Raw genomic sequence first — 48,660 nt, 5'->3', positions numbered from 1 at the left:
TTTTCAATTCCGCCTGCGGCGGACCTTCATTTGCTTAGGGTTGATCTGTAAGGAGCGGCCCGTAGCACACAAAATGCCACGGGCCAATATGTTTTAGTTTAGGCGTACTTCTTGATCACTTCGTCGGCGACGTGCTGCGGCACGGGCTCGTAGTGATCGTAGACCATGGTGAACTGGGCGCGGCCTTGCGACATGCCGCGCAGGGTGTTCACGTAGCCGAACATGTTGGCCAGCGGTACGAAGGCGTCAACGACGATGGCGTTACCGCGCATGTCTTGACCCTGGATCATGCCACGGCGGCCGTTAAGGTCGCCGATGACCGAACCGAGGTATTCTTCCGGCGTCACGACTTCGACCTTCATGATCGGTTCGAGCAGCTTAGGTCCGCCCTTTTCACGCAGTTCCTTGAAGGCAGCGCGCGAGGCGATTTCGAAGGCGAGGACCGAGGAGTCGACGTCGTGGAACGCGCCGTCGATCAAGGTGGCCTTGAAGTCGATCAGCGGGAAGCCGGCCAGCAGACCGTTTTCCTTGGCGGATTCGATGCCCTTGGTGACACCCGGGATGTATTCCTTCGGAACCGCACCACCGATGATGGCGGATTCGAAGACGTAACCCGTGCCGGGCTCGCCCGGTTCGAAGACCAGCTTGACGCGGGCGAACTGGCCCGTACCACCGGTCTGCTTCTTGTGGGTGTAGTCGATTTCAGCCTTGCGGGTGATCGATTCACGATAGGCAACCTGCGGCGCGCCGATATTGGCTTCGACCTTGTAGGTCCGCTTCAGGATGTCGATCTTGATGTCGAGGTGCAGTTCGCCCATGCCCTTCAGGATGGTTTGGCCCGACTCGTGGTCGGTCGAAACCGTGAAGGACGGATCTTCGGACGCCAGCTTGGCCAGGGCAACGCCCAGCTTTTCCTGGTCGGCCTTCGACTTGGGCTCGACGGCGATTTCGATAACCGGGGCCGGGAATTCCATGCGCTCCAGGATAACCGGCGACTTCAGCGGATCGCAGAGGGTATCACCCGTGCGGGTGTCCTTCAGGCCAGCCAGGGCGACGATGTCGCCAGCATAGGCTTCCTTGATGTCTTCGCGGTTGTTGGAGTGCATGAGCAACATGCGGCCAACGCGTTCCTTCTTATCACGGGTCGAGTTCAGCAGACCCATGCCGGTTTCCATCTTACCCGAATACAGGCGGCAGAAGGTCAGCGAGCCAACGAACGGATCGTCCATGATCTTGAACGCCAGAACCGACAGGGCTTCATCGTCCGAGGCTCGGCGGGTGACTTCTTCTTCGGTCTTGTAGTCGATACCCTTGGTGGCCGGGATATCGGTCGGGGCCGGGAGGTAATCGACGACGGCGTCGAGCAGGGTTTGAACGCCCTTGTTCTTGAAGGCCGAACCGCAGAGGATCGGATAGAAGGCGCCGGTGAGGACGGCCTTACGAATGCACTTCTTGATGGTCGCTTCGTCCGGCTCGTTGCCTTCCAGATAAGCTTCCATGGCTTCGTCGTCGAGTTCGACGGCGTTGTCGATCAGATATTGACGGGCTTCGTTGGCCTTTTCGACCAGATCAGCGGGGATCGGCTCGTCCTTGTAAGACGCGCCCAGGCCGTCATTGTCCCAAACCACGGCGGTCATGCGAACGATATCGACGAGGCCCTTCAGGTTCGATTCCGAACCGATCGGGAATTGGATCGGCACAGCCTTGGCGCCGAGGCGATCACGGATCGATTGGACCGACTTGTCGAAATCGGCGCCGATCTTGTCCATCTTGTTGACGAACACGATGCGCGGCACGCGGTACTTGTCGGCCTGACGCCAAACGGTTTCGGTTTGCGGCTCGACACCGGCGTTGCCGTCCAGAACGGTGACGGCGCCATCGAGGACGCGCAGGCTGCGCTCAACTTCGATGGTGAAGTCGACGTGACCTGGGGTGTCGATGATGTTCAGGCGCTTGCCTTCCCAGAAGGCGGTGGTCGCAGCGGAGGTGATCGTGATGCCACGCTCCTGCTCCTGCTCCATCCAGTCCATGGTGGCGGCGCCATCGTGCACTTCACCAATCTTGTGGCTCTTGCCCGTATAGTACAGGATGCGCTCGGTGGTCGTGGTCTTGCCGGCATCGATGTGGGCCATGATGCCGAAGTTGCGGTAGTCTTCAATCTTGTGACTGCGGGGCATTGGGAAGCCTCAAAACTTTCGGGAACAAATGTGGTTTCAGTTGCAAAGTCGCGGGCGGTTTAAACCAAACCGCCCGCGCCTCAAAGCAATATTTTTGCGACAGCGAAGCCGTCCCCTTCGCGATTACCAGCGGTAATGCGAGAAGGCGCGGTTGGCTTCGGCCATCTTGTGCGTGTCTTCACGCTTCTTGACGGCGGTGCCGCGATTGTTGGCAGCGTCGAGCAGTTCGGCGGCCAGCTTTTCAGTCATGGTGTTTTCACCACGCTTGCGGGCCGAGTTGACCAACCAGCGGATGGCCAGGGCGCGACGGCGGTCCGGACGGACTTCGACGGGGACCTGATAGGTCGCACCGCCGACGCGGCGCGAACGGACTTCGATCGACGGGGCGACGTTATCCAGGGCCGCATGGAAGGTCTCGATCGCAGTCGAGTCCTTCTTCTTGGCTTCCAGGATGTCGAAGGCGCCGTAGATGATGTTTTCAGCAACGGCCTTCTTACCTTCGTACATGACATAGTTCATGAACTTGGTGACGACCAGATCGCCGAACTTGGGATCGGGTAGAACTTCACGCTTCTCGGCGCGGTGACGACGGGACATGGATAGTTCTCCTTACTTCGGACGCTTCGCGCCGTAGTGCGAACGGCGTTGTTTACGGTTCTTGACGCCCTGGGTATCGAGGACGCCGCGCAGGATGTGGTAACGCACGCCGGGCAAATCCTTGACGCGGCCGCCGCGGATCAGAACGACGGAGTGTTCCTGCAGGTTGTGGCCTTCGCCGGGGATGTAGCAGACGGCTTCGATCTGCGAGGTCAGGCGCACCTTGGCGACCTTACGCAGAGCGGAGTTCGGCTTCTTCGGCGTCGTGGTATAGACGCGCGTGCAAACGCCGCGGCGCTGCGGGCAGCCCTTCAGGGCGGGAACCTTGTTGCGCTTCGGCTTCGGCTGGCGGGGCTTGCGGAGCAGCTGGTTGACTGTGGGCATCGGACTCGATGGCTTTCTTCTGTATGACCTGTGCCGTTTGGCCGGGCGATCATAGGTTTTAAGGAGTCTCGTGAAGAGACGGCTTCAAATTTTTGAGGCTCGATTCAAACAAACACAAAAGCCGCAACCTGCGCTATGGAGGTTACGGCGGGGACACAGCCCCTGCATATATCTGGATCGAGACGGACGTTTGACGGGCCACCTCGAAAATGGTTCGCGGGCTATAAAGGAAGCGCACAGCAAGGTCAAGGCCGTATACGGATTTTGCCGCGCCGTCTTCCGGATTACGCCATTCGCGTGAAGTCATGAAAAAATAAAGGCATGATGCGGATGTTGAGGCTGCGCCGGCGAGACTCGCATTTCCTCTTTATATTTTTTGCTGAATAAATTTATTATCGATACTAACTGTTTCCCGAGCCTAATAGCGAGCCCCACCCCGTAACGCGCATGCGACTTCTCGAAGCCCTCCGTACGCACACCCGACACCCGCATGATGCGCTACACACCCACCCACTTCTGACGGGTCTGTCACCGGACCAGACAGACGGTCGGACCATCACCCTGCGTGACTTCCAGCATATTCTTCTTGCCTTCGAGGCATACTATACGCACGCAGAAGCCGCCTGTGTCGTGCATTGGCCCGACGATGGCGGAGATCAGGCACCGAATGCCCCCGTGCTGAGTTGGTTGGCCAGCGATCTGGCGCAACATAGGCTGGATAGCTGGGCCACGCGCATCGCTTTCAAGCATCCGCCCATCGATACGCCGTCGAAACTGGTCGGTTACCTCTACACAAAACAGGGATCGACCTTGGGTGGTCACGTCATTTCAAAGCACCTGGAACGACGCCTCGCCCTTATTCCGCGTCTCGATCAGTGGTTTTTCGCGGGCTACGGCTCCCACAATGGCGCGCAATGGAAGCTGTTCCTTGATGTGCTGGATCGGCATTCCGAAACGCTGTCACACAGCGAAGTGATACTGAGCGCCCGACAAGCTTTTGAGAATATAAATTATTTTTGCGACACCGTTTACAATATGATCAAGACAGAGACCCTTTATGAAGCTTGAGCCCCGTGTAGAATTGAGCGAGACGGAGCTCGAAGAGGCTTTGAAGGAATGTGCGCGCGAGCCGATCCATATACCGGGCTCGATCCAACCCTATGGCATGCTGTTCGTTCTTGAAGGCGATGACCACCGCGTCATTCAGGTATCGAACAATGTCCAAATCTGGCTGCCGCAAACCACGGTCGACGACGTGCTGAACCAGCGCCTTGCCGATATTATCGGCCAGGAACAGGCGGAACAAATTCGCGAGGTCATCGTCGAACGCAGCCTGATGCCTATTCAATCAACCATTATCAAGATCGACGATTTATGGTTCGACGCGGTTGCGCACCGCGCCGGCGACAATATTGTGGTGGAACTGGAAATCGTCGACGACAAGAAGGCGATGGTGCGTGACTTTTTCTACGACGAACTGCGTGATTTCGCGGTCGGCCTGCGCAACGCCACTACCCTGCCTGATCTCTACGACTTCGTGACGGGCAAGATACGCGAGATTACCGGTTTCGATCGGGTCAAGCTCTACAAGTTCGACGAAAACTGGAACGGCGAGGTCGTGGGCGAGGCCAAGGCCGAATATATGCCAAGCTATCGCGGTCTGCATTTTCCGGCCACGGACATACCGGAGCAGGCGCGTAAGCTCTACATGACCAATTACATTCGCCAGATCGCGGACGTGAATTACGCGCCGGTCCCTATCATCCCTCAGGTCCATCCCGACACCGAACTACCGCTCGATATGTCGTTGAGCGTCCTGCGTTCGGTCTCCCCAATCCATGTCCAGTATCTGGCCAATATGGGCGTCTCGGCCTCGATGTCAATTTCGGTCATTCAGGACGGCAAGCTTTGGGGACTGGTCGCCTGTCACCATAATGTTGGATATCATGTGCCCTACCGTGTCCGCATGGTGTCCGAAATCATGGGCCACATCTTCTCGGCGCAACTCTCCTCCATGGAGGGCCTGCGAGACCGCCAGGAGCAGGAAAAGCGCAATCTGATTGTCGAACGCCTGACGGCCGGACTGAAAACAGACTTCAATCTGGAAGAATTGCTGAAAGGACGTCAGACCCTGGCCTTAGGCGCGCTCAACGCCTCCGGCATGGTTGTCATGACGCGAAAGCGCCTGCTCCGCTTTGGCGAAACCCCTTCAGAAGACACCATTCACCAATTGGCGGACTGGATACAAAATCAGACCAACGGCATTTATTCGACCCAGGAAGCCGACATTGTGCTGGCCGATGTGCCCGGTCTCGCACATCTGAAGGGGGGCTTTCTGGCGGCGCCGATCAGCGCCGCCAAGAAAGATTACATTATCTGGTTCCGCGGCTCCGAGCAGCAGCAGGTCAGTTGGGCCGGCACCCCGGAAAAACAGTCCGTCAAGACCAAGGCTGGTTACAGGCTGATGCCACGCTCCTCTTTCGAGCTGTGGAAGCAGACGGTGCAGCATCGCTGCCGACCATGGACACGCGAAGACGTCGAGACGGCGCAAAACATCGTCCAGGTCGTGCTGGAAGGGGAGCGCCTGTCGGCGGAGCACGCCAACGTCGCCAAGACTGAATTTTTGGCCAATATGAGCCATGAGTTGCGGACACCGATGAATGCCATCATCGGCATTGTCTCTTTGCTCGATCGCGGATCACCACTCGATGAAAAACAGAAAAAGCTGCTCAGCGTGCTGCGTCTATCGTCTGACTCGCTGCTCAACCTGATCAACGACCTGCTCGACGTCGCCAAGATAGAAAGTCATGAGCTTATGCTGGAGTCCCAGCCGGTCAACCTGGCAGATATCGTATCGGAGGTTGGCTCAATCATGAGCGTGAGGGCGGCCGAGAAGAATATCATGCTCAACATCAAGTGCGGCCCGCGCAAGGACTTCGATATCTACGGCGATCCCATGCGGTTGCAGCAGGTCGTATCCAATCTCGTTTCCAACGCCGTGAAATTCACCGACGAAGGTTTCGTCAACATCCTGGTCAAAAGCGAAGCCATGACCGATGGCGCTCGCAGACTGACCCTGGATGTCGTCGATTCCGGCATCGGCATGACGGCAAAGCAGGCCGACAAGATCTTCGAAAAATTCACCCAAGCCGACCCCAGCATTTCCCGCCGTTATGGCGGCACAGGTCTCGGCCTGGCGATTACGAAGCAACTTGTCGAATTGATGAACGGGACCATCACGGTCCAGAGCCGCGAAGGTATGGGCAGCCGTTTTTCCGTAACCTTCTTGGCCAAACCGGTGGAATCTGCCGGCCTGGAAGGTCCGTCAAACGACGTGTCACCATTACCCGTTTCCCGCCGGGACAATGCGCGCGGCCGGGTGCTATTGGCCGAGGACTATGAAGGCAATATCATCGTCGCTCACGCTATTTTGGATGATCTCGGGTTTGATGTTGCCGTCGCGCGCAACGGGCGCGAGGCTGTAGAAGCTGTAGCGGCCAATGCGTTCGATATCATTCTCATGGACGTACAGATGCCCGAAATGGACGGATATGAAGCGACGCGTCGCATTCGCGGCGCAGAAGGGGATGGTAAGGCCATCCCTATCATAGGCGTCACCGCCAACGCCCTGACTGGGGATCGTCAGAAGTGTCTCGAAGCCGGTATGGATGACTATATTTCAAAGCCATTCAGCGCGGCGCAACTCGATCATATGATTAACAAGTATCTGCCGGAGGCTGAACAGACTGCGGAATAAGATAAGGCGGCACGCCCAGCGCACCGCCTTATCTTGATTTATGGATGGTCCTGAGCTCTGGCCGCTTGACTACTCGCCCGCCATCGGTTCCGTCATCTCCTGCTTGGCCTTTACCTCCGCCTTGAGGGCGTCCATGTCCTTGGCCAATTGAACCGCCGTCGCGTGGTCAAGATATGACTTTGCCTTTTCGAACACATCACTTTCTTCTTCTTCGACGTGGTGCGTAACGGAATGCTTCAATTCGCCGAACGCCTCCATCCACAGATCATCCGTGGGCGACAGAGACGAAACACGCTCCAGATTTATACGGATTTCATCATGTTCATGATTGGCGTGTTCGAGTTTTTCCTCAACCTGCTTGCTGCGGGTGGCATGCTCGATCGCCTTGTAGAAGGTCTGCTCTTCGGTTTCAGCGTGAAGAGATAGTTCCGCGTTGATCTTTTCAAATAGCGTCTGGCGTTCAGTCGGATCTGAGCTGGCTATGACCTGCTCCATCAAATCGGCGACGAGGCGGTGGTCTTTCTTAAGATAGTTGTAGATGTCCATAATGTGCTTCCTTCTGAGAACAATGGCTGTGCCGCCGGTTCAATACTTATGAAGGCCCCGGCATAAATTAGACATGCCGCGTTCGCAGTTTCCCGTAAGACTTGGATAAACCTCTTTTAATACTGATAGTCGATCTCAATCTGGCATTAAATATTGGTCTAGTTGAGGACATAAAAAGGCCGCGACACGCTACATGCATCGCGGCTTATGTTCTGCAACTTTTGGGAAGTGTAAAGAAACTACGCCTTAGTGACTTGACGTTCAGGATTGGGGCTGAGAGCGAGGCGCCGGCTTGAGCTTGGTTAGGCGGCGTCGAAACGGCAGCGCAATGGCAGAAAGGTTTTCCACGACCGGATGATCGGCATTGGCGCGGTCCAGGCCACCGAGTACAAAATCAAACATACCAATAGGCTGAGCATTGGCGAAGTGACGACGAGACCACATAGGAAGCAACCTTTCAGGTGAACGGTCAGACGAAAGCCTGACCACATAATCCTGATCTGCGGCCTGTAAGTTTGACACAACGATTGCTGTTGCCTGCCATAAACGGCGAATAAAGAAAAACGGCGCCTCTGTTTGAGCGGCCGTTTTTTTTTCAGTGAAGCAGCAACCCCGCCCTTATCGGCACTCGCCCAACACGGAGTCGGTTAAGCCGTGGCGCGGGCGCGTGCATCGAGTTCTCGCAAGAAAGCCACGCTCTCGTTCATCTGGTCTATGCCGTGACGGTGTTCGGCCGCCATGGCGCTCAGCCCACTCAAGGAGCGCTCAATATGGCCGCTCTGGGCGAAAATATCCTCCACCCTGGCAACCGTCTCTTCATACCGCAGGCTCTCGTGCTTGAACTGGTCACGCGTGGCGTCGATAATGCCTCCCAATTGTTTGAGCGAGCCTTCGATTTCACTGATAGCCCCTTGCGTATGGGTCAATGTCGCCTTGGTATCGCTGGCCAGCTTCTTCACCTCTCCCGCGACCACACTGAACCCGCGGCCCGCCTCTCCGGCGCGCGCCGCTTCGATAGTGGCGTTCAGCGCCAGCAAATTCGTCTGTGAGGTAATGGAATCGATAACGGCCAGGACCTGGCGCAGATTGACCAGGGCGGCGTTCAGGCTGGTGAATTTTTCACTGAGTTGCTGGGTGTTGCTGTCGTCGCCGCCACTGCGACGCTGCTCCCGCTCCATGGCATGGCGGATCCCATCCATGACGCCACCAACGTCGCCCACCTCAGTCAGTATCGTCTCTATCTTGGCCGCAATTCCGAGATGTTGTGAAATACCGTCGATCACGCCGGTGCGCAGCTTGTTGAGAATTTCAGCGCGGTTGAGGTGACAACGCGCGAAGTAATTGACGAAACGGGCATAACGGATGGGGAACTGATCAATGAAATCGTCCTGGTATCCGACGCCATTGTCCGCGAAAAAGGCCACCGCGGTCAGAGTCTGATTGACATTAATACCGAAAAGCTCGCCGAAGGTGGAAAAACCCACCGCCGGCGCCGGCCAGATGCCGCCGGCATTTTTCAAGGCCGCCTCATTGGACAGACGCCGCAGGATGCAATCATTCAGTATGACACCGAGTAAAGGCGGTTTGTCCTTCAGGAAAGCATCGACATCACGCCGTGTCTGGTCGATGAAATCCGTTGCTTCCAGCAGGATCAATTCGTCGCCCGGTCCAACATCGCAATAGAAGGTGATGGTTTCAGACTCGAAGTCTATGCCGGCCACGGAGCGAACGAACAGTTCTCCGTCTATTTCAATGCCGAAAGCCCGACCTTGCAATGCCGCTTCCAGACCCGCCGGTTTGACACGCAAAGCCTCGCACAAGGCGCTCACAAAGGGCACCACCTTGTTCGCCTTCTGGTCATATGTGGCGCTGACCGTCCGCTTATTGGGGTCGGCATCGACGACGACGAAATTGGGGCCAATCTTGCGGAAGTTTTGGCTCTTCATGACCCCATACCGCTTGCCCGCCGCCATTTTCGTAAAAATAACCAGGGCCTGGTTTTCGATGACCTTGCCGCCATCGAACAGGTAGGTCCTTTTGAAGTCCAGCTTGCCGCCGGCGGAACCGCCTATGAACAGACAGGGAAAGAGGCCGGCTTTATAGACCGCCTCCATGAAATAGCTCTCCGACATCGACACCCCGTCGATGAAGGTCAGGGCAAATGTATCGCGGGCATCGATCGCCATATTGGGACGGATAGTCGTCAGGGACTGGGCAATGCGCGATACGCGGTCCTCGCGGGTGCAGGTCACATGACCAGACCGAATATCCTCACAGTGCAGCGGCACGGAAAAAACCTCCACCGCCGCCAGAAGGTCAGACGAGAATATCTGGAGGACAATATTGTCCCAATTTTCGGCGGTAGTGCAATAAAGGGTCTTCTCATCATCGCACAATTCGCCGGCCGTGGTGGTCGCCACCAGGCGCACCGATCCTGCCAAATCGCTTAGACGACGGCATGCCTGCGCAAAGTCGATGTTCGGAGAGACATAGGCCACTATCAGCGAGGCAGGCTTATCGCCAAACTGAAAGTCGGATGCCTGGACGCCGGCCAGGGTGGAATCGCTTTTTACTGTGCGTATGAGCTGTGCCGGGGGCAGCGCTTCAGGCTCAAGACGTGTCGGTACGGAGGTTGCGACGCCTGCGTGCCCCGGATGTGACTTCGGATGCTTATTGAAAAACATGTGCGTCTCTGTCCTGAATATCTGCTTTTATATGCTTCCCAGTGAGTCTTGAATAAAAACGTTAATAACCATATAAGCGATATGGCCATACAATGGCCGCGCTCCAATGTGGCCGCTTATATCGACTTAGCGCGCCATCGTGATGGTCAGGCGAGCACCTTAGTCTTCGCAACCCTATTCCGTTCGTCGGGGCGTAACGTCAGCACCGACACGCCGGACGCAGTAACCGCAACCGTGTGCTCGAACTGAGCGGACAGTGATCCGTCCCGCGTCACGACCGTCCAGCCGTCAGGCTCCGTCCTCACATGTCTTCGACCTCGGTTCAACATGGGCTCGATCGTGAAAACCATGCCTTCACGCAAGGTGAGACCGGTACCTGGCTTACCAAAATGCAAGATCTGCGGCGCCTCGTGCATTTCCCGGCCAATGCCGTGACCGCAATATTCCCGCACCACGGAATAGCCATTCCGCTTGGCATGCCGTTCGATAGCCCAGCCAATATCTCCTAGCCGCGCGCCCGGTCGGACCGCCTCAATTCCCATCCACATGGCTTCATAGGTCGTCTCAACCAGCCTTCTGGCGGCCGGATTTACCTGCCCGACGAGGTAGGTCTTACTGGAATCGGCAATATAGCCATTCTTCTCAAGCGTGATATCGAGATTAACGATATCGCCGTCCCGCAACACGGTGGTTTGTGACGGGACGCCATGGCAAACCACCTCGTTCACCGATGAATTCAGGACGAAGCCATAGTCATATTGGCCCTTGCTAGCCGGACGGGCCTGGAGGTCGTGAACGATAAATTGCTCGACCATGGCATCGATCTGCAGCGTTGACAGACCGACAAGCGAGATCTGATCTAGCATTTCGAACACGGATGCCAATAACCGGCCGGATTCGGCCAATAATGCCAGTTCTTCAGGCTGCTTGGTCATGCCGCGCTCACAGCCAAAGGCTGAGCCGATACACCCGCAGACCTTAATTCGCTCTCCATGATCTGTGCGAAACTGAGGGTCGGATTGGTTTCACACAGTATACCGACCTTGATCCAGAAGGCGGCTTGCGCGTTGATCGAGCGATAAGAGACCTTGCTCGCCCGGCGCACCTGTTCGTGCAAATCATCGTCTATGTTTACAATACCCATTGAGCCACCTCGCATAATTCATATACGAAACGTATATACATCATACACACTAATGACAAGGTGGATCTGCGTGCAAACGGTGACTGCTGAGTGCGTGTAAGGCCTTGTTCTTAATAGATGGATCACCGGGTTAGCGGCACTCAGCGGCGGAGCACAGGGACCGAGGAAATTCTGGTAGTGTATTCCGGTTGTATATTGCGCCCCCAAAAGTCTGGCCCTATGCTTCGACCACGGCATTATACGACCTGACGTCATTTCAAGCTAAGCGCCTGGGGGGAATCATGAGTTTTCTGTCAAAGCAATTCATCGATATTCTGCAATGGCCTAACCCGCCTGCTAACGTGCTTAGCGCGCGATATGAGATGGAAGGTCAGGAAATACAAACGGGCGCCAAGCTTGTGGTGCGCGAAACCCAGGCAGCCCTGTTCCTTAACGAAGGCCAGGTGGCTGATCTTTTCGGGCCCGGCACCCACACGCTGACGACGCAGACCCTGCCGTTGCTCACCTATCTGATGAACTGGGACAAGGCCTTCCAGTCGCCGTTCAAGTCCGATGTCTTTTTCTTCAATCTTCGCGAACAAGTGGATCAAAAATGGGGTACGACCCAGCCCATCACCGTGCGCGATAAGGAGTTTGGACCGCTTCGTATCCGCGCCTTCGGTAACTATGCGTTCAAAATCAGCGATCCTAGGATTTACTGGACCCGCTTCTGCGGCAGCGGCACCCTATTCCGTGTCGCCGACATAGAAGGCCAGTTGCGGGCTGCTATACTTACGGGCATCGCCAGCTGTCTCGGGTCGGCAGAGATCGCGTTTGTCGATATGGCGGCGCAACAGGTTGAATTGTCAAAAACTTTGCAAACGGCGTTAACGCCAACCTTTACCGAAATGGGTCTGGCTCTGACGGCCTTCAATGTTCAGAGCCTGTCTCTGCCTGAAGAGTTGGAGACCCATCTGGATCGCGCGGTTTCGCAGCGTATTATGGGCAATCTGAGCGACTACACCCGATTCCAGGCGGCAGAAGCCCTTGGCACTGCCTCGAGCCAGCCAGGCAACGGCCTGGCCGGTGGCGCTATGGAGCTCGGTGCCGGACTGAGCATGGGCCAGATCATGGCGGGCGCACTCAATGCGTCGCTCAATTCTCCCGCCTTCGGACACGCCTCGGCAATGGAAAGCGACCCTATGGCACTATTGGAAAAACTGGGTGAGCTGCATCAAAAGGGTATATTGACCGACGCAGAATTCGCCGCCAAGAAGGCCGAAATTTTAAGCAAAATCAAATAAATGGCTGAGTTTACCTGCCCGTCGTGCGGGGCGCCGGTCCGGTTTACGTCCAGCGTGACGGTAAGCGCCGTGTGTTCCTATTGCCAAACCCTCGTTGTTCGCAAGGATCTCGATGTCGAAGCCATTGGGAAAATGGCGACCTTACCCGAGGATATGACCCCCTTTCGTATCGGCACAGAAGCCTATGATGGCGCCGTCGCCATACGCCTGATCGGACGGGTTCGCATGGCGTGGGCGGATGGCTTCTGGAACGAGTGGTTTTTCGTCAGAGAGGACGGCGGCAAGGGGTGGCTTGCCGAGGCCCAAGGCACCTATGCCTTGTCGTATGAACCCGACGCGCCCGTGGAAGACAACATTAAACGTGCCGTTGACCGATGGGTTGCCCAGAAAGATACGATATCCACCATCGTTGGCAAGACGCTGATACTCGGTGACCAGTTATACACCGTAACTGACCGTAAGGTGGCGGACTGCGTCGCGTGCGAAGGCGAACTGCCGATTATCAGTCCGCGCGGCCGGCGGTCGGTGAGCTTTGACTTCATGGGTGAGACAGACACGTTCGCCAGCGTAGAGAGCTCCAATGATGAAGTCCGCGTTTTTGTTGGACGTTACGTCGAATGGGGCGAACTCAAAGCGTCGAAGTTGAAGCCGGTCAAGGGATGGTCATGACGGATCGGACGTTTGGACAAAGACCGGCCGTCCAATCGGTCGGCGCTTTTCAATGCCCGACTTGCGGCGGCCCTATCGCCTTGCGTGCCGTGGGCATCAGCGTGACGGCGGTGTGCCGCCAGTGCAGCACCGTCATCGATACGGCCAACCCCAATCTGCGCGTCATCCAGGCCGCAAACAAGAAGGCTTTCGACACGGATATTGCCATTGGCACGCGTGGCGAATTGTTCGGCACGATGTGGGAAGTGATTGGCTATGTGCGAAAGTGGGTTAAGGGCACGGTGTACGCCTGGGATGAGTATCTGCTGTTTAACCCCTGGGAGGGTTTCCGCTTCCTGTCCCAATCCAACGGACATTGGACGTTTTTCAAACGCCTGAACCGCGCCATCGAGGGGATCGGGCGGAACACCAAACTCACCTATGACGACCAGACCTATACCGTCTTCAACAAGGACCGTGTTTTCGTCGACGCCGTACAAGGCGAATTCTATTGGCGCGTCAAGACGGGCGATGAGAGCGACGCCACCGACTATATATGCCCGCCGTACATGCTGAGCAGTGAGTCTACCGACGACGAGATCAACATCACGCATGGCGTCTATGTCGAACCAAACCTTATCAAAAAAGCTTTCCCCTACGCGCGCCTGGTGACACCATCGGGCGTAGGCGCCTGTCAGCCATCACCCCACGGCAGTCAAGGTGACACAATCGTACGATTAGGCGCCATTGCGGCCGGGGTGGCCATCGTGCTCCACCTCGCGATCAGCGGCGGGCTGCCGAACAAATCGGTCATCGAGGTAACCGGACATCCGATCCAGGTCATGCCGCTCCCAACGTCGACGCCATCTGCCTCTACACAACCCGCCGGCGGCGCTATGTGGAGCTTGCCTGGCGAAACGCAAACCGCGCCGACCGCGCAAACCCCGCAGACCGACGGACAGCCAGTCGTCACCGAGTCCTTTACCCTGCCGCGTATGACTAATATTCGCTTAGACACAGCCACCCAAATTGATAATGGCTGGGCCGATTTTGACCTGACTCTCATCAATGAGACGACCCAGGCCACCTACCCCATGCATGAATCCGTCAGCTATTATCACGGCCTCGATGATGGTGAGAGCTGGCATGAGGGACATAATGCGGCAAGGACCTGGTTATCCTCCGTTCCCGCAGGCCGCTATCATCTCGTCATTGACGCCGAGACGGATCAGTTCAGCAAGGATGGTCAATTGCCGTTTAGCTTGACCCTCCGGCGGGGGCTGACTGAATGGTCGAATCTTTGGATCGCCCTGCTGCTGATTTTGATATATCCCGGAATTGTGCTCTTTCGCCAATGGTCGTTCGAAAGCCAACGCTGGTCAAATTCTGACTTTAAGCCCGACGGCTCAAGAGCGGCGAGCATTGATAGCTCCGAAACAGAGAGCGACGAATGAAAAACTATCCCGTAATCTTTGTCCTCTTTTGCCTGGCCACAATTGGCGCCCTGGGCGCCGCCGACATGTTCGGTTACGGCATCGCCGGATGGATGGGCAGCAATAGTGCGCGTTCGGCTTCCCGCTTCGCTTCCCATTATCACAAATAGGACACCCCTTATGCATAACCTGGTTGATCTACATTATGTTGTCGCGGCCGTCGTCTTTTCGCTGATTGGGCTGGTCGTCTTTGCCGCGGCGTTCCTGTTGCTCGAGGTTCTGACCCCCAAGGTCGCCGTTTGGAAGGAAATCGTAGAAAAGCAGAATATGGCGCTGGCTGTGTTTCTGGGCTCTTTTGCCCTCGGCATTGCCTTCATCATCGGCTCGGCCATCCACGGCTAGATAGACTTTCATAGTGCAACGCCTTTTACTCGTCTCCGTTTTTGTCATCGCGACCTGCGGCCTCATCTACGAGCTGATCGCGGGGACGCTTGCCAGCTATTTGCTCGGCGATTCCATCACCCAGTTCTCGACGATTATCGGCGCCTACCTGTTCGCCATGGGCATCGGCTCCTGGGCGTCCGCCAAGGTCGACAAAAACCTGCTCGCCTTCTTCGTGCGCATCGAAATCCTTGTCGGCCTGGTCGGCGGTTCATCCGCCGCCATACTGTTCCTTCTCTTCGATCAGGTCGCCTCGTTCCGCTTCCTGCTCTATTTTATCGTCACCGTGATCGGCATTCTTGTCGGTATCGAAATCCCCATTCTGCTGCGCATTCTGAAAGATCGCTATGAGTTCAAGGACCTGGTCTCCCGGGTCTTTACGTTCGACTATATCGGCGCGTTATTTGCCTCGATCCTGTTCCCTTTGGTTCTTGTGCCGCACCTGGGCCTGATCCGATCGAGCTTCATGTTCGGGATATTCAACGTCATGGTGGCGCTGTGGCTGCTCTATTCGATTAAGGAGCCATTGCCATGGGCCCGCCTGCATAAGATCGCCGCCGGTATCGTCATGATTATTCTTACGCTCGGCTTTGTTTCCTCAGACAGGATCACCAGCCTTGCGGAATCGAACAGCTTCGGCGGTCACGTCATCTTCTCCAAGTCGACGCCTTATCAGCGCATTGTCATCACCCGCCAACAAAGCGACATCCGTCTCTACTTAAATTCAAACCTGCAATTCTCCTCACAGGACGAATACCGTTACCACGAAGCCCTCGTGCACCCGGTCATGAGTGCATTGCAGGCCCCGCGGAATATCCTGATTATCGGCGGCGGCGATGGACTGGCGCTCCGTGAAATCCTCAAATATCCAAGCGTCGCGCACGTCACCCTGGTCGATCTCGACCCGGCCATGACAAAGCTTTTTTCTTCCAGTCCCATGCTGCGTAAGCTGAACCAGGACTCGCTCCATTCTCCGAAACTCAAGGTCATCAATGCCGATGCCTTTATGTGGCTCAAACATCTGGGCGCCAATCGACCGATCTTCGACGCCATTTTTATCGACCTGCCCGATCCTTCCAATTTTTCCATTGGCAAGCTGTACAGCACCGCATTTTACAGCCTCCTGCATACGGTGATGGGCCCCGACAGCCTGGCCGTCATTCAAAGCACCTCGCCCCTCGTGGCGAGAAAATCTTTCTGGTGCGTCAACAACACCCTGCGCGCCAGCGGTTTCCAGACATCACCCTATCATGCCCTTGTGCCGGCGTTCGGCGACTGGGGGTATGTCATCGCCTCCAACCGGCCCTACACCGTCCCGACCCGCTACCCGGCAGGCCTGAGGTTCATCGACGCGGACACAGCGCGCGACATGTTCAGCTTCCCCCCCGACATGGGCCCCATCGCCACCAAGATACAACGCCTCGATGATCAGGCCCTCATCCATTATTTCGATGAGGAATGGTCGAAGTACCTGATCTATTGATGAAACCTACGCGGCGCCAGTTGTTGTATGGATCAGGATCCGCCGCCATCGGTATGGCAGCGATCTCGCCCTTTGTCTGGGATGCCATAAAGCCCAAAAAGCCGATCCCAGGCGGGATTGTCGGCGCCAACTCGGCGCGTGGCCACCGGCTGCGTGACGGGGCATTTCCCGCCCCCGTAGACAGTGGCAAACACGACGTGATCATCGTTGGGTCGGGTATAGCCGGTCTGAGCGCGGCCTATAATCTCGATAAGACTGGGATCCGCGACATACGGGTCTTGGAGTTGGAAGACCATGCCGGAGGCAATGCCCACAGCGGCAAGAACAATGTGTCCGCCTATCCGTGGGGGGCGCACTATGTGCCGCTGCTCAGTTCCGAGTCCGGGCACATAAAAGCGCTGTTTCGCGACTTCGGCATTATTACGGGCGAAGACAATGGCCTGCCGGTCTACAACGAAGACTATATTCTCAATGATCCGGACGAACGTCTCTTCCTGGAAGGCCGCTGGCAGGAAGGCCTCTTGCCGACCATAGGCGTATCCACCGACGACCAGGCGCAATACAAACGTTTCCTGACGCATATGGACAGCTTCAAGGTGAAACGTGGCGGCGACGACCGACGATGGTTCGCCATACCGATCGATGAAAGCAGCGCGGATGCAGACGCCCGCGCGCTTGATCGCCTGACCATGAAGGATTGGATGCTCACGGCCGGCTATACGTCGGAGCCCTTGCACGGCTTCGTCAACTATGGCTGTCGCGATGATTTCGGCGTCCGCCATGATGAAATTTCCGCCTATGCCGGCATCCACTATTTTGCCGGCCGCGATGGCAAGGCCGCCAACACAAAACCGGATTCGGTTATTACCTGGCCGGAGGGCAACGGCTTTCTTGCCCACAAATTGGCCGAGCCGATGGCCGGCCGCATCCTGCCCAATGCGCTTGTGTACAATATAAATGACACGGGCGCCGGCGTGGTTGTGGACTACTGGGACGGGCAGATCAGCCGCCGGCTTACCGCCCGCGCGGTGGTCGTTGCGACGCCGCGCTTTATCGCCGGGCGTCTTGTACCGCGGCTAAGATCTGCCGACTTTACCTACGCTCCGTGGGTGGTGGCCAATCTGACGCTGAATAGACTCCCCGGAGGCGTTGGCGCCGATGTGGCGTGGGACAACGTCATCAAGGACAGCCCGGCCCTGGGCTATGTTGTCGCCACGCACCAAGTCCCGCAAATGCAGCCTTTGCGAACCGTCATCACCTATTACTGGCCCCTGACACATGTCGCTCCGGCCGAGGCGCGCAAAGAAGCGATTGCCCGGACTTATGACGACTGGCAAATCCTGTTCCTCAGCGAACTGTATCGTGTGCACCCGGAGTTGGTCGGACAGGTGGCGCATATGGATGTCTGGCTATGGGGCCACGCCATGATCCGCCCTGTGCCGGGCTTCATCTGGGGCCAAGCCCGTCGGGACGCGCTAAAGCAAGCGCCGCCCATTTTCACCGCTCATTCCGATATGAGCGGCATCTCGATCTTTGAGGAAGCCTATACCCACGGCCTGAAAGCATCCGAAGCCGTAAAGGCGTTCCTGACATGACCCAACCCTATATCGCCAATGCCAAATTCGATCTGGCCTTTATCATCGGTCCCGCGTTCGTGGTTACCCTTGTCGCCGTTTTGGCCGCGCCCTGGGCGCAAAGTCTTGCCAGCTTTCCGGTCTGGCTATGGGTGATACTGATACTCGGCGTCGATGTCAGCCATGTCTATTCGACGCTTTTCCGGACCTATTTCGACCGCGACGAACTGCGGTTAAGGCCGCGGCTATACCAGCTCACCCCATTGCTTTTATGGGTCACCGGAGCCGTGCTCTACAGCTTCGACAGCCTGGTTTTCTGGCGCGGGCTGGCCTATCTGGCCATCTTCCATTTTGTCCGCCAGCAATACGGCTTCATGCTGATCTACGGACGGATGGAGACGGGCAACAAAAGGATAGACAAGGCGGCCATCTATGGCGCGACGATCCTGCCGCTGGTCTACTGGCTAAGCCATCCCCGCAGCTTCAACTGGTTTGTCGATGGCGACGTCGTAAGCCACACAGTACCCTATGTGTTTGAAATAGCGGCACTCCTCTATGCCGTAGTGCTGGCCGCTTATCTTTGGCAGGAAGTCCGACGTTGGCGCGAGACCAAAACCATCAACCTGCCCAAGAACCTGCTGTTGCTCGGCACCGGCCTATCTTGGGGCGTAGGCATAGTGGCCTTCGACAATGACATCATTTTTACCGCCACCAATGTTCTGGCCCACGGCATTCCCTACATCGCCCTGAACTGGCTCTACGGCGAAAATCGCCAGACGGTACAACCGTATATGCCCTATATTTGGTCGAAACTGGCGTGGCTGTTCAGGCCTATGATGATCCCCATCTATCTCAGCACCCTGGTCCTTCTGGCCTTTATAGAGGAAGGCCTGTGGGATAGGCTTGTCTGGCATGACCATCAAAACCTGTTCCAGACATTCTCCATGATTCCGGCGGTAGACGATCCTGCGGTTCTGGTCTGGCTTGTGCCTTTACTCAGTCTGCCGCAATCCACTCACTATGTCCTGGACGCTTTCATCTGGAGAAAGAATGGCAATGTTCCTGACTTCAAGCCTATTCTTTTCGGACAACGGCCATGACTGATCCCACCGTCCCTATCGTCCCCCCAGGCCAGCATTTACTCATCGACTTCTGGGACGCGCGCCACCTGACCGACCAGGCGCGCATCGAATGCGCGTTGCGCGACGCCGCCGAAGCTTGCGGCGCCACGGTCTTGAAACTTATGCTGCATGGGTTTGGCGAAGGCGCCGGCATTACGGGCGTGGCCATACTCGCGGAGTCACACATAAGCATTCATACCTGGCCGGAACTCAACTATGCGGCGCTCGATGTCTTCATGTGCGGCGCCTGCGACCCCCAAAAGGCCTTGCCCAGCCTGAGAGCGCACTTTGAGCCCAAAAGGGAGTCTGTCACTACGCACTATCGCGGCCGGATTTCTGTATCGGCGAATACTGCGAGCTTATAGCGCCATTCTGAACGCTTCAAGCAAACGAGACGGCTTATAAGGTACATTATTATGTATGTTACAAAAATGCATCCAAGCTTGCCAGATTTTATGGTGTTGCTATCTGGGTGTGCCATATTTGGGATTTTTGCATTCTTTGGAAAAGGGATTTTTTCATTTTTAACGTCAATGAAGATGTACAAATATCCTGAGCGGCAGCCATTCTCACCTGAATTTCTAATCTCGTTTTTCGGTTTTTCTTCTTCTGCGGGGTAGTCGGTACGGGAGCCTATGCCTTTTGGCTACTTGGTGGGCATTAGACATTCGACTGTCGTTTGATTCCACTGACCATTTGCCAGGGCCTGCATGACCGGGCCCTCCTACGCATAGAGTTAGATCCAAGGCTAGATTGCGGCACGTTACGTCACATTTTGTGCCTGATTTGTTCCGCAACCTTGTGGTAAGTCCATGCCATCCAAGGGGGAGTATCTATGTCCATTCAAAAAACCGCAATCGCCATCATCTGCACAGTTTTCATGGCACAGGGCTTAGCGCATGGCGCCGTGGCGACGACCGTATCGCAGCAAAACGCCATAGCCGAGGCCAAATCCTATCTCAGAGTTTCAGATTTTTCCAGGCAAGGCCTGATCGATCAGCTCAGTTCTTCCGTAGGCGGCTTTTCGGTCAGCGATGCGCAGATGGCAGTTGATAGTTTGAATATCGACTGGAATGCCGAAGCGGTTAAATCAGCGAAGGGCTACCTGCGATTGATGGCCTTTTCCTGTCAGGGCATGATCCACCAATTAGCGTCGCCAGCCGGTGGCAAGTTTACTCAAGCTCAGGCAGAGTATGGCGCCACAAATGCCGGCCTTTGCTCTGGCAGTGGCTCTACTGGCTCTGGACAGGTTGCAAATGTCTCCGTCCAGAATGCCGCATCGGCAGCTAAAACCTATCTACAGGTGTCTGCTTTTTCCCGACAGGGTCTTATTGATCAGCTCAGCTCCTCCGCTGGCGATAAATACGATGTCAATGATGCGCGAGCGGCCGTTGATAGCTTGAATGTCGACTGGAATGAGCAGGCAGTTCAGTCGGCGAAGTCGTATCTGAGTCTCATGAGCTTTTCCTGTCAGGGTATGATCCAGCAATTGGCATCGCCAGCAGGCGCAAAGTTTACCCAGGCTCAGGCGGAGTACGGCGCCCGGAAAGCTGGCATTTGTTCTTAAGCTAAAGAGAATTGTACGGATCGATATCGACTAGCGATCGCACCGCATTGGGCCTTTTGATCGCCGCCAACCAGTAGCGAACAAAGGCCTGCACATCGCGGTTGTGATCGGTCGGCTTATTTTGTGCCGCGGTCGAATTGGGCGTAGTGCCGAAAATAAGTGTAGGGATAACCACTACTCAAATCGTTGCGGCTCGGCCCCCGCTCTCCCCTTTTTGGCATTAGTAGATCCTAGTCATCCGGGCATAAAAACACCCGCCAGGCTTTCACCTAACGGGTTGTTTTATTTTGTATTTTGGTTGCGGGGGCCAGATTTGAACTGACGACCTTCAGGTTATGAGCCTGAGCAAAATTCGTACTACCTCATGAATTTAAAGTCAAATTTGGCACTTGAAAAATACTTGTGCTAATTGGTGTGCTAAAAAATGAGGGTTATTTCCGCCTATGTCGGGCAGTGTCAGCCGATCTTCTGAGCCACAGACAAGATCGCTGTCCATCGCGATGGGGAATCGGCTTCATGGTCGAGAACCATCCGCACAGAGCGTTCACGGATATCAGGGGAGAATTTATTCGTCGTATTGTTGGTTATAGCCCTATCTACTCACGAGTTATGGCCTCGGGCAAATCCGATGCGGTTCAGAGATCTGGTGGTCCTAGCCTCAAAGCGAATTACTCGCAGCCGAGATGGCGTACCTCGATAGCGAAATCTATGGTCGATCCGACGTTACGTTGACGACCAGGCATCTGACTGCGGTAGATCGCTTTAAAATCTGATCGGAATGCCAAGCGGTGAAATTTTCCGTCGCTTGGTCATCAGGGATACCGGTGTACACGGCTCGCACGTGTTCACGCCAATCAAGCTTCGAAGACATCGTCATTGTTTTCCGTTCTCCGCTGCTTGAGATACTCAATTTGCTGAGCATCTTTCGTCATCGCCCGGCTAAGCTGCAGCGCCAAGTTTATGAACTGCTCGGTGGTTTTCTCAATGCCATCAATCGGTTCAACCGATTGCTTGATGATACAGTCGCTGATCGTTTCCTGGGTGTTAAGGCTCGCTATGTCAACGATGTCGGGCATATCATTATATACCAGCAATTGTCGTTCACGTGACATACGCCACATCAATGCGCCCATGGCATTTGATTGATGAAGGTATCGATAAAGCGAAGCTGACAGTTTTCTGTTTGAAGGGATTATCGACTCTTTCGCCGCTTTTGCCAGACTTGTCGCACGCTCACAGCTGATAACGCAGTCTGCAAAGGCGCGAAAAGGCTTTGCCTTCGCTCCAAATATCCTATCGATTTTGACCGCTGTCTTCTCAAGCTGGTCAAAAATGTGCAAATTCTCCTCGAAAAAAATGTACTGCAGAACAATGTTACTCATCAGTAACTGCAGCACGGGGCCTTTCTGAATCTGCTCCAGAAATTCGGTATAGAGGTCATAAAGCAGTCTCTCATCCAGCCTGGCACCTGGATGTTTGAGAGTCTTTGAAAATGTCGAAATCAGAAGGCTAAGATTGAGTGTCGCGCGGGTTGCGTTCCAGTTAGTGCGTGCCAGATTTATGGCGGCTTCAACTGACTCAACTTTTGCAGCCTTGACGTCGTCAGCGGCGCCAAAGGCAAAAGCCAGGGCCCCTTCATCAATGCTCACGCACTTGGTGCCGTCAAGGCGGTACAGTTCTAGTCCGCGATCGAGATCAACGACGAGCGTCCGGGCCAGTCCCGAGTACAGAATCTCTATGTGTTGAGAGCTCAAAGTGACTCAGCCAACCATTAATTAGTGTTATGTACGGCCTGTCCGCTTCGGAGATGTGGGCCGGTGGCTTTACACTTCTAATTGATTCTCTTTCAACGTCACCATAGATATGAATCTCGAGATAATCTGTCTCGAGAAACGCCATACCTTCACTAAGTACGATTCTTCGAAAGTCAGCCGCCGTATGTGTGGCCTTAAGCTTGCTATGTAACTTGGCCGAAGCGAGGACGTGAACGTGAGCCCAGAACGCGACACGACCGGTTGTTGCTGACCAATTCTGTTCCCGCCAATCTTCGACGTCATCTTCCTCAGGCTGTTGAAAAAGACGGACGGTGCCGTACTCCAGAACCGTGGCGCGGTCCGTCAAGACTGTTTCGTCGATCTTCAGATGATAACTTCCGAAAACCGGAAGCCCTTCATCTGTCAGCGACAGTACCGCTGACGTGATTTTATAGGATAAACCGGGATAAACCTTATTATCTGCTTCCGTTTTGACCTTTTGAGCGCGGGTTTCGTGACGCATCGATTCTGCGGAAAACGGACTCACTTTGAAACGCTGTAACAGCGGAAGGTCATCAAATACGTAAGCCAGCATTTCCTCAGGTTGCTTACTGATAATTGCGCTTCCCGACTTAACTGCAGCGGTAAACTCCTCCAGCGCGAACTTTCGCTCTTGTCTCGTTTTCCTGTACGCAGTGCTCGACCAACGTCGCGTCAGCGCCTCGCGTTCTGCAACCGCCAGTCGTACATTTGGAGGGGTGGGATCGTCCAGGCAGGTACCGCAAAGCCTTTCACCCGGCAGAACTGTCGATGAACATTTCTCACAGATTTGCTGGGTCAAGGAATGGGTTTCCAGAGCCGGTGAGATGCCCGGACAATAACGAATCAATAACTAAATGATTGAAAGCAAAGCAGAGTTCGGTCAACGGATTATTTTTCAAGAAGAGAAATTTATTTGATAATTTTCTTCGTAAAATCAGTATAATGCGCCTTGCCATCAAACAGTCGGTCTGGCGTCGGCAGGGAAATCATGAAAGATGACGTCAGTGATAATGCGTCAGATGAGGGGCAGGCAACCGTTTCATCCGCTCAGAAACCGGCTTCGGCTCAGTCGATGTTTCCTCCGAGACGAAGGTCTAAGCACAATACCTTGTCTGACCAGCGCAGGGCAGAATTTCCCGTATCTGAGATTGCACTAGGCAAGAAGAATTCGGCCGCATCGGTGCGCAACCCGCCGAAGACATTCAGCGAGAAATACCCCTTCACATTCGATGAAGATGCAGCAGAGGCGATCTGGCTGGCAGCGTCTCTTGATGAACTAAGGATGAAGCAGGTCAGGACCCTCTCGCCGGTCATTCTATTTTTGGCCTTGAGCGAGAAGGTAACCTCCGATGAGTACCCTGTGTTGTCGAAGAGTGTCGATCGACACGCGCTGCTGCGTGCCCTCCTGGAGATATCACATACTACACAGGCGGCGCTGCGAAACGCGTTTCTTGCGGAGTTGCCAGATCTTGGTCAGGCTATTCAGTATCCTCAAAAAGGGAGGGACAAGGCAACCATAAGACCGCCAAGTGACCCGTTGCGATCTGTTTTATCCGACGCCCAGCAACGCGCAAACAGCGACCACGAAGGCGCGATCTCGCTCAACCACCTCATTGAAGCTCTGCTGACAGGGAATGGAACTGAAATTGATCGCCTGCTGCGCCAGGCGGGTGGAGCCAGTGCTTCGGTTCTTGCGGCATACCGGGCTGCAAGGGCAGGTCGTATTGCCCAGAATCTGCTAAATGATCTGGCTGGGTCGACGGACCGGTTGGGCTATTCCGTGTATGCGAAGGCCATCAGCGAATTCCTTCTCGACGCCAACACCGAACCACCGATCAGCGTCAGCATTCAGGCGCCTTGGGGCGTCGGCAAGTCCTCATTGATGAAGCAAATCAGAGAGCGGCTCGACCCTGAAGCATCCAGAACCAAATTTGCCTCCGGCTCAGTCAACATATTCGCCGCCCCCCATCTGCAGTTAAAACATGTTCTCCGCTTCCTTAAAAATCGCGTTGATGTTTTTGCGTGTCTGCACGATTGGGCGGAACGCAAAATTGTATCAGGCAATAAGCCACGCAGTAAAACCCGGCTTCTGAATTTCTTGTCTGGGTTCGGCGGGCTGTACAAAAGCGCCGAGACCGAAGCCTTTAATGGCGCAAAGCGATGCACTGTCTGGTTTAACGCATGGCAATACGAGAACTCCTCTCAGGTTTGGGCGGGGCTGGTCGACGCGATTGTCAGTCAGATCAGTGACCGCCTACCGCTTGCACAACGAGAACTCTTTCTGCTCAAATTGCACCTATCGCGTCTTGACGATGATCTAGTCAGAAAAAAAATCTATGACCGTATTGCGCACTTTTGGTGGGTAAGAGTTAAGGGCTGGGGCATTGCTGGAATGGCAGCGATATCCGCCTTTTATAGTCTGGCGTTTGCGAACATACAATTTCCGCTTAAGAGCCTGCTACCACAGGTCAACTGGTCAGGGTTGGGCACCTGGACGGCAGTAGGATTGGTCCTGCATATTGCCGTTGCATATGCACGAGCCAAAGGCGCGGCGGAAAAGGAGCCTGCGAACTTTAGCCTTTCGAACTACATGAATGTGCCCGACTATTCGGCAGCGGCAGGTAAGATTCATGAAATTCAAAAAGACCTGCTGCGCGTTCTAGACCTGTTGCCGAGGGATGCCTCTGGCATGCACCAACCGCTGGTGATCTTTATTGATGACCTTGACCGGTGCACACCGGCGAATATCGCGAGTGTTGTGGAAGGCGTGAGCATGTTTCTCGCAAGCGACCTTTATCGTGCGATGTTTGTTATCGGCATGGACCCTCAGATGATTGCTGCAGCCTTGGAAGCAGCACATGCCCCTATCGTTGCCAACCTCCCGAAATCAGCGCGTAGCGTACCGATCGGCTGGCGCTTCATGGATAAATTTGTACAGTTGCCGTTCACAATACCACCTTCGCGGCCAGAAGGTTTGATCGGACTTGTTGGAGAGTTGAGCGAGATCGAGAAAACCAACCAACGTCCTGCAATCGAAATTGCGCCGGCACCTTCTAAGCCACGCTCTAAACTGGTGCGGACGTGGGAATTAGCGGCGAAGACCTTATTGTTCCGATCCATCGAAACCTCGGCAACTGAGGAATTGCAATTCCCAAATCCGGGTAAGCACGTGATAGATGACGGCTATCCGCTCGATGTCGACATTGATCAGATGCACGACATGGCTGAGATCGTGAAAATGATTGCGAAGTACTCTGGTTCCAACCCTCGCGAGCTAAAACGTATGACCAATATGGCAAGATTTTATCTCTTACTACGCAATGAGAAACTGTCGAAAGTAGACGGCAGGTGGCAAGCGCCTTCACTTAGTCAATATGCGAGATGGGTAGCCATATGTTGTGTGTGGCCGGATATGGCGCGGTGGCTGCTCTGGGGCTCGGATGAGGTGGATGGCGATGCACCAGACTCAATGTTGTCTTTTAGATTAAAATGCCTGGAAGATGTCGCGTCCAAGACCGCCATCCTCGCAGATTGGCAACAGGGATTGACTGACCGGCTGAAAATGCAAAGTGAACGAGGCGATCAATGGTGTGCAGACACCAGAATATTTCGTTTTTTTAAAATGGAAAGTGCACTGGAACCAACTGCCCGATTATCTCATGCTGTATCGCTTGGGTTTTGGTGAGCAGGTGTCAGGTCAGAGGGATGACCTGAGTTCTGAATGCCTGCCGGGAATGAATCAAGCCCGATTGACATAAACCTTGTCACCGTATCGCCCTTGTCGAGAAAGCTGACTGCTGTGGGTGCGCACCTGATTTGGGCCTGTGCGGCTACGCTGAACCCGTGCTTTGTTCGCGAAGGAACTGTAGTAATTTGATTTTCTGAGTCATGGCTCGGGCGGAGAGAAGGGTGAGCAGTGTTCTGAGGTGTCCATCAATTGCGCTGTGGTTTCAGGGGTTCTGCACACCTCTCCAGGCGCTCAGCGGCCGAGCGATGTGAAGTGCTTCTACGAGCGGGCTGTTCCTGCAGTCGCGCCATAAAACGGATCGCGTGTCCATCTGACATCAAGTCGGACATTAAATTTCCTCGTCTTCTATACCTGCATTTTGGAACTAAAATTATAATGCATCAAGTGCTTCAGCTTTGACGGCGGCCCGTGGGTGTAGGGGCTGCTAACGGGTGCGCTTGATCGGCGCGAGCATTAGCCCGGCCGACCATTGGATACAGTGGGGTAGATCTTACCTCTCCAAATCCCGCTCAGGCCTTTCCGACCCATGATACCTGCCAGTTAAACCGATATCCCGCGCCGTGTCGCCAGCGTCCCTATGCACCCCACGACGCCTCGCAAACCACTCTGCGGCTTCTCTCGGATAATCCAGTGTCGTCTCTTTCGCGCCCGACCGGCTGAGCTTCTGCATGAACGTCGCTCCATCCCTGAACTCATCTTGGCCGCCATAGACCGATGCCCGGTCCCGATGCCGCGTCATGCCCACATAGGTCAGATGCCGGTCCATGGTGTTCGACGCCAACAGGAATGACCGATCCACGGTCGCGCCCTGGGTCTTGTGGATTGTGGTGGCATATCCATGATCGAACGCTTTGTACTTCGACGGATCGATCTCAACCTGGCCCTTGCCGCCGTCGAGCCTGACCGACAACCGCCCCTGCTCCGTCCGTTCGACCGTCCCAAGCATTCCGTTCTTCACGCCCATGTCCCGGTTGTTTTCCAGAAACACCAGCCGGTCACTTTTGGTAAAGGTGCGGACACCGTCGTTGGTGTCATAGACATGTTCGACAGTGTCTGCATTTCCGGCTCGCCTCACCGAAACCGGAAGCTTCCCTGATTCCTGAAGCGCCATTCGGATGTCAATATTGAGCAGCCTGACATCGGCCCGCCGATGCGCCATGGCCAGACGCGAACCGTTGGGATTGTCTTCCATGTCCTTCACATAGTCCCTGACAAGCTTCTGGCGGGCACTATCCTGCGTGTCTGCCATGGTGACCGCCCCATGCCGAATGTAGGCCTCCAGCGCCTCTGCTGTTCGATGGGAGGCGAACAGAACGGACGCGTCGCGCTGCCAGTCCTGACGCTGCCGCCGGACCTCCTGAAGCTCGGCTGTGCCGACATGCTCAACGATCGACCGGAAGGCCGCACCGGCGCCGATGGCCTGGAGCTGTTCATGGTCACCGACCAGCACAAGCTTTGCGCCGGATTGTCTGGCTTCCTCGACAAACTTAGCCATCTGGCGGGAGCCGATCATGCCGGCCTCGTCGATGATAAACACGTCCTTCGATGTCAGCCGGCCCTTGCCCTTCTTCCAGCCATGCTCCCACGATGCCAGTGTGCGTGAAGTGATGCCGGAGGACTCCTCCAGCCCTTCCGCTGCCTTGCCAGCCAGGGCCGCGCCATGGACCGTGTACCCTTGCGCCTCCCAGGCCTCCCGTGCGGCGATGAGCATGGTGCTCTTGCCGGCCCCGGCATAGCCTACCACCGCGCTGATCTGGCGGCCGGCTGTCACGTGACGGATGGCATACCGCTGCTCATCACTTAAGCCCACATCTCTGACGCGTTCCGTGACCTCTTCCCTGGATAATCTCTTCTCCTGGATTTCCGCTTTCATGTCGGTGAGTTTGGCCCACACCAGCGCGCGGGTCTGCTCGCTGATTGCCGCGTCAACAAGCGAGCGTTCTGTTACATGGCTGCCGGTATCGTTCATACGCATGGCCGACTGGATCATGCCGCTTTCCAGTTCGACCATTTCCCGTGTCGAATATTTGGCCGGCGTTTGTGCATTTGGCTCGGTCAGTTGTACAAGCTGATCCGACACCATGACCTTTGTCAGCAGGGCCTGGAACTCCTGCGGATCGTCATTCACATAGCGGTGAAGCGTCCTTGCCATATCGCGTTTGTCGAACACGCTCTTCTCATTGGTGATCATGTCGAGCACAACAGCCGGGTTTTGCCGGATGCGCGCGGCATTTCTACGGGCGGCTTCCGCTTCCACCCTTTGTCGCTCGACATCGAGTCCGCGCTTGTCCATCTGCGTCGCGTGGACACCCATGTGCTGGGTCGGCTCCAGTGACAGCCCACGCTCCTGATGCGAGCGGTGATCGATGCGTACATCATGACCGGCCTTGGCCAGATGCAGATTGGCCAGTTCCTCCCACTCCAGACGCAGGGTCTTTAGCTGCTGGTGCGAAGTTGGCAGACTGTTATCGACCAGCCAGCGGTTCTCCCGCTCCAACAAGGTCTTGTCACCTAAACCCACCTCTGTCACTTCGCGGGTGGTTATCATGACATGGGCATGGTGGTTACGGACATCGGTGTCGTCATCCGGCGAATGGATGGCAAAGTCTACGGCGACCTTGTAGCGCTCCGCTATCTCCCTGGCGAAGTTGCGCGTCAGCTCCAGTCGCTCTTCTGCCAACAGTTCATTCGGCAGGGCAATCTCGAACTCCCGCGCCACGCGCGCGTCTTTGCGCTTTTCGGCAAACTCAGCGGCATTCCACAATGTCTCCCGGTCGCGCGCCCATTCGGCATTGCTGCCTTCCGGCAAAACGATCTCGGTATGCTCGATGCCGGACTTGGCGCGGAAGTCATGCACCAGGCCGTCACGCTCATTGACCAGCCGTTCCCCGGACCGATAAGCGGCGGCAGCCACGGCGCTACGCCCGCTGCTGCGGGCGATGGGCTTCATGCTCAAATGATAAATCGCCATGCCCTCCCTGCCCTTCTCTCAAGCCCCTGCGGCCGCCTTGAGTTGCCTGCAACTCGTAAGTGCGCCCTTGTGTGCTCTTCGCTTCGCTCGATCACACCCGGTGTGCCGCACATTGCTGGACCATCAGGACATCATAATACCGTCCATTTGTCCACTTTTGCGATAGCATTTTGGTTGCGATGATTCTTATGGTTGTATTTTTACTTGACGGATGGTCTCTCGGGGGTAGTATTCAGCTACCGGGGACAGAGGGGATTTATCATGGTACGCAAATCGATTGCAGAGCGTCTGGCGCAACTAGAAGCCCAGAAGAAGGCGTTGACTGCCCGTCTGAGCAAGCAGGAACGGGCCCGCGATACTCGGCGCAAAGTATTGCTGGGGGCGCTGGTTCTGCACCGTCTGGATGACCGGAGGGATGAAGCGATGGCCGCGCAATTGGAGGCTTGGCTCAAGCGCGAATTGCCGGGATTTCTGTCACGTGACAGTGACGTAGCCTTGTTCGATGACCTGCTGCCAAATGGCCGGGGTAAAGGTGACAGTCAGTCCGCCGGGGCCTGACTGTCATGATGGCCATTATAGGAGCCTTGGGCAATCTGGCGCGGGCGGTTGTCCGTGATCCGATCTGGGCGCTGATCGCCATCGTCACATCACCGGTTCGTTTCTTCCGCTATATCGCGACAACGCTGATTGTGTTTGTCCTGACAGCCGCCGTTCTGATCGCCCTGGCCATGCTGCTGAAGTATGGCCTGCACATTCCAGATAACGGGCCTGTGGATACGGCTTTGGGCGTCGGCATTATCGTCATCTTGCTGCTGGTTCTGGTACGCATGGCGAGCGTGCCTTTATTGAACCATTTCGGCGATACAGGGCCATCGGATACGCATGGCTCGGCCCGCTTTGCGTCACCAGCTGAGATCGCGTTTCTCTCCAAGGCCGATGAGGGCTTGCTGATCGGACGGGATGCTAAGTCGGGGCAGCTTTTGCGCTATGACGGTCCGTCGCATCTGCTGACCATGGCCCCTACCCGCACCGGCAAGGGCGTGGGCACCGTTATCCCGAACCTGCTGGTACAGAACCGCTCGGTCATTTGCATCGATCCCAAGGGCGAGAACACCCGCGTCACCGGTCGGGCGCGCTATGGCTTCGGCCCGGTCCATATCCTCGACCCGTTCGAAGTCACCGGCGATCCCACGGCCTGTTATAATCGCTTCGACCGTCTCGATCCCGACAGTATCGATATCGCCGAAGACGCCGCCGTCCTGGCCGATGGCCTGGTGTACGATGAGCCGGGACAATCGGGCGAAGCGCATTGGAACGAAGAAGCCAAAGCCCTGATCACCGGCATCATTCTGTTGATCGCTGTGAGCGAACCGCCTGAGACGCGTACCCTCTCCAAACTACGCGAGTGTCTGACCCTGTCGCCGGACGGGTTTCTCGATCTTCTGGAGGTCATGTCGAAGACCACCGAGTGTAACGGCCTGATCCGCCGCGCGGCCCATCGTCATCTGGCCAAGTCGGCGCGTGAAGCCGCCGGTGTGCTGTCGTCGGCGCAGCGCCACACGCACTTCCTCGACAGTCCGCGCATGGCGAAAGTTTTGTCAAAGTCGGATTTCAGTTTCACGGATTTGAAGCGAAAAACAGCGACCGTGTTTCTCGTACTGCCGCCTGACCGTTTGAACACCTACTCCCGCTGGCTGCGCCTAATGGTCGTGCAAAGCCTGACCGATATGGCCAGAACACCGGCGGGCACAAACGCACCCGTTTTGTATCTGCTGGATGAGTTCGCAGCGCTGGGCTATCTGGCGCCGGTCGAGCGGGCCATGGGCCTGATGGCCGGCTACGGCGTGCAGTTGTGGCCGATCCTTCAGGACATCCACCAACTTAAGGCCACCTACGGTCAAAAGGCCGGCACCTTCCTGTCAAATGCCGGCATGCTCCAGGTGTTCGGCGTCAACGATCACGAAAGTGCCAAACTGATCTCCGATCTGCTTGGCCAGGAGACTGTCAGTTGGCAAAGCCGGTCAATCGCCCTGGACAGCGGCAGTCTGTCATTTAGCGGCCAGCAGACCGGCCGGTCGCTACTGACGCCGGATGAGGTCCGCAATCTGCGGGAAGATACCGAACTGTTGTTCCTGGCCGGACAACGGCCGATCGCCGCCCGCAAGCTGCGCTACTACGATCAGCGGGAATTTAAAGGACTGTTCGACAATACATAGGACAAGGTGACGCTGGAGCGGGCATATAGGACAACTTGACGGCGACTGCCGAACTATGTGACTTCAACGTCTGTTAAGTTCTATGTACGGCAATCAAACTGAAGGGAATGAAAATGGCCAAAGAGTTGACGGCTGAGGAAGGTGCAAGAGCGCTCCTGAATATCTACAAAGCTAACGGCATTAAGGCGGGCGAAGGTTTGATAATGTCTTCCGTCTCAGAAAAGTTCTATGATGATGGGGGAAGCGTAAAGGAATTCAATCAGGCGATCGAATACATGGTGCAACACAAGTGGGTTGAAAATGGTGGTGCGAATTTCATGCTCATCACCGATGCTGGATACGCGGCTATTTAAACGGTGCGCTAGTAGGAACGTTACTATGGATGTGAACCTTATACCTCCGACACCGCATAAAGATTGGTTGGATCCTAGCTGGATACAACCTCTTATCTCAACATTGTTCGGGGGTGCCATAGTGTTTATCTCAAGCTCCTTGTTGCAAAATAGAGGGTTCAAGGAAGAGAAGGAAAAAAGGGCGGACGAAAAGCGGAAGGCGGACATTGCCCTCTTGGAATCAGCCAGGGTGAAGGCCAATGCCATCTTAACGGGAGTGGCTACGCTTGCCGCTGGTGTGAACCAGGGTCTGTCACAGGCCCCGGAAAGCGGAAAGGAAACGCCATCCCATTATTTCGGTAACTATCTAAATCCACCGCCCCCGGTTCAGTTTACAAATGAAGAGCTGGCTTTATTCAGCCGATATCGTGCACCTCAGATTTATAGACCGGTTGATTGAAGCCCAGCAAAGTGTCCGGACAATCCTCGTTGCGCTTGAAGAATACAACGAACGGCGCGAGACACTGTTTAAGGAAAACCCTGACGAGGTCTTGCAAGTTATTGACAAGCGCAGATGGCCGTCAAGGGACCGGTCAAAACTCGTTATTGCGTTTGCCAAACTTGATGGTCTGCTCAAATTCATCAAGCCATTAGTGTTGCCTACGTTTAATTCGACCGCGATGTTATGCGACGCGGTGAGCGAGTTCGCGACAAGAGAGTTTTTTATTCCAACGAGCGATTACGAAATCCAAAGACGTGAAGGCATGCGTGAAAAGCTTGCTCTGTTAACCTATATCCGGGTGGAACACCCTGGTAACCCAAAATGACAAATTGCCTCAATGCGCTCCCGCCAGCAATCTTCTAAATGTCCACCCATTCGCCCGCCGTATATCGTACGTGGCGGGCAAGTTTGGCATAGTATGCCCGCAGTAGGCGGCCTTCACGCCATAGTGACTATCTTAACGGGGAGCGAAATATGACTACTGTTGATTTTGCTGAAGATGCGCAATCTGATTTAAGTGGAACCTTTTTCTCGGTCTTGCAGCCTGACCTATACCGAAGCGAGACAACCTTTGAGCGGTCCGAGCAGGTGGGTCAGGTAAATCTCAGAATTTACTTCACGCCAAAACCCTCAATAATTGCCGAGATGGTGGTCAGCGACGGTCGAGCCGTTCGTGTGGAGACGTGTCCAATACTCGGGATGTACGCAGGCCGGTTTCTGCTTACAATCAGGTGGAGCTTTCCAATTCTATTCATTGACGTAAATAGCGATCGTGTAGGATCCAATCTCCCAGGTGATGAAGTCTCAACGGCCTGTGTGGTTTACATGCCCACGCTAGCCGTCGCGCCCGCCAACAATGACTCGAAAAATGCGGATGCAAAGCGACAACGTGAAGACGAAGTGGCAGGACTCGTTCTTAGGAAGGGTAGGTTGCCTAGCACGTCGGAACGGGACGAGCAGCTATTGCGTAATGCAACAACCCAATTGTCTGAACTTTTGACAGCCGTGAAGAATGGGGACCTTCACCACGATACGGCAATGGCGGCACGCCTTCGCGCTCTTGTATGCCAGATGGACAGGCCATCAAACGGCTACCCCCTCCTACAGCGAATAGCGGCAGCCCAGCAACTAGAGCTGATCGTTTTCGCAAACGCCAATGAGTTTGTAATGCCAAAGATATCGATTGTTCCGCAATTGCAGATGAGCACATATCCACGCATTTGCCAAGGCCTCGCACCTATACACCCTGTGGACCTGGACCGCTGGCTACGAATGCCTGGCGCATGGCTTGGAGAACAAAAATACACCCACAACGCCATAATCCGCGCGTTTGCGGACACCGAGGCAGACCATTATGATCTCGGCGAAGAACCGCTTATTGCTGAACTTAGAAAGCACTCCGTTGGCGGAACAGTTCAAAATAACCAGTTACATGCATACCTGATCGGAGTGGCAGACACGATGCTAAGCCTTTGTCATTTCGTATTGAGCGGTGGACGCTCCGCGGTCTTCGAATGGCACAACGACCCCGGCGTCTTTAACCTTGCGACTAAGGCCTAGGCGTTGTCCTATTTGACCTAGCACGGTAAATCCTGTCATCCCACGACAAGAAGGTTAAAGAAGCGGAGCAAGATGGCCCAGATGACGACGTTACGATGGAGCATTGATATTGAGGCAAGTCCTCAATCCTCTGCCAATGAACGCACCAGCTCTAGAATCCTGCGCCGCTTTTTCATCCCGGGGATACGTGGGAAGGCCTCAGCCAGTTCAATGCCTTCCGACGTCATCAGGAAGCTATTGACGCCCTGCTCCGCCGAAGAACTGATGAATGCCTCGTCAATGCCAGTGTCGGCTTCACTATAACCTTCGAAAAAATAAGCGACCGGCGTCTGCAAGGTCTTGGCGATTTCATACAGCTTTGAAGCGCTGACGCGGTTCGCCCCGCGTTCGTACTTCTGCACCTGCTGAAAGGTCAGACCTATGGCTTCAGCCAAATTCTCCTGGCTCTTCTTGAGGAATTTTCGTCGCATCCGGATACGACTGCCGACGTGAATATCAACAGGATCCGGGGTTTTGTCATCGAACACCATAGTGCTGTTTCCTTGGGGAGGGAGGCATGGCTGCCATGCATAAATAATAAAACTCTCGTATCACAAACAAGATACACGCGAAACTAGTACAATCATGGGGGGATTATTTCCGCATGATGGCTTTACGGTTGCATCGTTGGAATATGACAATTTTCGAGCCCAAAAGGCCCACTCCTTACAGCCGCCATGCGGGTAAAAAATAATTTGTAATTTATGGATGCAATCGAATTCGAACTGTGGCAGGCTGTCACATGGAACCGTTACGCGCGGTTCTGGGGCGTGGAAACCCCTGAGTAAGCTGGTTCGTCCGCCGTCCAAAACGGTGAAACTTCCTGCTATTATAGACAGTCACCAGTCTGACCTTGCACACGCCTATCGTGTTGCAAGCTGTGGAGTCTTGCCTGTCGTCGCCGATGATCCCCTCCCCCTCCATTGGCTTCTAGTCTTGGGGGCAGCGGACCCGCGCGCCCGGTTTCCAGCCCTTCTCGAAAACAGACAAGCACCGGCAGGGTGGCGATCCTGATCGGTCTATTCAGGTGAGTTGCAATGGAAGCAAAATCGATTTTCCGTCTCAACCGGACCACGGCCCCCAAGCCCATCGATGCTCATGTCGGCGGCCGCGTCGTCCGACGGCGTACAAAAATAAATATGCCCCTGGAGGACTTAATCTTTGAACTGGACGTCCCGGTAAAGCGGCTAGCGAGGACTGAGGCTGACCTCGTCAATATCCGCGTTAGATGTCTTTATCTCTTCAGCCACGTACCGGAGGCGCCGACCAACTATCTCTTCGGTGGCCTGACAGCGGATGTGGCGCTATGAGCCACTTGAAAGAGCGGCGCGAGGCCGAGCATTGGTATATCGATCATGTCAGGCCGAACGAGCGCCTACTTATGTCTATCGCCCGCAGCCTGCTGCGTTCGACCGACGATGCCCAAGATGCATTTCAGGACATGGTAGCTTACATAATGACTGAGGGCCGCTGGCGCGCGGTCACCTCTCCAAAGAGATTCATGATTACATCTATCCGAAATCGCTGCCTCAACTTCATTCGTGCGCGCAAGACCAGACCGATGACGGCCTGGCCAGACTATGAGGACATAACCTTTGCCGATCAAACACCTGATGCCCTCACCGCCCTTACGGCCAGGGAAAGCCTGTCACGGTTCGAAAGCGCTTTAGCGAGACTACCACCTCAGTGCCAACGCGCCTTTACGCTTAGGCGTGTCTATGGTCTGAAACCCTCTGCCATTGCGCAGCAAATGGGCTGTGCCCAAAAAACCGTGAAAAACCACGTCTACAAAGGGGCTAAGCTGGTGGAGGAATATCTGGCAGAAGCCACCCTAACGGAGAGTTAGTCGGTCAGGCCATTATTAATTCTGCGCTCTGCCTGTTCTCCATCGCACTTGCCTCTGGTAAACCGGGGCGTGCGTCTGTATTCGGAAGGGGCTATGCTTACCTACGGTGGGGGAGCCTGTGGCGTATGTACAGGTGCGCAAGCGCTAAAGGCCACGGGGACCTTGTTTACTCGGTTTTCCAACTCCCCCGCCACCAGCTCAGGCCACAACGAAAGCGGTAGCCGCACGCCTTGTCAGGTGCTAGCCTGCATCTGACTCACATGGACTTTCGATGTTAACTGACCGTCTCGATCATCTGCCTGCCGTCAAACGCCGCGAACTGACGCACGTGATCAAGGTGCTGTTCGAAGAGTTTGAAGCCCAGATATCGAAGAAGGCGTCACCCCACAAACAGTCCGGCCGTATCCTCAAGGTCATCCTGTTCGGTTCGATGGCCAGAGGCGACTGGGTCGATGACCGGATCAGCGGCTATAAGTCGGACTTCGATCTGTTGATCGTCGTCAGCCATCGCGATTTCACCGACCTGCACGAGTACTGGGACCTGGCCGACGAGCGCCTGATCCGCGACCTCACCGTCACTCATCGCATCCGTACGCCGGTGAACTTCATCGTCTACAGCCTGGACGAGGTCAACGACCAGTTGGCCAGAGGTCGGCCTTTCTTCTCCGACATCGCCCGCGATGGCATCATGCTTTACGAAGCCGCTGGCCATCCGCTGGCAAAGGCAAAGGCATTGTCATCGGAAGAAGTGAAGACAGAGGCAAAGGGGTATTATGATCACTGGTACAAGCTGATGCAGGATGCGTTTGCTTTCGCGGAATTCGGTATCGCAAGTAATAAAACGCGCGATGCAGCCTTCATGCTGCATCAGACGGTCGAACGCGCATATCACTGCGTCCTTCTCACACTCACGCTCTACAGCCCCAAATCACACCGCATCAATGTGCTACGATCGCAAGCGGAAGCCCTCGATGACCGCCTGCTGCCCATCTGGCCGCGCAATACCCGCTTCGCCAAACGGTCCTTCGCCCGCCTCCAACGCGCCTATGTCGATGCCCGTTACTCGCCGGAATATGAGATCACAAACGAGGAACTGGCTTGGCTCGTCGAACGGGTTAAACTACTGCAAGAAGCGGTGAAGCAAATTTGCGAAGCGAAAATTGGTGTATAGCTTGGGCTTAGCGAACGGACAAGCACCACTCCTTGACTTCGCCTGTGCGCCCCATTGCGGTCAAAAACGCATAAACGTAACGCGATCTCAGAAGCGGACGTTCGCCGAGGTCTCCCGAGGTCAAGCCATGTTCTGTTTTTAGTTTGCACCTGCAAGAACATGACATCATGCCTTTTTGTCACGGACTATTGCCATGCACCCACAACCAGAGCATTTTGCATTTCAGAAACGGCGCGTGGTTGGGGTTAGGTGTGAAGCACAAAACGATTGATCTTGCATCAGAAGTTAAGCGAGCGACGCTACCCGATGGCCTGCAGGGGTTTCTGTTTCCGGTATACGAAGCCGTCTCCAACGCCCTCCATTCTGTTGAAGAACGATGGGGCGCAGATGTAGAGACAAAAGGACGAATCGCGGTCGAATTTAATTGCGACAAGCAAGAAATTATTATTGCCGACAACGGTGTAGGCTTTGATGAGAAGAACCTCGCTGCGTTCTTAACACCGCTTACAGGCAACAAATTTGAGCGCGGAGGCAAAGGCTTTGGTCGGTTCATTGCTTTCAAGAACTTCGGCAACGTCTACTACGCCTCTCGCCAAGTCGATGTCGACGGCAATACTACCAATGGCTCTTACCAGTATGAGCCATTCGCTCCCGATGATAACCTAATCGATGTAGATTTCAGTCAAGGTGCCGGAACGCATCGCTTTGACGCCGGCCTAACGGCGTTGATGATGTCTCCGTTGGATGACTTGCATGACTATTTTGATTTGGCAGGGTCTCGATATAATGGCCAAGATGCCGATGAAATCATCACATCTGCCCTTTTGGATCACTTCCTCATTGAGTTTATTCAAAAGAAAGTCCCTCGCGAACTCATCTTGTCAGTAGCTGGCACTAGGGTAAATCTTTACGAACATTTTTACAGTTCGCTTTCTACCGCCGGCTCAAAGTTCGAGCGGATAAACATCGGCTCGGTCGAACACGTATTTGAATTCAGCTACTTTAAAGTTGGCGAAGCGCAGGCGAAGAAGCATCGTCTATATTTCTATGCCAACAATCGCGCGGCTAGCGATCTCGAAAATATTTCATCCGGGGTGAATGATAAACCTTTTATTGAGAGCCGGGAGGACGGTCCCCGTCGGTATTTCTACCTCGTGGCAGTGGCGAGCGATTTCTTCGTGTCGTCACAGTCAAGAGACAGGATCACAAATCTCCACGGCAAGATTGAACAAGACGGTAAGAAAAAGTCCATAAAAGATCATCTGATTGGGTTGGCGAAACAGCACATCTTAGAAATCGAGAACGCATACGCGGCAGAGCGGAGAGCAAAGATGGTCGCCGACGTCGAGCACCTTATTGCAATCGATCCGCTCTTGCGGCGCGGTTTGGGCGACAAATCTGCTTTTGATTTTGTTCGCAAGCGTTCAATTACAGAAACGCGAGAGCAACTGGCCCAAGACCTTTTCGTCGAACGTTTTAGGCGAAAGTTCGATTTTTCAAAACTAGACCAAAATGCGAGTGTCGAACAACTCGTTCAGATTGTTAAGACGCAGATTCCAGAAGATGCGAAAGAAGCGCTTGCGGTATACGTCGCTTACCGAAACCACGTTATTAGAATATTTAGAGAGTTGCTAAGTAAACAAGAGGATGGTTTGGCAACAGAAGATAAGGTGCACCAGCTGATCTATCCACGTTATAAAGACAGTGATGAAGTCGATTACAGCTCGCATAACCTCTGGCTGCTAGATGATGATCTCGCCTACGCGCAGTACATCTCCAGCGACCGTACACCCGAAGGTAGTCATAGAGCCAAGGGTCAGTATGCGCACGACCTGCTCATAAACAACGCTAACGAGCTGATGGTTGTTGAGATGAAACGACCACAGAAGACAGGATATGGTGTAGGCCTTGAGGCTTCTACAAATAATCCGGTGGATCAGTTGAAAAAACAGATTTCGGATATTCGCAAGAAAGGCAAAGTCAAAACGTCTGGTGGACGGGAAATCGACATTCCGGCCGGCACCATGGTGCGCGGGTATGTTTTGGCCGATTGGAACGACAACCTGCAAACATATTTGGAGATGGAAGACTTCATTATCACCAATTACGGTGGCCAGATGGCTTACAGATACTACAAAACACTGAATCTTATGCTCGAAGTCATCGCGTTCGACCGTTTGGTAGATCGCGCCACTAATCGTAACGAAGCTTTCGTTCAAATGCTCGAAGGACGGTCCAGCTACGATCGCAAACCCAAGAGCCCGCTTTCGGGTCTCGACATTGACCCGAGCGGCCTTCAGAAGTCCTAGCGACTAAAGACCTTGTGTTTACGAGGCTTTTCGAACCATCTGAAATGCGAAATCACTGGTTCGAACGGACCAAGATTCCTTTGTGCCTAATTCAGGTATTAGCCCCCAAGACGCGAGTTTGGTCAGGTCTATTCCAATGACGCGACAAATCTGAATTTAACTTCGCTGGCTCAGCAAATGTCGAGAGAACTTAGGCAGGTCTGATTTCGCATGCATTGCAAAAAATCAACCTTGAGTAAACTGGTGGGGTGTTGCAAATACATTTAGGGTGGCGATTCTTCGTGCCCTTTTCATAACACGAGATAGAAAGCGAGCGCACCATAGGCTCCGAGACGGCGGCCATTGTGTGTGCTGGGTGGGAGGGGACATGCCTTGCGCGATTAAATACCTCAGCAGCGCTGGTATTCAGCACCGCGAAGTTAAAGGTCTGCAGTCACTCGCCGCTGCCTATCCAAATGATTGGGTGATCTACGCCTCACTCAACGCGTTTCCGAAGAACAGCGCGCCCATAGAAATTGACGTTATCGTTATTATGGATGATCGTATCCTCCTACTGGAACTTAAGGACTGGAACGGAAAGCTCACATCCAACGGCGACCTATGGTTCGTAAAAGGAGGAAGCCGAGGTCGTTCCGCCGTCGTTTTGAGCAACGAAAAAGCCAAAAAGATCAAAGTAATGATCAAGGCCAATATTCCAGCTTTATCTCGCGTTTATGTAGACTCGAGAGTTGTGCTTACCGCGACCTCCACGGCCGAGCATTTGCCCCACGACGAGAAACCCTTTGTACTAACGCTCGACGAAGCGAAGGCACTTGCCGATCGCAAAGAGCGCGACAGGCTACTAGGTAAGACCAAGCTCTCCATCATAAAACCGACTTCGTATATCAACGAGATCGAAACCATGTTTGGTAATCCAGCGTACTTCCAGCCGCTTAAAATGAACTGGGACGGTTACGGAGTAGTGGACGAAGATTTCTATGTTCACCGTAGGGATATCTGGCGAGAGCATCGTGCTCAATTGAATAAAGAGGAGCGGATCAAGGCACTATTGCGTCTTTGGCGATTCGATAAGTTGCCAGTAGGGCTGAACGAACCAACGGGCCGCCAGTTGATCGCTGATCGAGAGCTGAAGGTAACAGCCTTCCTAAACGATCGGGGCAGCTGGATGGCTGAGCGTGGAATGCTCAAGACTGTCGGTGCGCCAACCGACGAGGTCCTCACACAGCACCACCAACTCGTTTCAGTTCCTGGTGGGTGGACGACGTTGCGCAGATATCTTGCCAGAAATGGCGGCGATATTCCCAGTGAACAGCGCGTGGATATAATGCATTCGATCGCGCTAATGGTGGCTGAACTGCACTCTCAAAATGTTTCTCACAGGGATATTGGAAGTGACGCAATATGGATTGGCGCACCTACTGAAATGTCACTAACTGGCTTTTTTTCGGCAACATTGCCAGATGAGACCTCCGTTGCCGATTTTCTGGAAGTTTTGGGCACTTACTCTGATCCGGAACCTGATTGGTCAGGTTTGCTACCTACAGCAAAAGAGCGAGATGTACGCAGTCTCGGCCTAATTATGCAAAGCCTTTATCAGTTGGATGGAGACACTTCCTCACTTCCTGATGGTTGGGACGAGGTTACGAAACAAGCCTTGGCAAGACCAGGAAAACGCTACGCAGACGCACGTGCTTTGGCAGATGCTCTTGGCGAACTTCGAACCCCCTCAGGCCCGACCGTTGATCAATCCCGCCTCGATGCATTCCAAACCATCGCGATAATCCCATACGTCCATTTTCCTCCGAATGGAGCTATCAATACTTCCGGTTCTTGTACTCGTTACGAGAGTAACATTGATGCGGAACGAGCTGTAGTAAAAATATGGAACAGTATGGCTCGAGGCGATGCGCGACGTGACCATGCGCTTCTTTGCATGCTTGAAGCAGCCTCTGCCCTCAAGGCCGTCCCTATAAATGGTATCGCTTCAGTCATCGCGGCCGGACTCTCACCGGTTGGCCCTTATGTTGTCTCTCGGTGGGTTGATGGCATCCCGTTATCAAATTTTTCATCCCGCGATAAAGTCGACCTTCTGAACCTATCCGAGAGCCTAATTGCGGCAGTGAACGCGTTACATTCACGAGGGCTCGCACACGGTGATCTGCATCCGGACAATGTAATTGTCACGCCTGACAATTCTGCGGTCCTGATAGACCTGCTTGATATTCCAACTGCCGGTGCATCACGGCTGCGAAGCCCTTCATGGGCCCCAGAGAAATATGAGCGCCAATCTGATCAACAAATAGATCGATTTGCTGTAGTGAAGCTAGTTTTGTACCTTGCTGACAGTTTGGAGCCGGGGGGCTTCGAGCGTCTCGAAGACGCAGCTCAAGTAGAATTCGAACGGCCTACTATTGAAACGCTCGAGCCAATTTTGGAAGCGATCGAGCGAGAACGTCGCGCGTTGATTGAACCTCAAGCGCAGACCTTTGAAATTTTTGATCCAAAACTTCCCAATGCCGTTCTAGAGACAGATGACGGTTACCTTTGGGTCAAGGCGCATCGTACGCCTCACGCAATGGATGTCTTTTGGATTACCGGCTTGGATAAAAGGCTCCTAATCACACGAAAAGGCACGCAAATTGTATCGGTAGAATTGGTTGATGCGAGACTGACCGACCTCGGTTACGGGGCCAGGGTTCCGATGCGAATTGAAACGGCTTCTGGACCGGACAAAGGTATTGAGGATTTGCTTGCGTTCATAAATAGCTTCGTAATTCCGGAGGCTGAGGCAGAATTAGGCCAGGGAACTGCAGAGTGGGAAGGCGAAGAAGCTTCCACTGACGACAGATTGGACGACGAGGACGAGGAATACGCTGGTGTTGAAAATAATTTCGGCGGTGGCCTCGACGTATCCCGCTTGTGGCTTAGAACTGCAGAAATCGAAGAAGATACTGCTTTGCGCATTCGTGTGGATCGTCCTGTTCCTGGCGCCGCATCAGGCGCCATGTATACCTATGAAGCACCTCAACCACTTGAATTTGAAGATGATGACATCGTTGAAGTGCGGCTAGATAGTGTTCAAGGAAGAAAAATTGGTCTCTTGGACATTCCGAGGTGTGACGGGAGACGTCTTGCTATCAAAGATCAACGGTTCTTTATTGGCGAGGGAGAGCATGTTGTCCTCGTTGATAGGCGTGATCGCGTGTCAAAGGAACGGCGGCGAAGGGCCGTCGAACGGATTACTAGACGATCTAGCGTCATTCCGGGCCTCATAGACTACTTCAATCCAGAATTAAATTCGGCAGATTTCAAATTTGCGCTCCAAGTTTCGGAGACCGACCTGCATGCTTACAAACTTAATGAAGGCCAGGAAACCGCATTTCGCGATTTACTACATGTCGGGCCAGTTGGGCTACTGCAAGGCCCCCCAGGTTCAGGGAAGACGAAGTTTATCGCTTCATTTGTGCACTGGATCCTGACGCAAGGCGGCGCTAGGCGCGTTCTGATTGCCAGCCAATCCCACGAAGCGGTAAACAACGTACTTGAGGCAGTTCTAAAGACTTATCGGATACATGGAGGGCATGCTGACCTCCTTCGCGTCGGCTCTCGCGGTTCAACTGAACGCATTCGCCCATACCAAGCAAAAGCGCTACGCGAACGTTACCGGGTCCGTTTCGAAAATGGGCTAAAAGCTCGCGTAGGACATGCAGCGAATGCAGCTGGAATTTCCAGAAATTTTGCGAGCGATATCGTCGAGATCGATCAGAAGCTTGGTAAGATAAAACGTGCTTTAGACCTCGCGACAATAGCAGCAGCTGGCAACAGCTTGCGGGACGAGCGTCGGCGTTCGGATGCTAGAATAAGAACGCTATTGCGCGCGTTCTCAAACGAAGCCACGCAATTATTCGAGAGACCGATGGAGGTAAACGTCGACGAACTGTCAACGGTTATTGAGGAAGCTTATGCATCGGTCTTGCCGAGATATCCCCGATCTAGTCCTAGCGATTTGACGACTGTGAAACGCCTGTTGTCCTTAGCGAATGACTGGAAAGACACGCTGGCTTCCGGCCATCGCAATTTCGATGAGTTTTTGGCAAAAACACGTCAGGTGGTTGCCGGCACATGCGTCGGCCTTGGTCAGTCCCAAATCAGACTAGAGGAAGGAACGTTTGACTGGGTCATAGTCGACGAAGCGGCGCGATGCACCAGTGGTGAGCTCGCAATACCTTTGCAGTTGGGTAGCCGGGTTATATTGGTAGGAGATCAACTGCAATTACGCCCTATGGTAGATAGAGCTGTCCAAAAGGGTCTGAAGGAAGAGTTCAGAGGGTTGGGCAGCCTAATTGCTCAATCAGATTTTGAACGGGCATTCGATTCACCTTACGGGAAGCGAAATGCACGTGTCCTCGATGAGCAATATCGTATGACACCTGTGATCAGCGATCTTGTATCCGACATCTTCTATGCCCCCCATGGCGTGAAACTGAAACCTTCAGCAGCGCGCCAGCCCGATGACGCATTTGCAAACTTGTCCAGCAATTTCAGCAGGCCGGTTGTTTGGCTGGATACGGCTAAAATGCCGGATGCGACAGAGCGCGACCGGAATGTAGGCCGGGATATCTGGAACGATGCAGAGATTCGCTCCGTTATCGCACTTCTTCGCAGCCTCTCAATTGAGGAGAACCTTATCGAAGAGCTTTGCAAGCGGAACGAACCAAGCATTGGTGTCATTTGCATGTACAGCGAGCAAAAGCGCCGAATTGAAAAAGAATGGTCTCAGCAGCACTTCACAGAAGCGTTTAGGAAAATTGTCACGATAGACACTGTCGATGCGTACCAGGGCAAGGAAAACTCAATCGTCATAGTGACTCTTGTAAGAGCCAATCCCGAATATATTTCTGGCCATGTTGGCCGCCACAATCGCTGTAATGTCGCCATGTCTCGCGCTAAAGAGCGCCTCTACATTGTGGGGAACACTGACATGTGGTCTAGCCCTAAGTGTGCCTCGCCGATGACCAGAGTTCTCTTAGCTATAAGAAATATGAACGACCAGGACGGACGGGTCCGGGATGCTAGGGAGACAGCTCTATGAGTAGCAAAGCAACCCGTATCGATATTGACACAGTAGACTTCCAGATATCGTGTCGTCGCTTCACGATCCGTGCGATGGTGACACGGGACCGACAAATGCCCGTTGTTGACGAATTTGTTCTGCGTCTTCTTGCGGTAGTAGACCAAATGCCCGTTGCAAGGATGCGTGCGTGGTTTGGCTTCAGCGAAGGAGAAATTGAGACGGTACTAGTTGATCTCAGCCGGCGCAGGTTGGTGGAATTTGATGGCGACAATATTGTCTTAGCGCCGGCGGCACGAGACCTATTTAGATCTGTCAGCGATGACGGAGTACCACAGATCGTTGAGATTGCACCGCTCATCGGCGAGGTGTGGTTTGACCTAGTTAGTCGTACGATGGTGCCACGTTCCCGCGCACGAAATGTTGACTACCTCGTAAAAATCGTCGAGCAACCAAACGCTCGACAACTTCCTGAAGCGTTTGCTAGGGAGGCCTTTGAGGAGAACTTCCGGGACTATGCAAGACGCATCAGGCGTTTCGCGGACCCCAATGCCATAAATCTCTACTCCATCTCAGATGTGGAAGGTGGCGGCTACGCGTATCAGGTTTTAACCGCAGGCTTAGTATTAGACCTTGAGGGACTCAACGTGAGGCCCACATTCCCAGAGCTGGGCGATGACGTTTTAAGCTTCCACAGACTTACCGTCGCCGCTAACGATGCTTGGCAATCTGTAACGGTGCCCGAAGCATCAACTGCAACTGCAGCTGAATTCGAGAAAGTGACTGGCCAAACTTACCTGTCGGGCCTGATCCAGGCGCCTGGCGAGATGGCTGAATGGAAAAAAGCAGTTACCGCATCTCCAAAGGATCCATCACTTTTCCTGCCGAACATTGGCGCTGCGTATCTGGAAGTGAACCGCACTAAATTACTCGATGAAATTTCGAAGGCCAAGGCGAACGGAAAGACGATTGAAATCCTCTGGCTTCGGCCAAATGGCTCTGGCTGGGGGCGTACGCTTCAACTTGCCGAATGTGTTCAGAAGATACGCGATGCACTTAGCAACATTGGCCACAAAGAAATCACTGCATCGATCGTGATGCCTAGGTCAACACCTAAGACGGCACGTGGCAGCCATAAAAAACTTTTTGATAAGGGAAAATTGCTTCCACAGGGACATCTTCCTTCAAATCTTGAAGCGCTCGTAATTCCCGGAATCGCCGCAATAGTGAATGTACATTTGCCAGTCGGAAAAAGGTCAGTCCCCGTGGGAGGCATACTTCTCGATCAGAAACGTCTAGCAAAGTTGGCTGAGCGACTAAGCCCCCAGGCAGATGGGTGGGAAAATCTATGGCAACCGATCGCAAAGCCATAACCGATAAACCGCAGAGGTCCTAAATGGCAGCGTATGGGAAAATGAACTGGTAAAAAAACGTCAGTTGCATCATACGGTATCGCTTGCCACCCACGAACACGGCCTGTCTCAGAAATAAGATGCAAATTTTTGCGCGGATGCGAAGATATCACCTAGAGCAAGTTCTTAGCGCTTGCTTCGCCATCCGGATCGGTGAAATGAGGGACCATAGGTCCGCTTCGGCTAATCCTCCGAAGACCGCTTAGGGCCAACTCCGGAAGGCAGCGTCTAAACAAGAAGGCCGTTCGGCTTGTTCGCCTTATCGGCGTTCGCCTGGGCAAACCCAGACCGGTACCGGTCTGGTGGGTTCTGCGCGGCGCCGGTTCCGTCTCTTGATCGCGCTTCACTCATCAGTGTGCAGGTCTGCCGTCTGCCGCAGCGATAATGCTGCCCTGGTAATTGGCATAGAGATAGGTGGCATTGCCTGTGCCGACTGCCGAGCCACTGAACTCCACCCAGGGCTGGTCTGTGCCCAGGGTATGCATATAGCGCTTGGTCATATTGCCGGCGCCGTCATATTCCGCGATCAGGTTGGCGCCGTCGTATGCGAAGGTGGTCACCGCTCCCGAAGAGGTCAGCTTGGACAAACGGCCTTCGGGATCGTAGTCGAGTTGAAGGCTGATGCCGGGCGCCGAGACGGTCTTCAAGCGGTTGACGGTTTCGCGGACGGATTTCTACCGAATGAAGTTATGCCTGAAAACCTTTTCTCAATAAACGGCTTGATCCTGTCTCGTAAGTCGCGCCTTGTTCCTGTTCTCTCCTCGTGCAAACACGAGCGCAATCCAGACTCAGTCACTGATTTTCCACGTAACTTGAGCGCCATCCGGGAGGTCACGAATCTGGACTGCCAGATTTGCACTTTGTCGCATCAAGGCCACTGCCTCAATAGGATATAAATTCTCTACCACAAACTCACCTTGCAACACGAAGGGCTGTTTAGGGGCCAATCTCATGCCAGGATCAAGCCTACCATGCTCCACCTGCCACTTGTGGGCTAGGTTATAACCAGCCAAAACATCATAGTTTTCTAATAGCGCCTTAGCCCACCCACTAAGACTGGTAGCAATTTGGGTAAGAGCACCGGTTTCAGGATCAAAGGTGTAAATACCGTCTGACCTTATGCAAAACTGTCCCCCGAAGACGTCCTCCGCAAAGAAGAAACATCCATCAGCAAGGCCTTTGTAATTCGATATCCATAGGCTTGGGTCATTCCAACTATCTAGCCCACAACTTTCGGCTACACTTTTTGAAGGCAACACATGAAGGGCCTGCTCAAAAGCATAAAAGCCGTTCTTTAATTCCAGAAGTTTTCTTAGTTCTGAACTTAGCTTAGTTGGGACATGTTTAGGTACATCAAGAACGACGGGGTTGTTGGACAAACAACTACCTGACACATTCACAAGCTTTTTAATTTGACTATCCAATTTAATTTCCAACTGTAATTTTTACCTTCGTGCCATCGGGAAGGCTCCTGCACTGCTGGCCAATACACGACCCCGCACCTCGATTATCAGAGGGATCTATATGACGAACCGAAGCGCCTTGGCCACCCTCTTCAAACATTGCGGGAGGATATTCATCTCTATCTTTGCCGGCCACAGGCGCCACTCGCTTCAACGCGGCCGTCCTATTAGCAGCAGCGCCAGCTCGATCAATGGTTAAAACAGATGGTTTGCCGGCGGCAACCGCATCGGAAATATGTTGCGCTGATTGGGGATACTTGGCTGCGCTCACTGTAACAGTCTTTACCGCGCTTGTTTCGGCTTTTATGACTGCAGACAAAACAGCCGGGTTTTCGCCCGAAAATTTCATCATGGTGTCGGCTTTACCGAAATTACTAATAAAAATCGCAGTGCCACGGCCCGCTTCAAACCAAAAACCGCTTCCTTTTTCTGCGCCGTAGGTTTGGCCGGTTTCTGCTTCCGACGCGCCATAAACGAGGCCATTCCAGAAGCTGTTCTTGTCGGTCCCGTCAGGATCGGTCGCATTAGCTGGATCCCCTGCCGTATATGCATAGAGGTTCAGATCATCCTTTGACCCGATGGGATCAGTTTGGAGAAATCGTCCGGCGATGGGATCGTAGACGCGGGCCTTGTAGTAGTAGAGCTTGGCCTCGGGGATCATAATCTGGCCGGTGTAGCGGAAGCGCTCACCCGACCAGCTATCGACATTGTTGCCGTCCTTGGGCTCGCCATAGGGGCCGTACTTGTAGAGGTTGGTGACGTTACCGTTTGCGTCGGCCGTGGCGATAATGCTGCCTTGGTAGTTGGCATAGAGATAGGTGGCATTACCTGTGCCGACCGCCGAGCCGCTGAATTCCACCCAAGGCTGGTCAGTGCCCAAGGTATGCATATAGCGCTTGGTCATATTGCCGGCGCCGTCATATTCGCCGATCAGGTTGACCCCGTCATAGAGGAAGCTGGTCACCGCCCCCGAAGAGGTCAGCTTGGACAAGCGGCCTTCGGGATCGTAGTCGAGTTGCAGGCTGATGCCGGGCGACGAGACGGTCTTCAGGCGGTTCTCCAGATCATAGGTCATGGTCCGCACGCCATCGAAGGTCATATTGCCACGCGCATCATAGCCGCCCGACAGGGCAGCGATACCGGCATCGCGGTTCAGGCCGTCATAGGTGTTGTTGGTCGTGGCAGCAGCCAGTTGCTTGTAGTCATAGACCGTGCTCGATGCGTCCCATTTGGTAATCTGATTTGCCGGGTTGCGACCGCTAAACGACCAGGTAATGTCGTTGACTGTCCCGGCTAAATCCTGTGTCATGCTGGCTAAGCGCCCGACAGCGTCGTAGGTAAACCCGGTGCCAGTGGGGTTAGCCCGAGTTACACCTAGCAACCTA

39 protein-coding genes and 1 pseudogene are annotated in these 48,660 nt (G+C 54.2%); 23 read left to right on the top strand and 17 right to left on the bottom strand.

All coding sequences use genetic code 11. The features are described from left to right. Positions 1-98: 98 nt before the first annotated feature. The 3 genes from fusA to rpsL all read right to left on the bottom strand — a co-directional run bounded on the left by fusA (position 99) and on the right by rpsL (position 3,158). Positions 99-2,177, bottom strand: coding sequence for an elongation factor G (gene fusA, locus RCJ00_RS20570; protein WP_316224277.1), 2,079 nt, complete (start codon positions 2,175-2,177; stop codon positions 99-101). Positions 2,178-2,300: 123 nt separating this feature from the next. After that, on the bottom strand, positions 2,301-2,774 hold the full coding sequence (gene rpsG / locus RCJ00_RS20565; RefSeq protein WP_316224275.1) for a 30S ribosomal protein S7: 474 nt from the start codon (positions 2,772-2,774) through the stop codon (positions 2,301-2,303). A 12-nt stretch (positions 2,775-2,786) separates the two neighbouring features. Then, positions 2,787-3,158 (bottom strand): 30S ribosomal protein S12, encoded by a 372-nt coding sequence (gene rpsL, locus RCJ00_RS20560; RefSeq protein ID WP_023459505.1) that lies wholly within the window; start codon positions 3,156-3,158, stop codon positions 2,787-2,789. Between the two features lie 447 nt (positions 3,159-3,605). On the opposite strand from rpsL, the gene RCJ00_RS20555 reads away from it, so the two are divergent. Further along, on the top strand, positions 3,606-4,226 hold the full coding sequence (locus tag RCJ00_RS20555) for a biliverdin-producing heme oxygenase (RefSeq protein WP_316224272.1): 621 nt from the start codon (positions 3,606-3,608) through the stop codon (positions 4,224-4,226). Continuing rightward, on the top strand, positions 4,216-6,915 hold the full coding sequence (locus tag RCJ00_RS20550) for an ATP-binding protein (RefSeq protein WP_316224270.1): 2,700 nt from the start codon (positions 4,216-4,218) through the stop codon (positions 6,913-6,915). The genes RCJ00_RS20555 and RCJ00_RS20550 overlap by 11 nt, the downstream gene beginning before the upstream one ends. Before the next feature lie 69 nt (positions 6,916-6,984). Here RCJ00_RS20550 and RCJ00_RS20545 read toward each other — a convergent pair whose 3' ends face one another. The 5 genes from RCJ00_RS20545 to RCJ00_RS20525 form a co-directional block, all read right to left on the bottom strand. After that, entirely contained in the window at positions 6,985-7,461 is a 477-nt protein-coding gene (locus tag RCJ00_RS20545; RefSeq protein WP_316224268.1) for a hemerythrin domain-containing protein, read from the bottom strand. Positions 7,462-7,722: 261 nt separating this feature from the next. Next, on the bottom strand, positions 7,723-7,905 hold the full coding sequence (locus RCJ00_RS20540) for a hypothetical protein (protein WP_316224267.1): 183 nt from the start codon (positions 7,903-7,905) through the stop codon (positions 7,723-7,725). 203 nt (positions 7,906-8,108) lie between these two features. Next, positions 8,109-10,145, bottom strand: coding sequence for a methyl-accepting chemotaxis protein (locus RCJ00_RS20535; RefSeq protein WP_316224265.1), 2,037 nt, complete (start codon positions 10,143-10,145; stop codon positions 8,109-8,111). A 146-nt stretch (positions 10,146-10,291) separates the two neighbouring features. Further along, positions 10,292-11,080: a type I methionyl aminopeptidase gene (gene map, locus RCJ00_RS20530; RefSeq protein ID WP_316224264.1), complete on the bottom strand. Its 789-nt coding sequence runs from the start codon at positions 11,078-11,080 to the stop codon at positions 10,292-10,294. Further along, a complete protein-coding gene (locus tag RCJ00_RS20525; RefSeq protein ID WP_316224263.1) occupies positions 11,077-11,289 on the bottom strand; it encodes a ParD-like family protein in 213 nt (70 codons plus the stop codon). The genes map and RCJ00_RS20525 overlap by 4 nt, the downstream gene beginning before the upstream one ends. Positions 11,290-11,570: 281 nt before the next feature. Between RCJ00_RS20525 and RCJ00_RS20520 the strand changes: the two genes are divergently transcribed. The 10 genes from RCJ00_RS20520 to RCJ00_RS20475 all read left to right on the top strand — a co-directional run bounded on the left by RCJ00_RS20520 (position 11,571) and on the right by RCJ00_RS20475 (position 20,839). Beyond that, on the top strand, positions 11,571-12,572 hold the full coding sequence (locus RCJ00_RS20520) for an SPFH domain-containing protein (RefSeq protein ID WP_316224262.1): 1,002 nt from the start codon (positions 11,571-11,573) through the stop codon (positions 12,570-12,572). After that, on the top strand, positions 12,573-13,241 hold the full coding sequence (locus RCJ00_RS20515) for a DUF4178 domain-containing protein (protein WP_316224261.1): 669 nt from the start codon (positions 12,573-12,575) through the stop codon (positions 13,239-13,241). Beyond that, positions 13,238-14,674 (top strand): DUF4178 domain-containing protein, encoded by a 1,437-nt coding sequence (locus RCJ00_RS20510; protein WP_316224260.1) that lies wholly within the window; start codon positions 13,238-13,240, stop codon positions 14,672-14,674. Before RCJ00_RS20515 ends, RCJ00_RS20510 begins: the two co-directional genes overlap by 4 nt. Beyond that, the gene (locus RCJ00_RS20505) at positions 14,671-14,823 is read left to right on the top strand and encodes a hypothetical protein (protein ID WP_023459496.1); all 153 of its coding nucleotides are present in this window, start codon (positions 14,671-14,673) and stop codon (positions 14,821-14,823) included. Before RCJ00_RS20510 ends, RCJ00_RS20505 begins: the two co-directional genes overlap by 4 nt. 10 nt (positions 14,824-14,833) lie before the next feature. Continuing rightward, entirely contained in the window at positions 14,834-15,055 is a 222-nt protein-coding gene (locus RCJ00_RS20500) for a DUF350 domain-containing protein (protein WP_316224258.1), read from the top strand. A 13-nt stretch (positions 15,056-15,068) separates the two neighbouring features. Then, complete coding sequence (locus RCJ00_RS20495) at positions 15,069-16,577, top strand: polyamine aminopropyltransferase (protein ID WP_316224256.1); 1,509 nt, start codon at positions 15,069-15,071, stop codon at positions 16,575-16,577. Continuing rightward, positions 16,577-18,172: an FAD-dependent oxidoreductase gene (locus tag RCJ00_RS20490; RefSeq protein ID WP_316224255.1), complete on the top strand. Its 1,596-nt coding sequence runs from the start codon at positions 16,577-16,579 to the stop codon at positions 18,170-18,172. Before RCJ00_RS20495 ends, RCJ00_RS20490 begins: the two co-directional genes overlap by 1 nt. After that, positions 18,169-19,251 carry a hypothetical protein gene (locus tag RCJ00_RS20485; protein ID WP_316224254.1) on the top strand — a complete coding sequence of 361 codons (1,083 nt, stop codon included), beginning with the start codon at positions 18,169-18,171 and terminating at the stop codon, positions 19,249-19,251. Before RCJ00_RS20490 ends, RCJ00_RS20485 begins: the two co-directional genes overlap by 4 nt. Next, positions 19,248-19,637 (top strand): adenosylmethionine decarboxylase, encoded by a 390-nt coding sequence (gene speD / locus RCJ00_RS20480; RefSeq protein ID WP_316224252.1) that lies wholly within the window; start codon positions 19,248-19,250, stop codon positions 19,635-19,637. Before RCJ00_RS20485 ends, speD begins: the two co-directional genes overlap by 4 nt. A gap of 470 nt (positions 19,638-20,107) precedes the next feature. Further along, complete coding sequence (locus tag RCJ00_RS20475; RefSeq protein WP_316224251.1) at positions 20,108-20,839, top strand: Ltp family lipoprotein; 732 nt, start codon at positions 20,108-20,110, stop codon at positions 20,837-20,839. 1 nt (position 20,840) lies between these two features. Here the strand turns inward: RCJ00_RS20475 and RCJ00_RS20470 are convergent, their stop codons facing one another. The 4 genes and pseudogenes from RCJ00_RS20470 to RCJ00_RS20455 all read right to left on the bottom strand — a co-directional run bounded on the left by RCJ00_RS20470 (position 20,841) and on the right by RCJ00_RS20455 (position 23,434). Further along, positions 20,841-21,014 (bottom strand): hypothetical protein, encoded by a 174-nt coding sequence (locus tag RCJ00_RS20470; RefSeq protein WP_316224249.1) that lies wholly within the window; start codon positions 21,012-21,014, stop codon positions 20,841-20,843. Positions 21,015-21,298: 284 nt separating this feature from the next. Next, positions 21,299-21,427 (bottom strand): annotated as a pseudogene (locus tag RCJ00_RS20465) (IS3 family transposase); the annotation flags it as partial. A 266-nt stretch (positions 21,428-21,693) separates the two neighbouring features. Further along, positions 21,694-22,488, bottom strand: coding sequence for a hypothetical protein (locus tag RCJ00_RS20460; RefSeq protein WP_316224248.1), 795 nt, complete (start codon positions 22,486-22,488; stop codon positions 21,694-21,696). Positions 22,489-22,534: 46 nt separating this feature from the next. Next, positions 22,535-23,434, bottom strand: coding sequence for a hypothetical protein (locus RCJ00_RS20455; RefSeq protein ID WP_316224247.1), 900 nt, complete (start codon positions 23,432-23,434; stop codon positions 22,535-22,537). 189 nt (positions 23,435-23,623) lie between these two features. Between RCJ00_RS20455 and RCJ00_RS20450 the strand changes: the two genes are divergently transcribed. Next, a complete protein-coding gene (locus RCJ00_RS20450; RefSeq protein WP_316224246.1) occupies positions 23,624-26,320 on the top strand; it encodes a KAP family P-loop NTPase fold protein in 2,697 nt (898 codons plus the stop codon). A 553-nt stretch (positions 26,321-26,873) separates the two neighbouring features. Here the strand turns inward: RCJ00_RS20450 and traA are convergent. After that, complete coding sequence (gene traA, locus RCJ00_RS20445) at positions 26,874-29,354, bottom strand: Ti-type conjugative transfer relaxase TraA (RefSeq protein WP_316224245.1); 2,481 nt, start codon at positions 29,352-29,354, stop codon at positions 26,874-26,876. A gap of 261 nt (positions 29,355-29,615) precedes the next feature. On the opposite strand from traA, the gene RCJ00_RS20440 reads away from it, so the two are divergent. The 5 genes from RCJ00_RS20440 to RCJ00_RS20420 all read left to right on the top strand — a co-directional run bounded on the left by RCJ00_RS20440 (position 29,616) and on the right by RCJ00_RS20420 (position 33,964). Continuing rightward, positions 29,616-29,912: a mobilization protein gene (locus RCJ00_RS20440; RefSeq protein WP_316224243.1), complete on the top strand. Its 297-nt coding sequence runs from the start codon at positions 29,616-29,618 to the stop codon at positions 29,910-29,912. A 5-nt stretch (positions 29,913-29,917) separates the two neighbouring features. Continuing rightward, entirely contained in the window at positions 29,918-31,570 is a 1,653-nt protein-coding gene (locus RCJ00_RS20435) for a type IV secretory system conjugative DNA transfer family protein (protein WP_316224241.1), read from the top strand. A 113-nt stretch (positions 31,571-31,683) separates the two neighbouring features. Further along, positions 31,684-31,923 carry a hypothetical protein gene (locus tag RCJ00_RS20430; protein ID WP_316224240.1) on the top strand — a complete coding sequence of 80 codons (240 nt, stop codon included), beginning with the start codon at positions 31,684-31,686 and terminating at the stop codon, positions 31,921-31,923. 377 nt (positions 31,924-32,300) lie between these two features. Then, positions 32,301-32,729: a hypothetical protein gene (locus tag RCJ00_RS20425; protein ID WP_316224239.1), complete on the top strand. Its 429-nt coding sequence runs from the start codon at positions 32,301-32,303 to the stop codon at positions 32,727-32,729. A gap of 149 nt (positions 32,730-32,878) precedes the next feature. After that, complete coding sequence (locus tag RCJ00_RS20420) at positions 32,879-33,964, top strand: hypothetical protein (protein WP_316224238.1); 1,086 nt, start codon at positions 32,879-32,881, stop codon at positions 33,962-33,964. Between the two features lie 122 nt (positions 33,965-34,086). Here RCJ00_RS20420 and RCJ00_RS20415 read toward each other — a convergent pair whose 3' ends face one another. Beyond that, entirely contained in the window at positions 34,087-34,494 is a 408-nt protein-coding gene (locus tag RCJ00_RS20415) for a helix-turn-helix domain-containing protein (RefSeq protein WP_316224237.1), read from the bottom strand. 815 nt (positions 34,495-35,309) lie between these two features. On the opposite strand from RCJ00_RS20415, the gene RCJ00_RS20410 reads away from it, so the two are divergent. The 5 genes from RCJ00_RS20410 to RCJ00_RS20390 all read left to right on the top strand — a co-directional run bounded on the left by RCJ00_RS20410 (position 35,310) and on the right by RCJ00_RS20390 (position 45,773). Further along, positions 35,310-35,849, top strand: a complete 540-nt coding sequence (locus RCJ00_RS20410; RefSeq protein ID WP_316224236.1) for an RNA polymerase sigma factor — start codon at positions 35,310-35,312, stop codon at positions 35,847-35,849. A 271-nt stretch (positions 35,850-36,120) separates the two neighbouring features. Continuing rightward, on the top strand, positions 36,121-37,020 hold the full coding sequence (locus tag RCJ00_RS20405) for a HEPN domain-containing protein (protein ID WP_316224235.1): 900 nt from the start codon (positions 36,121-36,123) through the stop codon (positions 37,018-37,020). 251 nt (positions 37,021-37,271) lie between these two features. Next, positions 37,272-39,329, top strand: a complete 2,058-nt coding sequence (locus RCJ00_RS20400; protein WP_316224234.1) for an ATP-binding protein — start codon at positions 37,272-37,274, stop codon at positions 39,327-39,329. Positions 39,330-39,696: 367 nt separating this feature from the next. After that, on the top strand, positions 39,697-44,421 hold the full coding sequence (locus tag RCJ00_RS20395) for an AAA domain-containing protein (protein ID WP_316224233.1): 4,725 nt from the start codon (positions 39,697-39,699) through the stop codon (positions 44,419-44,421). Beyond that, positions 44,418-45,773, top strand: coding sequence for a hypothetical protein (locus RCJ00_RS20390; protein WP_316224232.1), 1,356 nt, complete (start codon positions 44,418-44,420; stop codon positions 45,771-45,773). Before RCJ00_RS20395 ends, RCJ00_RS20390 begins: the two co-directional genes overlap by 4 nt. 389 nt (positions 45,774-46,162) lie before the next feature. Here RCJ00_RS20390 and RCJ00_RS20385 read toward each other — a convergent pair whose 3' ends face one another. The 3 genes from RCJ00_RS20385 to RCJ00_RS20375 form a co-directional block, all read right to left on the bottom strand. Continuing rightward, complete coding sequence (locus tag RCJ00_RS20385) at positions 46,163-46,459, bottom strand: RHS repeat domain-containing protein (protein ID WP_316224231.1); 297 nt, start codon at positions 46,457-46,459, stop codon at positions 46,163-46,165. A 141-nt stretch (positions 46,460-46,600) separates the two neighbouring features. Continuing rightward, the gene (locus tag RCJ00_RS20380; protein ID WP_316224230.1) at positions 46,601-47,236 is read right to left on the bottom strand and encodes an SMI1/KNR4 family protein; all 636 of its coding nucleotides are present in this window, start codon (positions 47,234-47,236) and stop codon (positions 46,601-46,603) included. Position 47,237: 1 nt separating this feature from the next. Continuing rightward, the coding region (locus RCJ00_RS20375) for an RHS repeat-associated core domain-containing protein (RefSeq protein WP_316224229.1) at positions 47,238-48,660 on the bottom strand (1,423 nt) is incomplete at its 5' end.

This window comes from Asticcacaulis aquihabitans, from assembly GCF_032490435.1.
GTDB lineage: Bacteria > Pseudomonadota > Alphaproteobacteria > Caulobacterales > Caulobacteraceae > Asticcacaulis.
Note: the sequence above shows the minus strand (reverse complement) of the source record. Positions and strands in the feature narration are given on the sequence as shown.

Coding starts and splice junctions, on each gene's coding strand:
- RCJ00_RS20475 (WP_316224251.1), top strand. CDS start 20,108: ATGTCCATTCAAAAAACCGCAATCGCCATCATCTGCACAGTTTTCATG.
- rpsG (WP_316224275.1), bottom strand. CDS start 2,774: ATGTCCCGTCGTCACCGCGCCGAGAAGCGTGAAGTTCTACCCGATCCC.
- fusA (WP_316224277.1), bottom strand. CDS start 2,177: ATGCCCCGCAGTCACAAGATTGAAGACTACCGCAACTTCGGCATCATG.
- RCJ00_RS20540 (WP_316224267.1), bottom strand. CDS start 7,905: ATGTGGTCTCGTCGTCACTTCGCCAATGCTCAGCCTATTGGTATGTTT.
- RCJ00_RS20555 (WP_316224272.1), top strand. CDS start 3,606: ATGCGACTTCTCGAAGCCCTCCGTACGCACACCCGACACCCGCATGAT.
- RCJ00_RS20395 (WP_316224233.1), top strand. CDS start 39,697: ATGCCTTGCGCGATTAAATACCTCAGCAGCGCTGGTATTCAGCACCGC.
- RCJ00_RS20405 (WP_316224235.1), top strand. CDS start 36,121: ATGTTAACTGACCGTCTCGATCATCTGCCTGCCGTCAAACGCCGCGAA.
- RCJ00_RS20505 (WP_023459496.1), top strand. CDS start 14,671: ATGAAAAACTATCCCGTAATCTTTGTCCTCTTTTGCCTGGCCACAATT.
- rpsL (WP_023459505.1), bottom strand. CDS start 3,158: ATGCCCACAGTCAACCAGCTGCTCCGCAAGCCCCGCCAGCCGAAGCCG.
- RCJ00_RS20425 (WP_316224239.1), top strand. CDS start 32,301: ATGAAGAGCTGGCTTTATTCAGCCGATATCGTGCACCTCAGATTTATA.
- RCJ00_RS20420 (WP_316224238.1), top strand. CDS start 32,879: ATGACTACTGTTGATTTTGCTGAAGATGCGCAATCTGATTTAAGTGGA.
- RCJ00_RS20500 (WP_316224258.1), top strand. CDS start 14,834: ATGCATAACCTGGTTGATCTACATTATGTTGTCGCGGCCGTCGTCTTT.
- RCJ00_RS20485 (WP_316224254.1), top strand. CDS start 18,169: ATGACCCAACCCTATATCGCCAATGCCAAATTCGATCTGGCCTTTATC.
- RCJ00_RS20510 (WP_316224260.1), top strand. CDS start 13,238: ATGACGGATCGGACGTTTGGACAAAGACCGGCCGTCCAATCGGTCGGC.
- RCJ00_RS20435 (WP_316224241.1), top strand. CDS start 29,918: ATGATGGCCATTATAGGAGCCTTGGGCAATCTGGCGCGGGCGGTTGTC.
- RCJ00_RS20520 (WP_316224262.1), top strand. CDS start 11,571: ATGAGTTTTCTGTCAAAGCAATTCATCGATATTCTGCAATGGCCTAAC.
- RCJ00_RS20390 (WP_316224232.1), top strand. CDS start 44,418: ATGAGTAGCAAAGCAACCCGTATCGATATTGACACAGTAGACTTCCAG.
- RCJ00_RS20410 (WP_316224236.1), top strand. CDS start 35,310: ATGAGCCACTTGAAAGAGCGGCGCGAGGCCGAGCATTGGTATATCGAT.
- RCJ00_RS20490 (WP_316224255.1), top strand. CDS start 16,577: ATGAAACCTACGCGGCGCCAGTTGTTGTATGGATCAGGATCCGCCGCC.
- speD (WP_316224252.1), top strand. CDS start 19,248: ATGACTGATCCCACCGTCCCTATCGTCCCCCCAGGCCAGCATTTACTC.
- RCJ00_RS20550 (WP_316224270.1), top strand. CDS start 4,216: ATGAAGCTTGAGCCCCGTGTAGAATTGAGCGAGACGGAGCTCGAAGAG.
- map (WP_316224264.1), bottom strand. CDS start 11,080: ATGACCAAGCAGCCTGAAGAACTGGCATTATTGGCCGAATCCGGCCGG.
- RCJ00_RS20535 (WP_316224265.1), bottom strand. CDS start 10,145: ATGTTTTTCAATAAGCATCCGAAGTCACATCCGGGGCACGCAGGCGTC.
- RCJ00_RS20440 (WP_316224243.1), top strand. CDS start 29,616: ATGGTACGCAAATCGATTGCAGAGCGTCTGGCGCAACTAGAAGCCCAG.
- RCJ00_RS20515 (WP_316224261.1), top strand. CDS start 12,573: ATGGCTGAGTTTACCTGCCCGTCGTGCGGGGCGCCGGTCCGGTTTACG.
- traA (WP_316224245.1), bottom strand. CDS start 29,354: ATGGCGATTTATCATTTGAGCATGAAGCCCATCGCCCGCAGCAGCGGG.
- RCJ00_RS20415 (WP_316224237.1), bottom strand. CDS start 34,494: ATGGTGTTCGATGACAAAACCCCGGATCCTGTTGATATTCACGTCGGC.
- RCJ00_RS20450 (WP_316224246.1), top strand. CDS start 23,624: ATGAAAGATGACGTCAGTGATAATGCGTCAGATGAGGGGCAGGCAACC.
- RCJ00_RS20545 (WP_316224268.1), bottom strand. CDS start 7,461: ATGGACATCTACAACTATCTTAAGAAAGACCACCGCCTCGTCGCCGAT.
- RCJ00_RS20430 (WP_316224240.1), top strand. CDS start 31,684: ATGGCCAAAGAGTTGACGGCTGAGGAAGGTGCAAGAGCGCTCCTGAAT.
- RCJ00_RS20525 (WP_316224263.1), bottom strand. CDS start 11,289: ATGGGTATTGTAAACATAGACGATGATTTGCACGAACAGGTGCGCCGG.